A 57,671-nucleotide genomic window follows, 5' to 3' on the forward strand; every position below is an offset into this window, starting at 1 on the left:
GCAGCTGGACCGTGTAGCCGTCCTCTCCGACATCCATGGCGTCCTCCCCGCGCTGGAGGCCGTGCTCGCCGAACCGGACGTGGCCGCCGCCGACCGCATCGTGCTCACCGGTGACATCACGGCGGGCCCGCAGCCCGCCGAGGTGCTCGACCTGCTGCGTGCCCAGGGCGAGAGGGTGCTGTGGGTGGCGGGCAACGCGGACCGGGAACTGGTCGAGTTCCGGCAGGGGCGGCGGACGGAGATCCCCGACCCGATCGGCCCCTTCGCGGCCGGTGCGCTCCGAGCGGAGCAGGTCGACTTCCTGGCCGCTCTGCCGGCGACGCTGACACTCACCGTGAGCGGACTGGGCCAGGTGCTCTTCTGTCACGCCACGCCGCGCGACGACGAGGAGATCGTCCTGGTCGACTCCGGCCCCGCGCGGTGGGCGGAGGTCTTCACCGGCCTGGCCGACGGCATCCGCACGGTGGTCTGCGGCCACACCCACATGCCGTACCTGCGCCTCGCGCACGGCCGCCTGGTCGTCAATCCCGGCAGCGTCGGCATGCCCTACGGCCGTCCCGGCGCCCACTGGTGTCTGCTCGGCCCGGGCGTCGATCTGCGGGTCACGCCGTTCGACACCGAGGCGGCGGCCGCCCGGCTGGCCGCGGAGTGCCCCTACGAGGACATCGCCGCCTGGGCCGACTACTTCCTGCGCGCCCGGGCTACCGACACGGAGGCGCTGGAGCTGTTCCGTGGCCGGATTCCTCCGGAAATGACAGGGACGGGGGCGGGGGCGTAAGTTCCGAAAGAGGTTCACACGCCTGACCTGGTCCACTACCGTGGACGTAGCAGTACATCGAGATGAACGAATCCCCGGTCTCGCCCCGAGCGCCCGGGCCCACCCTTGACCAGCCCCAGGACCGCCCGTGAGCACCCCCGACGCCGCACCCACGACCTCCTCCCTGCCGTCCTCGTCGTCGCCGCCGTCGCCCGCGACGTCCCCGGCGCCGTCGGTCCCGCCCGGCGCCCCCGGCGGTCCGGGCCGCCTCGGCTCGTTCGGTCCCGTGGGTCTGGTGCTCGCCGGATGCGTCTCCGTGCAGTTCGGCGGCGCGCTGGCCGTGACACTGATGCCGAGGGCGGGTGCGCTCGGGGTGGTGAGCCTGCGGCTGCTGGTGGCCGCGATCGTGCTGCTGGTGGTCTGCCGGCCCCGGCTGCGCGGCCACTCGCGCGCCGACTGGGGCACGGTCGTCGCCTTCGGCGTCGCCATGGCCGCGATGAACGGCCTCTTCTACCAGGCCGTCGACCGCATCCCCCTCGGCCCCGCCGTCACCCTCGAAGTCCTCGGTCCGCTCGCCCTGTCCGTCGTGGCCTCGCGCCGTGCGGTCAACGCCCTCTGGGCGGGCCTCGCCCTGGTCGGTGTCTTCCTCCTCGGCGGAGGGGGCTTCGGCAGCCTCGACGCGGCCGGAGCCGCGTTCGCGCTGGGCGCGGGTGCGATGTGGGCGGCGTACATCGTCTTCAGCGCCCGTACCGGCCGGCGCTTCCCGCAGGCCGACGGGCTGGCCCTGGCGATGGCGGTGGGCGCGGTCCTGTTCCTGCCGCTGGGGATCGCCGAGTCGGGTACGAAGCTGGCCGATCCGACGACCTTCGGGCTGGGCGCGGCGGTGGCCGTGCTGTCCTCCGTCCTGCCCTACACCCTCGAACTGCTCGCCCTGCGCCGCCTGCCCGCCTCCACCTTCGCGGTTCTCATGAGTCTGGAACCGGCCATCGCCGCCCTGGCCGGTTTCCTCGTCCTGAGCCAGTCCCTCGCGCCCCTGGAGATCGTCGCGATCGCCCTGGTCATCGCGGCGAGCATGGGCGCGGTACGGACGCAGGTGGGACGGGGCAAGGCGCCCGTGCCGCCCCGGGTGGACGCCTGACCGCGGCCTGACCCCGTTGCGGTGTGAAGGGGCCGGAGGACACGTCACGTGACTCCGGCCCCCCTTCGTGCGCCACTGACGGCGGGGAAAAAATCATGCAAGCATGCTTGATTGTTTTTCCGGGCGCTGCCATGCTCCCACCCATGCCCGAACCGACACCCGCGTCCGCCGGGTCCCCCGTGCCCGCCGCCGCGTCCGACGTGTTCGACGATCTGCGCGCGGAGAGCGAAGAACTCGACCGGCTGGTCGCCGGGCTGGCAGCCGAGGGGTGGCGCCGGGCGACGCCCGCGCCCGGGTGGAGCATCGCGCACCAGATCGCGCACCTCGCCTGGACCGACCGTTCCGCGCTGCTGGCCCTCACCGACGCGGACCGTTTCCGGGAGCTGGTGGAGGAGGCGCTCGCCGCCCCCGACGCGTTCGTCGACGAAGGGGCGGAGGAAGCGGCCGGTCTGCCGCCCGCCGAGTTGCTGGCCCGGTGGCGGGAGGGCCGGGCCCGCCTCGACGCGGCGCTGCGGGCGGCGCCGCCCGGCGTGCGTTTCCCCTGGTACGGGCCGCCCATGACGGCTCGGTCCATGGCCACCGGGCGGCTGATGGAGACGTGGGCGCACGGGCAGGACGTGGCGGACGCGTTGGGTGTGGTGCGCGCACCCACGGACCGGCTCCGGCATGTGGTGCGCATCGGGGTGCGGGCGCGGGACTTCGCGTTCGGGGTGCGGGGGCTGCCCGTGCCGGGGGAGGAGTTCCGGGTGGAGGTCGTGGGGCCCGCCGGGCAGGTGTGGGCGTACGGCCCGGAGGATGCCGCCCAGCGGGTCACCGGCCCGGCCCTCGACTTCTGTCTGCTGGTCACCCGGCGCGCCCACCGCAACGACCTCGCCGTACGCGCCGTGGGGCCGGACGCCGGCCAGTGGCTGGACATCGCCCAGGCGTTCGCCGGGCCTCCCGGCACCGGGCGTGCCCCGAAGACGGGGGAGGAGCCGCCCGCATGACGGCAGCCCCCCGCCCCACGGGCGGCAACCGCGCACCCGGCGGCACGCCCGCCCCCCTCCGCATAGGCAACGCCTCCGGTTTCTACGGTGATCGTTTCGACGCCCTGCACGAGATGCTCACCGGCGGTGAACTGGACGTCCTCACCGGGGACTACCTCGCCGAGCTGACCATGCTGATCCTCGGGCGGGACCGGCTGAAGGACCCGGGCGCCGGGTACGCCCGCACCTTCCTGCGGCAACTGGAGGAGTGCCTGGGGCTCGCGCACGAGCGGGGCGTGCGGATCGTGGCCAACGCGGGCGGCCTGAACCCCGCCGGGCTCGCCGAGCGGGTGCGGGAGCTGGCCGGGCGGCTCGGCCTGCCGGCGCGGGTGGCGCACGTCGAGGGCGACGACCTCACCGCCCGCCACCCCGGCAGCCTCGCCGCCCACGCCTACCTCGGCGGATTCGGCATCGCCGAGTGTCTGCGGGCCGGCGCGGACGTCGTCGTCACCGGGCGGGTCACCGACGCGTCCCTGGTCGCCGGACCGGCCGCCGCGCACTTCGGCTGGCGGCCCGGGGAGTACGACCGGCTCGCGGGTGCCGTGGTCGCCGGGCACGTGCTGGAGTGCGGCGCGCAGGCCACCGGCGGGAACTACGCGTTCTTCACCGACCACGCCCTCGAACGGCTGAGGCGTCCCGGCTTCCCGCTCGCCGAGATCCACGCCGACGGCGGCTGTGTCATCACCAAGCATCCCGGCACCGGCGGTGTCGTCGACGTCGGCACGGTGACCGCCCAGCTCCTCTACGAGACGGGCGGTGCCCGCTACGCCGGTCCCGACGTCACCGCGCGGCTGGACACCGTACGCCTGAGCCAGGACGGGCCGGACCGGGTGCGGGTGGAGGGGGTGCGCGGGGAGGCGCCGCCGCCGGCCCTCAAGGTGGGCCTCAACCGGCTGGGCGGCTTCCGCAACGAGGTCACCTTCGTCCTCACCGGCCTCGACATCGAACGCAAGGCCGACCTCGTGCGGCAGCAGATGGACGACGCGCTCGGGGCCGCCGAATCCCGGCCCGCCGAAGTGCGCTGGGACCTCGTGCGCACCGACCACCCCGACGCCGGCACCGAGGAGACGGCGAGCGCCCTGCTCCGGCTCGTCGTACGCGATGCGGACCCGCAGGCGGTGGGGCGGGCGTTCAGCGGGGCCGCGGTGGAGCTGGCACTCGCCGGGTACCCCGGCTTCCATGTGCTCGCGCCGCCCGGCAAGGGTGCCCCCTACGGCGTCTTCGAGGCCGCGTACGTCCCCCAGGACACCGTGGAGCATGTGGCCGTCCTCCATGACGGCCGGCGTGTCCCTGTGCCGCCGGCCCCGGACACCCGTGCTCCGCAGGAGGTGCCCGAGCCGCCCCTGCCGGAGCCGCTCCCCGCGGGTCCCGTGCGCCGGGCGCCGCTCGGGCTGGTCGCCGGCGCCCGCAGCGGGGACAAGGGCGGGGACGCCAACGTGGGGGTGTGGGTGCGCACGGACGACGCCTGGCGGTGGCTCGCGCACGAGCTGACCGCCGACCGGTTCCGGGAGCTGATCCCCGAGGCCCGCCCGCTGCCCGTCACCCGGCACGTGCTGCCGCGTCTGCGGGCGCTGAACTTCACCGTCGAGGGGATCCTCGGCGAGGGCGTCGCCGCCCGGCACCGCTTCGATCCGCAGGCCAAGGCGCTCGGGGAATGGCTGCGCTCGCGCCGTCTGGACATACCGGAGGTTCTGCTGTGACCGTCCTGACCTCCGCACTGGACACCTCGTCCGCCGATCACCGGGCCCATCGCGAGGCCATGCTCGCCAAGCTCGCCGACCTGGAGGCCGAGCACGCCAAGGCGCTCGCGGGCGGCGGCCCCAAGTACGTCGAGCGGCACCGGCGGCGCGGCAAGCTCCTCGCCCGCGAGCGCGTCGAGCTGCTGCTCGACCCCGACACGCCCTTCCTGGAGCTGTCGCCGCTGGCCGCCTGGGGCAGCGAGTACGCCGTCGGCGGCTCGCTGGTCACCGGGATCGGGGTCGTCGAAGGGGTGGAGTGCCTGATCACCGCGAACGATCCGACCGTGCGCGGCGGGGCCAGCAATCCGTGGAGCCTGAAGAAGGCGCTGCGGGCCAACGACATCGCGCTCGCCAACCGGCTGCCCTGCATCAGCCTGGTCGAGTCGGGCGGTGCCGATCTGCCGTCCCAGAAGGAGATCTTCATTCCGGGGGGCGCCATCTTCCGTGATCTGACCCGGCTTTCGGCGGCCGGTGTCCCCACCGTCGCCGTCGTCTTCGGCAACTCCACCGCCGGGGGCGCCTACATCCCCGGCATGTCCGACCACGTGATCATGGTCAAGGAGCGGGCCAAGGTGTTCCTCGGCGGGCCGCCGCTGGTGAAGATGGCCACCGGCGAGGAGAGCGACGACGAGTCGCTGGGCGGCGCGGAGATGCACGCCCGCGTGTCGGGTCTCGCCGACCACTTCGCCGTCGACGAGCGGGACGCGATCCGGCAGGCGCGCCGCGTCGTCGCCCGCCTCAACCACCGCAAGGCCCATCCCGATCCCCCCTTCGCAGAGCCGCCCGAATACGACGACGAGGAGCTTCTCGGCATCGTTCCCGGCGATCTGAAGGTCCCCTTCGACCCGCGCGAGGTCATCGCCCGGATCGTCGACGCCTCCGACTTCGACGAGTTCAAGCCGCTGTACGGGACGAGCCTGGTCACCGGCTGGGCGTCCCTGCACGGCTATCCCGTGGGCATCCTCGCCAACGCGCGGGGCGTGCTGTTCAGCGAGGAGTCGCAGAAGGCCGCCCAGTTCATCCAGCTCGCCAACCAGCGCGACGTCCCGCTGCTGTTCCTGCACAACACCACGGGCTACATGGTGGGCCGCGAGTACGAGCAGGGCGGCATCATCAAGCACGGCGCCATGATGATCAACGCCGTCTCCAACTCCCGTGTCCCGCACCTGTCGGTGCTCATGGGGGCGTCCTACGGCGCGGGGCACTACGGCATGTGCGGGCGGGCCTACGACCCGCGCTTCCTGTTCGCCTGGCCCAGCGCCAAGTCCGCCGTCATGGGGCCGCAGCAGCTCGCCGGCGTGCTGTCGATCGTCGCGCGGCAGTCGGCGGCGGCCAAGGGGCAGCCCTACGACGACGAGGCGGACGCCGCGCTGCGGGCGATGGTCGAGCAGCAGATCGAGTCCGAGTCGCTGCCGATGTTCCTGTCGGGGCGGCTGTACGACGACGGCGTCATCGACCCGCGCGACACCCGCACCGTTCTCGGCCTGTGCCTGTCGGCCGTCCACACCGCGCCCTACGAGGGCGCGCGCGGTGGCTTCGGCGTCTTCCGGATGTGAGGTGTGAGGGACCCCGTGATCAAGAACCTGCTCGTCGCCAACCGGGGCGAGATCGCCTGCCGTGTCTTCCGCACCTGCCGCACGCTGGGCATCGGCACGGTCGCCGTGCACTCGGACGCCGACGCGGACGCGCTGCACGCGCGCGTGGCCGACGCCGCCGTACGCCTGCCGGGTGACACGCCCGCCGAGACGTACCTGCGCGGCGACCTGATCGTGAAGGCGGCCGTCGCGGCCGGCGCGGACGCCGTGCACCCCGGCTACGGCTTCCTGTCGGAGAACGCCGGCTTCGCCCGTGCCGTCCTCGACGCGGGCCTGGTGTGGGTGGGGCCGCCGCCCGCCGCCATCGAGGCCATGGCGTCCAAGACCCGCGCCAAGCGGCTCATGGGCATCGCGCCCCTGGAGGACGTCACCGCGGCCGACCTGCCCGTCCTGGTGAAGGCGGCGGCGGGCGGCGGCGGGCGCGGGATGCGGATCGTACGGCGCCTGGAGGACCTGGAGGGGGCTCTGGCCGCCGCGCGCGCGGAGGCGGCGAGCGCGTTCGGCGACGGGGAGGTGTTCGTCGAGCCCTACCTGGAGAACGGCCGCCACGTCGAGGTGCAGGTCCTCGCCGACACACAGGGCACCGTGTGGGCGCTCGGGACCCGGGACTGCTCGCTCCAGCGGCGTCACCAGAAGGTCGTCGAGGAGGCCCCCGCGCCCGGCCTCACGGACGGCCTCGCACGGGAGCTGGCCGAACTGGCGGTGCGGGCGGCGCGCGCCGTCGGCTACACCGGCGCCGGGACCGTGGAGTTCCTGGTGGCCGGCGGCCGGGCGCACTTCCTGGAGATGAACACCCGCCTCCAGGTGGAACACCCGGTGACCGAGGCGGTGTTCGGCATCGACCTGGTCGCCGAGCAGATCCGGGTCGCCGAGGGCCACGCGCTGGAGGGCGGCCCCCCGCGCGCGCGGGGGCACGCGGTCGAGGCCCGCCTCTACGCCGAGGACCCCGCCCGCGACTGGGCCCCGCAGACAGGCACGCTGCACCGCCTGGCCGTCCCGGACGGCGTCCGCCTGGACACCGGTTACACCGACGGCGACACCATCGGCGTGCACTACGACCCGATGCTCGCCAAGGTCGTCGCACACGCCCCCACGCGCGCGGAGGCCGTCCGCAAGCTCGCGGGCGCGCTGGAGCGGGCCGCCGTCCACGGCCCGGTCACCAACCGGGACCTGCTCGTGCGCTCCCTGCGGCACGAGGAGTTCACGCGGGGCCGGATGGACACCGGCTTCTACGACCGCCACCTCGCCGCGCTCACCGAGCCGGCCCGTGACCCCTGCGCCCCGCTGGCCGCCGCGCTCGCCGACGCCTGCGGCCGCTCGCGGTTCGGCGGCTGGCGCAACGTTCCCTCGCAGCCGCAGGCCAAGCGGTACCTGATGGCGGGCGAGGAGCACGAGGCACGCTACCGGCACACCCGCGCGGGGCTCGCCGCCGAGGACGACGGGGTGCGGGTCGTGCACGCGGACGCGTGCCGGGTCGTCCTGGAGGTGGACGGTGTGCGGCGCACGTACGAGGTCGCGCGGTACGGGGACCGGGTGCACGTGGGCGGCATCGCGCTGACCGCCCTGCCCCGCTTCCCCGACCCGGCCCTCCAGCGCGCCCCCGGGTCCCTGCTCGCCCCCATGCCCGGAACCGTCGTCCGCCTCGCCGGCGGGGTGGACGAGGGAGCAGCGGTACGGGCCGGCCAGCCCCTGCTGTGGCTGGAGGCCATGAAGATGGAACACAAGATCACCGTGCCCGTCACCGGGACGCTCACGGCCCTGCACGCGACCGCCGGGCAGCAGGTCGAGCCCGGCATGCTGCTGGCGGTGGTGCGACCGGACCAGGAGCACGGGGAACAGCGCGAGCAACCACCGTCACCTCGCACCCGGGAGACCACATGAGCCCCGTCGTCGAATCCGAGGAACACAAGGACCTCCGCGCGGCCGTCGCCGCGCTGGGCCGGCGCTACGGCCGCGCCTACCTCACCCGCACCGTCGCCGAAGGCCGCCACCCCACCGAACTGTGGGCGGAGGCCGGCAAGCTCGGCTACCTCGGCGTCAACCTGCCGCAGGCGTACGGCGGCGGGGGCGGCGGCGTCGCCGAGCTCTCCATCGTCCTGGAGGAGCTGGGCGCGGCCGGGGCGCCGCTGCTGATGCTCGTCGTCTCGCCCGCCATCTGCGGCACCGTCATCGCCCGCTTCGGCACCGAGGAGCAGAAGCGGACCTGGCTGCCGGGGCTCGCCGACGGCAGCCGCACGATGGCCTTCGGCATCACCGAGCCCGACGCCGGGTCCAACTCCCACCGCATCACCACCACCGCGCGCCGCGACGGCGGGGGAGACTGGCTGCTCACCGGCCGCAAGGTGTTCATCTCCGGGGTGGACATCGCGGACGCGGTGCTGATCGTCGGCCGTACCGAGGACGCCCGCACCGGACGCCTCAAGCCGTGCCTGTTCATCGTCCCGCCGGACGCCGACGGCTTCCAGCGGCGCCCCATCGACATGGAACTGAACGCGGCCGAGAAGCAGTTCGAGCTGGTCCTGGAGGACGTACGGCTGCCCGCCGGCGCGCTCGTCGGCGACGAGGACGCGGGCCTGCTCCAGCTCTTCGCCGGACTCAACCCCGAACGCATCATGACGGCCGCCTTCGCGATCGGCATGGGCCGCTACGCCCTGGGGAGGGCCCTGGAGTACGCGCGGGAACGCTCCGTGTGGAAGACGCCCATCGGCGCCCACCAGGCCATCGCCCACCCGCTCGCCCAGGCCCACATCGACCTCGAACTGGCCCGTCTGATGATGCAGAAGGCCGCCCACCTGTACGACGCCGGGGACGACGTCGGGGCCGGGGAGGCCGCCAACATGGCCAAGTACGCGGCCGGGGAGGCCTGCGTGAGGGCCGTCGACCAGGCCGTGCACACCCTCGGCGGCAACGGCCTCACCCGCGAGTTCGGGCTCGCCTCCCTGATCACGGCCGCGCGCGTGGCCCGTATCGCCCCGGTGAGCCGGGAGATGATCCTCAACTACGTCTCCCACCAGAGCCTGGGCCTGCCCAAGTCGTACTGAGCCGCACCGATCCGCAGCGACCCCGCGCCGGCGGGGCGAGGAGGAACCGTGTTCCGTAGCGCGTACGCAGACGTCCCGGCCGTAGACCTGCCCATCCACGAGGCGGTGCTGGGGCACGCCGCCGGCTTCGGCGACACGCCCGCGCTGATCGACGGCACGGACGGCACCACCCTCACCTACGCCCAGGTGGACCGCTTCCACCGGCGCCTCGCCGCCGCGCTCGCCGGGGCGGGCGTGCGCAAGGGCGACGTCCTCGCCCTGCACAGCCCGAACACGATCGCCTACCCGGTCGCCTTCTACGCGGCCACCCGCGCGGGTGCCTCGGTCACCACCGTGCACCCGCTCGCCACGCCCGAGGAGTTCGCCGGGCAGCTGCGGGACTCGGCCACCCGCTGGATCGTCACCGTCTCGCCGCTGCTGGAGGCGGCCCGCCGGGCGGCCGCGCTGGCGGGCGGCGTCCGGGAGATCTTCGTCGGCGACAGCGCCCCGGGGCACCGGTCGCTGCTCGGCATGCTGGAGAACACCGCACCTGAACCGGCCGTGGCCGTCGACCCGGCCGAGGACGTCGCCGTGCTGCCGTACTCCTCGGGCACCACCGGCACCCCCAAGGGCGTGATGCTCACCCACCGGCAGATCGCCACCAACCTCGCGCAGCTCGAACCGGCGATCACCGTCGGCCCCGGCGACCGCATCCTCGCCGTGCTGCCGTTCTTCCACATCTACGGGCTCACCGCCCTGATGAACGCGCCGCTGCGCAAGGGCGCCACGGTCGTCGTCCTGCCCCGCTTCGAGCCGGACACCTTCCTCGCCGCCGTGCAGAACCACCGCATCGGCATCCTGTACGCAGCTCCGCCGATCGTGCTCGCCCTCGCCAGGCACCCGTCGGTCGGCCACTACGACCTGTCCTCGCTGCGGTACGTCATCAGCGCGGCGGCCCCCCTGGACGCGCGCCTGGCCGAGGCCTGCTCCCGGCGCCTGGGCCTGCCGCCCCTCGGACAGGCCTACGGCATGACGGAGCTGTCCCCGGCCACCCACGTCGTCCCGCCCGCCGCGCTGCGCGAGGCACCTGCCGGCACCGTCGGCAGGCTCATCGCCGGCACCGAGATGCGGATCGTCTCCCTGGAGGATCCCGGGCGGGACCTCGGCCCCGGCGAGCCCGGCGAGATCCTCATCCGCGGTCCGCAGGTCATGAAGGGCTACCTGGGGCGGCCGGAGGCCACCACCGCCCTGATCGACGGCGACGGCTGGCTGCACACCGGGGACGTCGGCCAGGTGGACGACGACGGCTGGCTGTTCGTCGTCGACCGCGTCAAGGAACTCATCAAGTACAAGGGCTTCCAGGTGGCCCCCGCCGAACTGGAGGCCCTGCTGCTCACCCACCCGGACATCGCCGACGCCGCCGTCGTCGGCGCCCGCGACGACGACGGCAACGAGATCCCGCACGCCCACGTGGTGCGCCGGACGCCGGCCGCGGACCTCTCCGCACAAGAGGTCATGACGTACGTCGCCGAGCGCGTCGCCCCCTACAAGCGCGTCCGTCGCGTCACCTTCACCGACACCGTGCCGCGGGCCGCCTCCGGCAAGATCCTGCGGCGACAGCTCAGGGACCGCCCATGACCACCCCCACCGCCCCGCTGATCGGCCGCGGCCGCACCCGCGGGATCGAGACGCTCAGCCTCGACTCCCCGGGCACCCGCAACGCCCTGTCCGCGGCCCTCGTCGCCGCGCTGGCCGCCGCGCTCACCGAGTGCGGCGAGGACCCCGGCGTCCGCGCCGTCGTCCTCACCCACACCGGCAGCACCTTCAGCGCGGGCGCCGACCTGCGCGACCCACCCTCCCCGCAGGCGCTGACGGGCCTGCTGCGGCAGGTCGTCGCCCTGCCCAAGCCGGTCCTCGCCCGGGTCACCGGGCACGTCCGCGCGGGCGGCCTCGGGCTGCTCGCGGCCTGCGACATCGCCGTCGCCTCGCACCGGGCGACCTTCGCGTTCACGGAGGTGCGCATCGGGGTGGCGCCCGCCGTCATCTCCCTGCCGCTGCTGCCGCGCACCGACCCGCGCGCCCTGGCCCGCCACTACCTCACCGGCGAACGCTTCGACACGGCCGAGGCGGTGCGCACCGGCCTGCTCACGGCGGCCGGGGACGACGCCGACGCCGTCCTCGAACCCATGCTCGACGGCCTGCGCCGCTCGGCCCCCGAAGCCCTGGCCGCGACGAAAGGGCTGCTCACGGCTAAGGTGCTGGAGACCTTCGACCGGGACGCGGCCGGCCTGACCGCGCTCTCGGCCCGGCTGTTCGCCTCCGCCCAGGCCAGGGAGGGGATGACGGCCTTCCTCGAACGACGGGATGCCGAATGGGTGCTGTGAGCGCGGCGGTGAGCACGCCATGGGCGTGACGGCGGCGGACCGCGCCCCCAAACAGGACCGCAGCCGGGCCACCCGGCAGCGTCTCCTGCAGGCGGCCGTCGCCTGCCTCGCGGAACGCGGCTGGGCCGGCTCCACGGTCTCCGTCGTCGCCGAGCGCGCCGGTGTCTCCCGCGGCGCGGCCCAGCACCACTTCCCCACCCGCGAGGACCTGTTCACCGCCGCCGTCGAGTACGTCGCCGAGGAGCGCTCCACCGCCCTGCGCGCCCTCTTCCCCGAGGGCGCGCAGGGCGACCGGCGTGCCGTCGTGCGGGCCCTCGTCGACCTCTACACCGGCCCCCTCTTCCGCGCCGCCCTCCACCTGTGGGTCGCCGCCTCCAACGAGGACCAGCTCGGCGCGCGCGTCACCGAGCTGGAGGCCCGCGTGGGCCGCGAGACCCACCGCATCGCCGTGGACCTGCTCGGCGCCGACGAGAGCCGCCCCGGCACCCGCGAGACCGTCCAGGGCTTCCTCGACATGGCCCGCGGCCTGGGCCTGGCCAACCTGCTCACGGACGACGCGGCCCGCCGCGAGCGCGTGGTCGCCCAGTGGGCGGCCGTCCTCGACCAGGCACTGGGCTGAGAGCCGCGGACGGAACGGAAAGCCCGGTCGGCTCGCGGCGTCAGCGTGCGGGCCGGGCGTCGCGAGCCGTGCGTGGCGTTTCGTCCGCGGCTCCGAGGACGACCGCCGGCACGCCGTGTCCCGGAGGCCCCGCCCGCCTCAGGACAGGCGGGGCCCGGGACTCAGTGCGCGATGGCGTCGTACCCCTCGACCTCGCGCGGGCTGCGCGGGCCGGGGCCGATGTAGCGGGCGGAGGGGCGCACCAGGCGGCCGGTCCGCTTCTGCTCCAGGATGTGCGCCGACCAGCCCGCCGTGCGCGCGCAGGTGAACATCGACGTGAACATGTGCGCCGGGACCTCGGCGAAGTCCAGCATGATCGCCGCCCAGAACTCGACGTTCGTGGCCAGCACCCGGTCCGGACGGCGGTTGTGCAGCTCCTCCAGCGCGGCCTTCTCCAGCGCCTCGGCCACCTCGTAGCGCGGGGCGCCCAGTTCCCGGGCGGTGCGGCGCAGCACCCGCGCGCGCGGGTCCTCGGCCCGGTAGACCCGGTGGCCGAAGCCCATCAGCCGCTCGCCGCGGTCCAGGGTGCGCTTCACGTACCCGGCCGCGTCCCCGGTGCGCTCGATCTCCTCGATCATGCCGAGCACCCGGGAGGGGGCGCCGCCGTGCAGCGGGCCGGACATCGCGCCCACCGCGCCCGACAGGGCGGCGGCCACGTCCGCGCCGGTGGAGGCGATGACGCGGGCGGTGAAGGTGGAGGCGTTCATGCCGTGCTCGGCGGCGGAGGACCAGTAGGCGTCCACGGCCGCGACGTGCCGCGGGTCGGGCTCGCCCCGCCAGCGGATCATGAAGCGCTCGGTGATGGAGTTCGCCTTGTCGATCTCGCTCTGCGGGACCATGGGCAGGCCCTGGCCGCGCGCCGACTGGGCGACGTAGGAGAGCGCCATGACGGCCGCCCGCGCGAGGTCCTCACGGGCCTGCGCGGCGTCGATGTCCAGCAGCGGTTTCAGGCCCCACACCGGCGCGAGCATGGCCAGCGCGGACTGGACGTCCACCCGGATGTCACCCGAGTGCACGGGGATGGGGAACGGCTCGGCGGGCGGCAGGCCGGGGTTGAAGGCGCCGTCGACGAGGAGCCCCCACACGTTGCCGAAGGAGACGTGACCGACGAGATCCTCGATGTCGACGCCCCGGTACCGCAGCGCGCCGCCCTCCTTGTCGGGTTCGGCGATCTCCGTCTCGAACGCGACGACTCCCTCGAGTCCGGGTACGAAGTCGGACATCAGGCGGCTCCTCGTGGTCTGTGCGACAGATGGTGCGACAAAGACGACGACCAGGTGTCGGAGGTCGGAAGTGGGGCGCCGTACGGATCCGCGGTCGCGTGGCGATGACTCGCGGTCCGGGGCGGTCATCCCTGTCATGCCCCGTGCGGTCCGCGGCCACCCCACCGGGTCGGCAACAGCACGATATCCCTGAGTGCCACCTTTGGGGAGAGAGCGCGGCACTGAGTGCCACGTCGTGACGAAGGACACTTCGCCGGTGCCGGTCGCCCATACGGCAAGATGACCGCGTGACCGACCGAGAAGCCGGAGAAACCGCGCCGTTCGACCTCGCCGCCATGCGCAAGCACTACCGCGCCGAGGGCCTGACCGAGGCCGGCCTGGCCGACACGCCCGTGGCGCAGTTCGCCCGCTGGTTCCGGCAGGCCGCGGCCGAGGGACACCTCTTCGAGCCCAACGCCATGATCGTCTCCACGGCGGACGCCGACGGCCGCCCCAGCTCCCGCACGGTCCTGCTCAAGGGCTTCGACGAACAGGGCTTCGTCTTCTACACCAACTACGACTCCCGCAAGGCCCGCGACCTCGCCGAGAACCCGTACGTCTCCCTGCTGTTCCCCTGGCACCCCATGGCCCGGCAGGTCATCGTCCAGGGCGTCGCCCGCCGCACCGGGCGGGACGAGACCGCCGCCTACTTCCGCACCCGCCCGCACGGCTCCCAGCTCGGCGCCTGGGCCAGCGCCCAGTCCACCGTCATCGCCACCCGGGGCGTCCTCGACGCCTCCTGGGCCGAACTCGCCGCGCGCTACCCGGAGGGCGAGCAGGTCCCCGTCCCGCCCCACTGGGGCGGCTTCCGCGTCGCCCCGCGGTCCGTGGAGTTCTGGCAGGGCCGCGAGAACCGCCTCCACGACCGCCTGCGCTACGTCGCCGAGGCGGACGGCGGGTGGCGGGTGGAGCGGCTGAGTCCCTGAACGCGGGGGGCCGGCGGCCCCGCGACCGGCAGGGCGACGTGCCCGGCGGTGCCGTATTGACACCACTGTGGTTCAGACCTCACCGTGATCCGCGACACGCAGCCACCCCGAAGGGACGGACCTCGCATGAGCGACCGCACGCTGGCAGGCCAGTACTTCGACGCCGCCATCGGCCTCCTCCAGCGGGTCCGCGACGAAGAGGCCGACGCCGTCACGGCCGCCGGCACCCTGCTCGCCGACACGGTGGCCGACGGCGGGCGCCTGTTCGCCTTCGGCGCCGGCCACTCCTCCCTCGCCGCCCAGGACCTCGTCTACCGGGCCGGCGGTCTCGCGCTGGTGAACCTCCTGGCCGTCCCCGGCGCCGTCGGCGTCGACGTCGTGCCCGCCACCCTCGGCTCCGCGCTCGAACGCGTCGACGGCCTCGCCACCGCCGTCCTCGACACCTCCCCGCTGCGCGCGGGCGACGCCCTGGTGATCGTCTCCCTGTCCGGGCGCAACGCCCTCCCCGTCGAGATGGCCCTGCACGCGCGCGCGCTGGGTGTGCGCGTCATCGGCGTCACCTCGGTCGCCTACGCCACCGCGACCACCTCGCGGCACACCTCGGGAACCTTCCTCAAGGACCACTGCGACCTCGTCCTCGACTCCAAGATCGCCGTCGGCGACGCCGAACTCGTCCTCGACACCGTCCCGGCGCCCTTCGCCCCCGCCTCCACCGTCGTCACCTCCGCGCTCCTGCAGGCGGTCGTCGCCACCGCCGCCGGCGTCCTCGCCGACCGCGGCGTCGAACCCCCGCTGCTGCGCTCCGGGAACGTCGACGGCGGCCACGAGTGGAACGGCCGGATCTTCGACCGGTACGCGGACCGGATCTTCTACCGGCGCTGACGGCGGCGCCGGCGCAAGGCGGTTGACCCGCGCGCGGGAGGTGCGGTTCGCTGCCCCCGTGTCCGACGATCTTGATCTCCGTATCGAACCCGTGAGCGGCGAAGCCATGCTCCGCGACTGGCGGCACGTGCACAACGCGATCGTGCCGCCCGCCGCGATGACCCTCGACGAGGTGCGCGAGCGGGCCGGCCGCTACCGCCTGGAGAACGCCTGCCTCGGCGCGACCCTCGTCGGCTGCTCCACCGTGCGCCCGCCCGGCGGCGAGGACGCGACGGCCACCGTGATCGCGCGCGTGCTCCCCGGCCACCGGCGCACCGGAATCGGCACGGCCCTGTACGACAGGGGCCTGGCACACGCGCGCGTGCTCGGCGCCCGGAGCGTGGAGACCGTCGTCCTGGCCGCCAACGACGACGGCCTACGCTTCGCCGCCGCCCGCGGCTTCACCGAGACCGAACGGTACGTGCTGCCCGGCGGGACGGACGAGTGGGTCACCCTGCGGCTGACGCCGGCGCCGTGACCGGGAGGGACCCGGGATCTCCGTGGTGCAACGATTCCTGCAATCTTGGGGAACACGGTGTGTGCTGCATCACGTTCAAGTTGAATGATGGTCAGTGAGCGAACCGACGCGCCGTACGTGCGGACGCAGCCTGCAGGGGGTCCAGGTGAGTGCTTCCCGGCGTAGAGGAACCACCGACGAGCTGGGGCCGGACGAACCCGAGCCACGCCGGGACGGTCCCGGGGGACAGGACGTCCCCGACGGGCCCGACGGCTCGGACCTGCTCGCCGCCCTGCTCGACGGCATGGACGCCGCCCTGTGCGCCTTCGACGCGGAGGGCGTGGTCACCCACTGGAACCGCGAGGCCGAGCGCATCCTCGGCTGGAGCGCCGCCGAAGCCGTCGGCCGGCACGGCTTCGCGGGGTGGGCCGTGCGCAGCGCCGACGCCGAGGAGGTCGAGCGGCGCCTCATGTCCGCCATGCACGCCCCCGGCCGGCAGGTCCACGAGTTCGCCCTGCTCACCAAGGACGGCGGCCGTGTCCTCGTCCGCACCCAGTCCGCCGCCGTCCGCGGACCCGACGGATCGCCGGCGGGCCTGTACTGCGCCTTCAGCGAGGTGCACGCGCAGATCGACCTGGAACGCTCCATCGCCCTGAGCGAGGCGCTCTTCGAGGACGCCTCCTGGGGGGTCGTCCTGGTCGACGCCGACCTGCGCCCCGCCATCGTCAACGCGCACGCCGCCCGCGCCCTCGGCACCGGCCGCACCGCCCCGCTCGGCCGCCCCCTGGGGGAACTCCTCTCCCAGGGTGTGGAGGAGCTGGAGAGCGTCCTCACCCACGTCCTGGCCGAGGGCGCGCCGCCCGCGCCCGCCGAGATCTGGGTGGGCGTGCGCACCCCGGAGGGCGAGCGGCGGCGCTGCTGGCGCAGCGGCTTCGTGCGGCTCGCCTCGCCCCTCGCCGAGGAACCCGTGCCCCTCGGTGTGGCCTGGCTCTTCGTCGACGTCACCGACTCCCGGCACACCGAGCAGGAGGCCTCGCTGCTGCGGTTCCGCACCAACCAGCTGCACCGCGCGGCCCGCGCCGCCGCGGAGTGCGACAGTCCCCTGGAAGCGGCCACCGTCCACCTCGACTTCGCGCTCGCCGGGTTCGCCGACCACGCCCTCGTCGACCGGGTGTGCCCCCCGGCGGGCGGTGGGCCGGCCGGCGCGGGCCAGGAGCCGGACACCGCGGACGGGGACGGTCCGCCGGCGCCGCTGCGGCTGGTCCGCGTCACCGCCACTCCCGCCGCGGGCCCCGGCCCCAGCCTGCCCGCCGCGGGCGCCGGGATCCCCGTCCGCTACGGCGAGGGGCACCCCGCCCTGCAGTGCATCGAGCGGACCGGGTCCGTACGGGCCACCGCCGGCACGGCACCGTCCGAGCAGGCCCGCGAATGGGCCATCGCGCGGCAGTGGCCGGCGGACACCGTGCACGCCCTGTGCGCGGTGCTGCGCAGCCGGGGCCGCACCCTGGGCGTGGTCACGTTCCTGCGCTCCCTGGGGCGCGCCCCCTTCGAGCGCGCCGACGCGGCCCACGCCGAGGACGTCGCCGTACGCATCGCGACCGCGCTGGACCTGGCGGACCTGCTGGGACCGGGGTCCGGGCGGTCCTGAGAAAAAGCGGTTGATCGGGGGCCGGACGGTTCTTAGTGTGTGGGGTACACGAGAAGGGAGGTGGTTCGGCAGATGTATGGAAACCGGACGCGTGAGGTGGCTGCGGGCTAGCGGCCCGTCACCACACCCAGTGCGGTGCCGGATCAGCACGTGAGACGTGTGCGGCCGGCCCAATCCCAAGCAGTCACCCGACCCGCGAGCTGCCGGTACGTCCGGCCGGCTTCTCCGCCGCCAGGCGGAGGGACCCAGCTCGCGGGTCGTCTGCGTGCCGGGGGACGCGCCGCCCCGCTTCCCGTGACGACGGCACCCGGTGCCGCTTCGGCGGGCGCTCCCTCCGTGCGCTTCGGCAGGGCCCGAGGGCCGTGCCGGCGGCGCCCCGCGCCCGCTTCGGCCGGGCCGTCGCGCGGAGCACTCCGGTTGTCAGTGGTATGCGTCAGAATTGAGTTCAGGGCCAGCGCACGCGCCGCGGAGTCGCAGGGCTTCCGGCAGAGGTAATCGAGGGGCACGTATGTCCGGACTGATCGACACCACGGAGATGTATCTCCGCACCATCCTCGAGCTGGAGGAGGAAGGCGTCGTCCCCATGCGCGCCCGGATCGCGGAGCGGCTGGACCAGAGCGGGCCGACGGTGAGCCAGACGGTCGCGCGGATGGAGCGCGACGGACTCGTCTCGGTCGCCGCGGACCGGCACCTGGAGCTGACGGACGAGGGCCGCCGGCTGGCCACGCGCGTGATGCGCAAGCACCGGCTGGCGGAGTGCCTGCTGGTCGACGTGATCGGCCTGGAGTGGGAGCAGGTGCACGCCGAGGCGTGCCGCTGGGAGCACGTGATGAGCGAGGCGGTGGAGCGCCGGGTGCTGGAGCTGCTGCGGCATCCGACCGAGTCGCCGTACGGCAATCCGATCCCGGGCCTCGAGGAGCTGGGCGAGAAGGACGGCGCGGACCCGTTCCTGGACGCGGGGCTGGTGTCCCTGGCGGACCTGGATCCGGGTGCCGACGGGAAGACGGTCGTCGTGCGCCGGATCGGTGAGCCGATCCAGACGGACGCGCAGCTGATGTACACGCTGCGCCGGGCGGGCGTGCAGCCCGGCTCGGTGGTGAGCGTGACGGAATCGGCGGGCGGCGTCCTGGTGGGCAGCGGCGGTGAGGCGGCGGAGCTGCAGTCGGAGGTCGCCTCGCACGTCTTCGTCGCCAAGCGCTGACCCGGGGGCGGGCTGCCCGGCAGCGGACCGGCCGGACGAGGGCGGGCGGGACCGGCCTCTGGTGCGCCGGCGGTGGCCGGTTCTCCCCTTGTTCTCCTCGCCGCCTGCCCCGGCGTTTTTCAGCGCGTCGCAGCGGAGCGCTCGCGCGCCGCGCGTGCGACGCTGGGACGGCAGTCCTCTAGGCATATGACGCTCAGGGGTGGGGGAGGATGTGCCGCAGACAGGGAGAGGGCCCCGGCGCCGCACGGCGCCGGGGCCTGTCCTCCCCTGTGCGACCCGGAGCCCCGAGCTCTCAGGGTCGTCCCCCTCGGACCGCTTTTCCCCGAGTGGTCCGCCTCCCGTTGAAGATCTCCCCTCGGCGGCGGCGATCATTCCTTGCGGGGGGTCACTCGAACGAGGGGTGTTCGTGATGCAAGCGGCTTTTTCGAATGAGCATTCGATAATCTGGTGAGCGCCACACGGCTCCGGCAACGGCCGGGAAGAGCCGGGAACGGCCGGGCCCGGCCGGGAGCAGTGGCTGGGGCGGAGCCAGGTCAGAGCTAGGGGGTGCCGGGATCACATGGCGCGACGCATCGACGTGACCGGGGCGGGCGGCGTACGGCTGGCCGCCTGGGAGTTCGCCGAGCCCCCGAAGGGGCCGCCCTTCGTACCGGCCCAGGCCGGGGCGTACCGGCAGGACCTGCCGCAGCAGCTGCCGGGGCCGCCCGATCCGCCCGCTCCGCAGGGTGAGGGCGCGGCCGGGCGGAGCGCCGGGGTGCTCTTGCTCCACGGCCTCATGGGCCGGGCCTCGCACTGGGCGCCGACGGCCCGCTGGCTCTCCGAGCGGCACCGGGCCGTCGCCCTCGACCAGCGCGGCCACGGCCAGAGCGAGAAGCCCCCGCGGGCCGCCCACACCCGGCAGGCCTACGTCGAGGACGCCGAGGCGGCCGTGGAACAGCTCGGCCTCGGCCCGGTCGTCCTCGTGGGGCACGCCATGGGGGCGCTGACCGCCTGGCAGCTCGCCGCACACCGCCCTGACCTGGTGCGCGGCCTGGTCATCTGCGACATGCGGGCCTCCGCGCTGGGCGCGTCCTCCCAGCGCGAGTGGGAGGACTGGTTCAAGACCTGGCCGACGCCCTTCGCCACCCTCGCCGACGTCCGCAAGTGGTTCGGCGAGGACGACCCGTGGGTGGAGCGGCCGAACCCGGCGCGAGGCGCGTTCTACGCCGAGATCATGCACGAGTGCGCCGACGGCTGGCGCCCCGTGTGCGAACCGGAGCAGATGCTCGCCTCCCGCGAGACCTGGGTCTACGACGCGCACTGGGAGGAGCTGGCCCAGGTGCGCTGCCCGGCCCTCGTCGTGCGCGGCCTCGACGGAGAACTCGGCCGGGCGGAGGCCCAGGAGATGGTCCGCGTCCTGCCGCACGGCCAGTACGCGGAGGTCGCCGACGCCGGCCACCTCGTCCACTACGACCGGCCCGACGCCTGGCGGGCGGCCGTCACACCCTTCCTGGAGGCGGTCCTCACCCCATGAACGCGCCGGCCCCCGCGGCACCGGCCGTCCCCCCCGGCCGGGAGCCGGAGGGGCGGTCCGGCCGGGAGGCCCGCGGCGTCCGGCAGCGCCCCTCCGGGCGGTCGGCCGGCCGCGGGGGGCGGCGGGGTTCTCGGTGGGTGGTCCGCGGTGGGTCAGCCCTTGCTGACCGCTGCGAGGATCTCCGGGAGCCGGGTTGCCGTGCGGGGGGCGGCCAGGCGTAGGCCCAGGAGGGTGATCGTGGCGCCGTAGGCCGCGCCCACCGGCAGGAGCAGCCAGCCGAGGCCGTCGCCGGTCGCGCTGACGTTCGTCCAGATCGCCAGCGCGATGACGGGGGAGCACAGCAGGGCCGCGGCGAGCATGCCGCCGACGATGGCGATCCAGGCCAGCCCGGCCTGGCCCGGGGCGACGTTCTTGTAGCCCTCCTGGGGGATGGAGTACGGGAAGCGGACCGACGCCCAGGCCCCGGTCGCCAGCATCGCGCCGAGCAGCGCGAAGGAGAGCCCGAGCACCTCGGGCAGCCGTGCCCAGTCACCGACCAGCGCGGCCGTCAGCACCGTGACGAGGGTGGCGTAGGGCAGGGTCACGACCAGCAGGGCCAGGGCCCGGCCGCGCAGCTCCAGGTAGGCGTCGCGTGGGGAGGAGATGGTCAGCGCGACCATCCAGAACGCGGAGGTGTCCTGGCCGAACTGGTTGTACATCTGGACGCCCAGCATGCCGGCGGCGAAGCACGCCAGGTACACCGAACCGGTGCCCTGGAGGGCGTTGAAGACCGGCACGATCAGGCCGATGGCCAGCGACGTCACCCAGGCCGCCTTGGTCTTCGGGTCGCGCAGGACGTAGCGCAGCGACCGCTCTGTCACGGTGCCCGTGCGGCCGCCCGGGAACAGCCGGGCCGGGCCGCCGCTCCGGGAGCGTCTCCGGCGGGCGTCGGGGGCCTGGACGGTGGAGGAGTCGGGGGTCGTCATCAGCCGGGTCAGGCTGCGCGACCACAGGCCCAGCAGGGCCGCCAGAGCGAGGGCGGTCAGGGCGAGCCGGGCGGCGGCGACACCGTAGGAGCCCTCGCTCGCCGAGTCGACCGCGCCCACCGCCGACGCGGGCGGCACCCAGCGCAGGACCTCCGTCACCGGGTCGAGCCGGCCGAGCCCCGAGGAACCCAGGTGCTGCGCGCCGAAGTTGACCAACTGGGCCCCGATCGCGACGACGAGCCCGCTGAGCACGGCCAGGTCGCGCCCCTTGCGGCTGGTCAGCAGTCGCGTGTTGGCGGCGGCCACGGCCCGGGCGAGTGCCACGCACACCAGCAGCGCCAGGGCGACGGCGAGGACGGCGACGGCGTACGCCGCCGCGCCGTGCGCCACCGAGATCACGCAGCCCACCAGCAGCAGCGCCGTGAACAGCGGCCCGACGCCGGCCAGGGAGGCCGCGAGCAGCGCCCGGACGAGCGGCTGCGGACGCAGCGGCAGCATGACCAGACGGGTCGGATCCAGGGTCTCGTCGCCGCTGGGGAAGAACAGGGGCATCACCGCCCAGCCCAGGGCGAGCACGGCCGCGCTCAGCACGGCCACGGAGACGGCGTGCGGATGGCCGCGCAGCACCGCGAACCCGATCAGCTGCAGGACGCCGAAGAGCAGCGCGAAGACGGCCGAGGTCAGGTACGCCGCGCGCCGCCCGCCGGACTGCCGCAGCCCGTTGCGCAGCAGGGACAGCTTCAGTCGCACCAGGACCGGTGTGAGGCCCTCCGGTGCGCTTGGCCCGCTCATCGGCTACCGCCGCCCAGCCAGTCGAGGTCCGAACCGGCGTCGCGGCCCTGCGCGCCGACGAGTTCGAGGAAGGCCTGCTGGAGGGTCGGCGCGTCGCCGCGCACCTCGGCGAGCGGGCCGTGCGCGCGGATGCGGCCGGCGGCGAGCACGGCCACCCAGTCGCACAGCGACTCGACCAGTTCCATGACGTGCGAGGAGAACACGACCGTCGCGCCGGAGGCGGTGTACCGCTCCAGGACGCCCCGGATGGTCTGCGCGGAGACCGGGTCGACGCCCTCGAACGGCTCGTCCAGGAACAGCACTTCGGGATTGTGCAGCAGTGCCGCGGCGAGCCCGATCTTCTTGCGCATGCCGGTCGAGTAGTCGACGACCAGCTTGTGCTGGGCGCCGGCCAGGTCGAGCACGTCGAGCAGCTGCGTCGCCCGGCGCTCCGCCTCCGCGGCGGGCAGCCCGCGCAACCTGCCTGAATAGGAGAGCAGTTCGCGGCCCGTGAGCCGTTCGAAGAGCCGCAGCCCCTCCGGCAGGACACCGATCCGGGCCTTCACGGCGACCGGGTCCCGCCACACGTCGTGCCCGACGACCTCGACGGTGCCCTGATCGGGCCGCAGCAGCCCGGTCACCATGGACAGCGTGGTGGTCTTCCCGGCCCCGTTCGGCCCGACGAGACCGATGAACCGCCCGGCCGGCAACTCCAGATCGATCCCGGCCACGGCGACCTGCTGTCCGAACCGCTTCCACAGCCCCTGGACCCGTACGGCGCTGGTACTCACCACTGCTGCTCCCTCCGTCAGGAGGAACCCTACGGGGGAGTGGTGTTCTTTCTCCCTGCCGCTACCTGTCCCTGCCGCACGCGTACGCCAGCGCCGACGCCAGCTCCTCCACGTCCGGCAGCCACCGGTTGGCCGGGGTGGGACGGCAGGCCCACTGGACCGCTCCCCGCGATCCGTACCGGGTGGGCGGTGCGGCGATGTAGGCGCCCTCGCCGAGGGCGGTCAGGTCCAGCGAGCCGGGCGACCAGCCCAGCTTGCGCACCAGGCCCGGGAGTTTGGCGCAGGCTCCGGGCAGCACGAGGAACTGCATCCGGCGCTCGGGGGTCAGGGTGACCGGCCCGAGGGTCAGCTCCATCCTTTCCAGGCGGGCCAGGGCGAGGAACCCGGCGGTCTCGGGGACGCAGAGCGCGTCGAAGGCGCGGCCGGTGGGCAGCAGGATCGACGCGGCCGGCTGCTTCTGCCACATACGCCGCGCGACGGTGGCGCTGCCGGTGGCCTGGGCCGCCCAGTCCTCGCGCGCGGGGTGTGCGCCGGGCGCGGCGCAGGCGGCGTCGCCGCAGGAGCAGCGCTGGGTGCCGTCCACGGCTTCCAGCCAGGTGCCGGGGAACACGTCCCAGTGACGCTCCTCGGCGTAGCGAACGGCCGTCTCCAGCAGCGAGTCTCCGCGCTGCTTGGGGATCTGACCGGCAGTCTGTGCGGCTTCGGTGCCCGGGATCGTCTTTTCCACGTTCCACTCAACTTCCGCGCCCACCTGGAGTTACGGGCGCGGCGCCCCGGTCCGCGGCGGGTCCGCGCGCGGGGAGGAGCACCCGGTCCCCGCCCGGGGCGCACGGGTGCATCCACGGGGGCGCGCGGGAGGGGCACCGGCAGGCGCGGGGTAGGGCTGTGTGGGGGCGTTCAGCGGGGGCTCGCGGCGGGGCCGTTCGGCGGGTGCGTCCACCGAAGGCGTCCGCGGGGGGGGTTCGGGCGGGGCGCGACCGGCGACGACCGGGCGGGACGGCTCGTGCGGGGCTGTCCGTGCCGGGACGTCCCCACGGAATGTCCGTGCGGAGGACTCCGCACGGTGGTGTCCGCGCGGAACGTCCGTGCGGGGGACGGCCCCGCGGGGGTGTCCGGGAGGGGGATCGAGGGGGTCCGCTGCGTATTTCGCTCCGTTGTTCCGGCAATCTTCGCATGTCCCGCATTTTCGTTATGTCCGTGGGGCATTGATCTTCACGGCAGGACAACTCCGCCGGAACACGGCGGGATCCGGCCGCGCAGGACACGTCAACGTCGGTGCGTGGGCAGGGCACCGCAGCCACGCGAGCCGCCAGAAAGCAGGGGGTTTACGCCATGGCCGCCAGGCCTCTCGTCGCGCGGCAGCCGAACGAACGGCTGCAGGCGCTCATTCAGGAAGCGGGCTGCTCCAACGCCGGGCTGGCCCGCCGGGTCAACATGTGCGGCGCCGAGCACGGCCTCGACCTGCGGTACGACAAGACCTCCGTGGCGCGCTGGCTGCGCGGGCAGCAGCCGCGGGGGCGGGCCCCGGCGGTCATCGCCGAGGCACTGGGCCGCAAACTCGGCCGTACGGTCACGATCGACGAGATCGGCATGGCCAACGGCAAGAACCTCGCCTCGGGCGTGGGTCTCCAGTTCTCGCCGACGGTGGTGGGGGCCATCGAGCAGGTCTGCGAACTGTGGCGCAGCGACGTGGGCCGCCGTGACTTCCTGTCCGGCTCCTCCGTCGCCGCCTCGGCGCTGGTGGAGCCGAGCCGCGACTGGCTGATCACCGCGCCGGACGGGCAGGTCGCGCGCTCGGCGGGCCCCCGCGTGGGGCAGTCGGACGTGGCGGCGGTACGGGCCATGACCCAGGCGCTCGTCGACCTGGACCACAGTTACGGCAGCGGGCACGTGCGCCCGGTGGTGGTGCACTACCTCAACAGTGTCGTCTCCGGCCTGCTGGCCGGGTCGTACCGGGAGGCGGTGGGCCGCGATCTCTTCGCCGCGGTGGCGCGGTTGACGGAACTGGCCGGATACATGGCCGTGGACACCGGGCAACCCGGCCTCGCCCAGCGCTACTACATCCAGGCGCTGCGGCTCGCCCAGGCGGCCGGGGACCGCGGTTACGGCGGCTATGTGCTGGCCGCCTCCATGAGTCACCTCGCCGCCCAGCTCGGGAACCCGCGGGAGATCGCCCAGTTGGCGCGGGCGGCGCAGGAGGGGGCGCGCGGGCGTGTGACCCCGCGCGCGGAGGCGATGTTCCACGCCGCGGAGGCGCGCGGGCACGCGCTGCTGGGGGACGCGCGGGCGGCGCAGGTGTCGTCCGGGCGCGCAGTGGGCGCGCTGGAGCGGGCCGCGGCGGACTCCGGGGACGATCCCGCCTGGATCGCGCACTTCGACGAGGCCTACCTGGCCGACGAGTTGGCGCACTGCCACCGGGACCTGGGGCAGGCGGAGACCGCCGCGCGGTACGCGGAACAGGCGCTGGCGAGCCATCCGGTGACGCGGGCCAGGCGCCGGGCCATCGGGTACGTGCTCCTCGCCACGGCGCAGGTGCAGCAGCGCGAGATCGAACAGGCCTGCACCACCGGTCTGAAGGCGGTGGACCTGCTGGAGACGCTGAGGTCCAACCGGGGGGCGGAGTACCTGGAGGACTTCCAGCAGCGCCTCGATCCGTACCGGGACGAGGCGGTCGTCAGGGAGTTCGGGGCCAGGCTGGAGGTGCAGATGGCGGCCTGAGCCGCGTGCGGTGAGCCGGACCACAGCGCGCCGCGCGTGGGTTTCGTCACCGGAGGGGCAGGGAAGGAGGTCGCGTCCTGTGCTGCGTAGCACCGGGCTCCGGGGACCCGGTAGCGTGAGCCGACGATTCCGCAAGTCCCCCATTCGTAGGAGTCCCGGTGACGCAGAGTGGACAGGGCGAGGAGCCCTCGGCGCGGCCCGCGCGCGAAGGCATCGTGCTGCCTTCCGACGGTGGGCAGCCCCTGCTGCCGGGCACGACGGGCGGTCCGGGCGGTCTGACACCCGCGCAGCCCGCCGGGCAGGGTCCGGCCCACGCGCCGGCCGGTGGCCAGGCCTGGGGCCAGCCGTGGGGGCCGGGCGCGGAGCAGGCGCCGCCGCAGCCGTCCGGACAGGACTGGCAGACACCGTCCGCCCAGGCCTGGGGCGCCGCCCCGTCCTCCTCGCAGACTCCGCCGGCCCGGTGGGACGCCCAGGGACAGCCCGGCGGCCCCGGTGCGGCGGGCGCGGGCCCGCTCCCCCCGGAGGGCGCCCCGGCCCCGGCGTACGGCACCCAGAGCGGCGGCGCTCAGCCGCCGTACCAGCAGAACCAGGGGTTCCAGGGGGCGGACCACGGGTTCCCGCCGCACCAGCAGCAGCCGCATCAACCCCATCAGCATCAGTACCAGCCGCAGCAGGGTGCCCCCGGGCAGGCCGCGCCGCTGCCCCCGGCGGGTCCGGGCCCGTACGGCACCCCGCGGTCCGGCGGCGCCCCGCTGCCGCCCGCGGGCCCGGCGCCCTACGGTCTTCCGGCCGCCGGGCAGGGCGGCCGCGGGGCGCCCGCGGACGAGGGCGCGACCCAGTTCCTGCCGCCGGTGCCCGCCGTGCCGGCGGACGAGGGGGCCACGCAGTTCCTGCCGCCGGTGCCCGCCGCACCGGCGGACGAGGGCGCGACGCAGTACATACCGCCGGTGCCGGCGGGCGCCATGCCGCCGGAGACGTCCGGTGACCCCTCGACCCGGTTCCTGGGGCATGTGCCGCAGGGCGGCGGCGCGCCCGGCGCCGGGCCGGACGCCGAGGCCACCCAGTTCATCGCGCCGGTGGACGCCCAGGCGGGCGGGCCGGCGGCGCCGTACGGCGCGGGCCCCGGCGGCCCCGGCGCTCCCGGTGGGCGGCAGACGCCCGCCGAGTTCGACAGCCTCTTCCGCGACGGCGCGGGCGGCGGGGCGCCGGCCACCCAGCAGATACCGCGCTTCCAGCAGCCGTACGACGGCCGTCCGGGTCCCGGCGGTCGCGCCGGCGCCCCGCCCGTCCAGCCCGGCCCGGGGGGTCCCGGCGGCCCGGGTCAGCCGCAGTTCGCCGGGCAGCCGGCCGCCGGAGGCGGGGACGGCGGCGGTCGCCGGACGCGCTCGCGGGTTCCGCTGATCGCGGCCGTGGGCGTCGGCATCGTCGCCCTCGGCGTGGGCGCCGGTGCGCTGCTCAGCGGCGGCGGTGGCGGTGACGGCGGTCAGCACACCGAGAAGGCCGCCGGCGTCTCCTCGGCCGCTCCTTCCACCGGCGGTGCCAGTTCGGCGCCCGCCGCGGACCCGGCCCGGCAGCAGGCCGTCGCGCTGGACAAGCTGCTGGCCGACAGCGGCAGCAGCCGCGCGTCCGTGATCAAGGCGGTGGCCGACGTCAAGGGGTGCGACAACCTCGGCGGGGCGGCCTCCGACCTGCGCGCCGCCGCCAGGCAGCGCGGCGAGCTGGTGACGCGGCTGGGGTCGCTGCCCGTGGACAAGCTGCCCGAACACGCCGCGCTGACCAGCGCGCTCACCAGCGCCTGGAAGGCGTCCCAGTCGGCCGACCAGCACTACGCGGCCTGGGCCGACCAGACGCACGGCAAGAAGGGGTGCCAGAAGGGCCACGCGCGCATCACCAGCCACGCCAAGGCCGGCAACCAGCAGAGCGGCGTGGCCAGCGCGCAGAAGGCCAAGGCCGCCCGGCTGTGGAACGTCATCGCGAAGAAGTACGGCCTCACCGAACGCCAGCCGACCCAGCTCTGAGCCCGGCCGTGCGCTGGGGCGGCCCCTGCGGGCCCGCACCGGCTACGGGTCCGGCCCGGCTCTGAACCCGGCCCGGCCCCCGGATCCGGCCCCGCCGGACCCGGCCCGGCTCCGAGCCCGGTGCTGACCAGCGTCCCCCGGCCGCGGCGGCCGTTCAGTCCGTGTCCGCGTCCTGGAGCGTCTTCGTCACGTCGACGAATCCCTTGGTGGCCGACACCAGGCGGCCCCCGCGCACCACCTGGAGGGTCACGTCGGCGTTGGCCAGGCGGGCGAAGCCGGTGGAGGCGAAGGGGCCCGACAGGGGCCACCGCAGCCGCGGGGTCAGCCCGCCCGTGTCGACGGCCAGTCCGGAGTCGAGGGTGCGCCGTACGGTGTCGGCGTTCACCGGCCCGGAGCCGATCCGCTCCAGGACGGCGCGCAGGACGGTGTACGCGATCCACGTGGTCTGCACCCCGGCGTCGGTGGGGTCCACGCGGTTGTCACCGAAGGCCTGCGCGTTGATCACCTTCTTCATCGCGTCCCAGCGGGGGTCGTCCGCGACCGGGTACCAGCCGGTGATGGACGCCCCCTCGTAGGGCCCCGAGGCCCCGCCGCTCGCGTCGATCACGGTCTGGTCCACGCTGCCGAGCACGGCGGCGGTGCGTACCGCCGGGTACTCCTGGCGGGCCCGGCGGAAGGAGTCCATGAAGATGTTGGTGCGCTCGCCCAGGGCCGGGACCACACAGCCCTTCCTCCCCGGCACGGCGGACGCCTGCGCCAGGGCCTTCGCCGCCTCCCCGGAGTACTCGGTGGCGTCCTCGGCGGCCAGTTGGTCGTGGGCCCGGCCGTGGCCGCCGGCCTTCAGTCCGGCGTCGAGCAGGCCGGGCAGCTCGTCGCCCGCGATGCTGTCGGGCCGGACCAGGGCGACCGGACCGCAGCGCGGGGCGAGCACCCGGCCGAGGCCGACCAGCAGGGCGGGCTGCCCGCCGTTGACGGGATAGGACAGGGCGCGGGTGAACTCGGCGGTGGTGACGCCGTACCCGCCGATGTAGGGGATGCCCGCGCTCTCCAGCGGCGGGAAGAAGGAGTCGCTGTACTGGCTGTAGGAGCCGACGACGGCGGCGACGTCCTCTTTGACGGCGAGCCGGGCGCACTTGGCGGCGGCCACGCGTGTCGTTGCTGTCGTTGCAGGTCACGACCTTGAGCTTGTGCCCGGCGATGCCGCCCGCGGCGTTGACCCAGCGGGCGTAGGCGCGGGCCATGGCGGGCATGCCGGGTTTGTTGGTCGCCGGGGTGCCGTCCGGCGCCCAGGTCATCACGGTGACGGTGCCGTCCCCGGAGCCCCCCGTGGCACCGGGGACGACACCGCAGCCGGCGGAGAGCGACGCGCACGCCGCCAGGGCGCCCGCGGTGAGCAGGTGCCGCCTCGGTCCGGCGGCCCGCGCGGGTGCGGGGAGGGATGCGTTGCGCCTGAGTCGCCTGCCGGTCATGCAACGGCACGATTCCGGCACATCCCTAACCCGGGAGTGACCCATGGCCGACAATGGGTGACGCGAAGGTGAATTGCGGGGGGCGGCGGGGACGCCGGTGAGGAGAACGTACGATCGATGACCGTGCAAGGTTCGGAGAACTCTTCCCGTCGCGGCCGCCGCTCCTCCACCATGGGCGGCATGCCACTCAACGACATGCCGTGGTGGCGCTGGCGCAGCAATGTGCGCTCCGCGCTGCACATGCTCTCCGACCCGGTGTTCCAGCGGGACGTCTGGCTGGCGGGCGTCGAGGGGTACGGCGACGTCACCGACGCCGTCTACCGCCTGGTCGAGGACACCTGGCTGGACAACTGGTCCGCCGAGAAGTACGTCGGCACGATCTTCCGGGACTCGCAGGAGGCGGCGCTCGTCGACACGGCCGTGCTGCGGGTGCTGCGGATCATGCACCAGGTCGGGCCGGACGCGCCGGTGGCCGCGTACCTCGAACACCACGGCTGGCCGGAGGCGGTGCGGGCGGCGCGCGACGCGCACCTGCGCCTGGCGGCCAGTGACGGTGACGACCCGGACACCCCGCCGCGCAGCCTGGAGGTTTTGCGCCTCATGACCCGCGCCGCGTAGCCGGCGCGGCACCCGCGCGCCACGCGGCTTTCGGTCCGCTCGCCACACGGCCTTCGGCCCCCGGGACACCCGGCCTTCGGTCCGCGCCTCACGCGGCTTTCGGCCCGCTCGTCATGCGGTTCTCGGTCCGCACGCCACACGGATTCGGTCCGCTCGCCACGCGGCTTTCGGCCCGCGCGTCGTACGGCGTCGGGCCGCCGGCCGCGGGCGCGGCACCGTCCCGTCCTGCGGACGGACGTCCGCGGCGGGGCGCCCGTGTGGGACCCTGTCCTGCATGACTGAGCAGTCCCCCGTATCCGCGACGGCCCCGGCCGACCAGTACCTGCTGACCCTCTCCTGCCCGGACAAAAAGGGCATCGTGCACGCCGTGTCGAGCTACTTGTTCATGACCGGCTGCAACATCGTGGACAGCCAGCAGTTCGGTGACCAGGACACGGGACTGTTCTTCATGCGGGTCCACTTCTCCGCCGAGTCCTCGGTGACCGTGGAGAAGCTGCGCGCCAGCTTCGCGGCGGTCGGCGACTCCTTCGGCATGGACTGGCAGCTGCACCCGGCCGAGACGAAGATGCGGATCGTGCTGATGGTGAGCAGGTTCGGGCACTGCCTGAACGACCTGCTCTTCCGCGCGCGGACCGGCGCGCTGCCGGTGGAGATCGCCGCGGTGGTGTCGAACCACACGGACTTCGCCGAGCTGGTGGGGTCGTACAACATCCCGTTCCATCACATTCCGGTGACCCGGGACACCAAGGCCGAGGCCGAGGCGCGGCTGCTGGAGATCGTGCGCGAGGAGAACGTCGAACTGGTGGTCCTCGCCCGCTACATGCAGGTCCTCTCCGACGACCTGTGCAAGCAGCTCAGCGGCCGGATCATCAACATCCACCACTCCTTCCTCCCGAGCTTCAAGGGCGCCAAGCCGTACCACCAGGCGCACGCCCGGGGCGTGAAGCTGATCGGCGCGACCGCGCACTACGTCACCGCCGACCTCGACGAGGGCCCGATCATCGAGCAGGAGGTCGAACGGGTCGGCCACGGCGTCACCCCCGACCAGCTCGTCGCGATCGGCCGGGACGTGGAGTGCCAGGCCCTGGCCCGCGCGGTCAAGTGGCACGCCGAGCACCGCATCCTGCTCAACGGCCGGCGCACGGTGGTCTTCGCCTAGCCGGGCCCTGCCCTGCGGATCGTGCCCCGGACGCGGGGGCGGCACGCCCGTCTTCGGCGTTGTCCGCCCGGCGCCGTCACAGCCGGCTCAGGGACGCCGCCGCGTGCAGCACGTCGCTGATCGCGTCGGCGTCGCCGGCCTGGCCGGCCGCCGCCTCGCGTGGCGCGACGTGCCCGGCCGCGAGCCGGCAGAACTCGACCCCGTCCAGCGCGACATGGGCCACCTGGTGCTCCGCGGAACCCGTCGCGCCCGGTGAGTCGAGCGGGATCAGCCACTCGCCGCCGCCCCTCCCCTCGATCTCCAGCCGCAGGCTGCGCCCGGGCCGGCCCGCCGGCACCAGGTGCCGGGTGCGGGCGGGCGCCGCGAGGCCCGCCCGGCGCCGGGCGGCGAGCACCCCCGGCAGGGATCGGGCCGCGAGATCGATCATCGCGTGCAGATGCCGCGGGGCGGGCGGATCGTAGGGGTAGTCCACCGCCTCCGCGACGTCCTCCGCGTGGATCCAGCACGCGAAGGCCCGGTCGAGCAGCGCGTCCCGCAGCGGCAGCGCGGGACCGCCGCCGTACGGCACCGCCGGCGGCCCGCAGGAACTCGCGGCCCCGCCCGCCCCGCCGGCCGCACCCGCCCCCGTGTCCCCTCCGGCACAGGACGCCGCGCGGACGATGGCGTGGGTCCGGTCCCGCCAGGGTCTGCGGACGGCGTGGGTCTGCGGCGGGTGCGCCGCCCGGCAGTACGCCTCGGCGCTGGCCGCGGGCGTCGGGCCGGCCGCGGGCAGGCCCCCGAGCGGGTCCTCCAGCCCGAGCGCGCCCGCGACGAGCCCGTCGACGCTCATCAGATGCGCGACGACCCCGGCGACCGTCGTACGGCGGCTCACCTGCCGTCCGCCCTCGAACCACCGCAGCCGCACCGGCGCGTGCCACTCGGCGTCCCCGATGTCCTGCAGCAGCGCGTCCAGGCGCGCGGTCTCCGCGTCGTAGGGCGCCGCCCACCCGGGGACCGGCACGCGCGCCGGCCTCCGTTCCAGACAGGCGTCCAGGACCCGGGCGCGCAGCCCGGGATCCAGGTCGAGGCTGTCGGGCCGGTGCAGCAGGCCGACCGCGTCCCGCAGCCGCAGCGCCTCGTCCGCGCAGTCGCCGCAGCCGCCCAGGTGCTCCTGGACGGCCGTCGTCTCCTCCGGCGAGCAGGCGGCCAGTGCCCAGGCTCCGAGGAGCGACTTCAGGACGTGATGCTCCAGCACGGCCGGGTCCTTCTGCCCGGTCGGTCCTCCCCGGCCGGACGGCGCCGGCCCGCCGGTCCCGCTCATGCCGCACCCCCGGGTCCGGGCGGTGCGCCGGGGCCGCCGGTGCCGCGCCCGGCGTCGTGGGCGGTGGACAGCAGTTGCAGGCCCAGGCGCAGGCGCCGGCGGGCCTCGTCCTCGCCCACGCCGAGGGCCGCGGCGGTCTGCCGGTAGTCGCACCGCTGGAAGCAGGCCAGTTCGAGGGCGGCGCGCAGCGGGGCCGGCATGGAGTGGACGATGTGGTCGGCGCGGGCGGCCACGGAGGCCCGGCGCACCTTGTGCTCCAGTTCCTCCGGTGAACCCGTGCCGCCGGCGGCCGGCGCGGCGGTCTCGGTGACGCGCAGGCGCTGTACGGCGAGCCGGTGGGCCAGCGCGGCCACCCAGGAGCGCAGCGGGCCCTGGGCGGGATCGTAGGCGTCGGGATGCTGCCAGACCTGTGCGAAGACCTCGCGGGTGATGCTGTCGGCAGCCTGTTCGTCCCCGAGCACGCGGCGGGCGAGCCCGTGCACGAGCGAGGCGAACCGGTCGTACAGCTCGCCGAGGGCGGCGGCCTCTCCGTGCACCAGCCGCTGCTGCATCCTGCGGTCCCAGCGGGGCGGTGCGTCCGTCTTCGTCATGCGGCCCCCTTCACGCCCGGCCGTGCCGTGCCGCCGCCCGGCCGGTCCCTGGTCCAGCGTGTCTGCCTGATCTCCTCGAATGTAGTCGGCACGTTCGCCCGCGCACGCCCCTTTGTGGCGATGTGCGCCCCCTGAAGAGCCCCAGGTGGTAAAGGGGCGCGTGGAGGGGGCACGGTGGGGGCGCGGGCAGGTGGTTACCCCTTATACCCTTCTGTTTCGGATCAACTCTGATCGAACGCGACGGAAGATGACCGAAACGAGTCCTTCAACGCACCATGGTCGTTTGCTGGGCGGTGTTTGGGGGAACGGCCGCTGGGCAGCCGCGCGGAAAGAAGCGTAGGAACTGCTTCCGTTTCCGGGCGGTTCCGGGGAAGATCCGGCGAGCGGAGGGCAGGCCGTGGTGTTGAACGTGACCGGCGACGGGCAGGGCGGGTGGAGCGTGCTCAGGGTCGCGGGCGAACTGGACCTGGTGACCTCCCCGGTGCTGCGGCAGCGCATCCACGCGGTGGTGGCCGAGGGCCGGCACGACCTCGTGCTGGACCTCTCGGACGTCTTCTTCTGCGACTCCAGCGGCGTCGGCGTGCTCATCGCCGCCCGCCGCCTGATCCGTTCCTGCCAGGGCCGGCTGCGGCTGATCCTGCCCGCCGGTGGTGCGGTCGAGGGATCCCACGTCAACCGTGTGCTCGGCGCCCTCGGCGTCCGCCGCCTCTTCGACGTCTACCCCGACCTGGCGTCGGCCGTCGACGAGGAACCCCTGTCCGCCTGAGCCTCCCGTCGCACGGCCGTGTCCCGGAATTCACCCGGTCCTGGCACAACCGTGGCTTTCCCGTCCCCGGACGGCCGCCCGCGTCGTACGCTCCGTGCCAAGTGCACCCCCAGACGTGAGGCGGCCCGAGAAGACATGGTCAGCAGCGAGTACGAGCGCAGGATCGGGGCCCGGTTCGCCACCTTCGACCAGGACGGCAACGGCTACATCGACCGCGAGGACTTCAGCATGGCGGCCAAGGCGCTGCTCGCCGAGTTCCACACCGCCGCCCGCTCCGACAAGGGCCAGGCCCTCTACGCCGGCGCGGAGGCCTTCTGGCAGGGCATGGCGGGGATCGCCGACCGGGACGGTGACCAGCGCATCACCCGCGAGGAGTTCGTCACCGGCGCGGTCAAGCGGCTGCGCGACAACCCCGGGCGGTTCGCGGAGATCGCGCGCCCCTTCCTGCACGCCGCCCTGGCCGTCGCGGACACCGACGGCGACGGCGCCGTCGCCGTCGAGGACACCGTGCGGGTGCTCAGGGCACTCGGGGTGCCCGAGGAGGTGGCGCGGGCGACCGCCGCCGTGCTCGACACCGACACCGACGGCCAGGTGCGCGAACAGGAGATCGTGCCCGCGTTCGCCCGCTACTTCACCGTCACCGAGTAGTACCGGACCGCCCCGGCCGGGGAGCCCCGGCCCCGTCTCCCTGCCGCGCACGGCCGCGGGTGACCGTACGTCCGTGGACCGCGCGCTCCGGCAGACCGTACGCCCGCGGACCGTACGGCCGTACGGTCGAACCGGCGCCTGGGTCGCGCGGGTGTGCGAGCGGGGAGGGCAACACGCCCGGCCGCGCGAGGAGTTCGCGGCGGCCCGCGCGGGTTCAACGGTGGTGCGGCAGGCGTGCGCGGGCCCGTGCGCCGGGGTCCGGTGCGGCCCGGCGCACGGGCGGGCGCGGCGCGCCGCCCTCGGCACCGGCGTCCGGATCACCCGGTGGGAGCCGAGGCGGTCCGTACGGCGCGCGGCGGACCCACCGGTGCGCCCCGCCCCTTCCCGCTCCGGGGACACCGCGCTGCCCGCACCGGTCTCACCAGGCAGTCCTCCGCCCCGCCCGCCGCTCCCGGCGGGCGGCGCGGCCGGTCCCGCCCCGGCGCTCCCGCGACGCGGAGTGAGGGGCGCCCGGAGCCGGCCCCGGTGCCGGAATGCCGCGCGTCTCCGTGCCCATCGTGCCGTCCGGCCGCTCGCGCTCCGGTCCTCGCGGACCCGCGGCCCACCTTGATCACGGAGAGTCGCCTCCGGAAGGCGGTCCCGGACAGGTCTCGTCACGTCCCGGAGTCGCCGCCCCGCTCGGGTACCTTGTGTGGGATGCGAGTGGTTCCGATGGCCGGTGGTCGCGGTGTTGCCCGAGCGGCGACTCCGGATCCGGCGGTGCGTGCCGCTGTTCGCGAGGTCGGGCGGCCCGTCCCGCCCACTTGTGCGACTCCCCGCGGCGGGCGTCGCACAGTATGCCGCACGGGTACTCCTTCGCGCGGGAATATGCCCGAAGCGCTTGTTGCGGTGACGGTACGTCAACCATGCTGGCTCGCAAGGGAGTCACAGTCCGTGACCCTTGCTCTGGCCGTTGTTCTGGCCATGCAGAGAATGGCTGTGATCGTGGCCCCGTCCGGCGCGGGGTCACGGGTCCGCCGGTTCGGATGGTGTGAGCGGTGCAGGTGCTTCAAGTGCAGCTGGAGATCCGGCCCGACCCCGCGGAGGTGGGGCGGGCCCGCGAGTGGGCCCGTTCGCGTCTGGCCCGGTCGGGGATAGCGGCCGACGAGCCGCTCGCCGAGACGCTGGTCCTGCTCGTCTCCGAGCTGGTCACCAACGCGGTGGTGCACACCGGTTGTCCGGCCGTCCTGAGACTCTCGCTGCCCGGCGCGGCGGCCGACGCGGCCACCGTGCGCCTGGAGGTCGCCGACGCCAGCACCTGCGCCCCGCAACCGCGTTGCGCGGGCGACGAGGCCACGAACGGCCGGGGACTCGCCCTGGTCGACGGGCTGGCCGACCGCTGGGGCTGGAGCGCCGAGGGCGCGGGCAAGCGCATCTGGTGCGAACTGGACCGCTGTCCGCCGCCGCCCCCGGCGGTGACGGCGGTGCCCACGACGGTGACCGCGGTGCCCGCGGCCTGCGGGGGCCAGGCGCCGGTGTGCGGCGGAACCGGGCTGGAGGCGGCGGCCTACCGGGGCGTGGGCCTCGCCGGTCAGCCCGGCACGGGGCTCACCGGTCACTGGAGCATGGGTCTCGTCCGGTTCCTGGGCGAGGGTCTCACCGCCTGTCCGGGCGCGGTCCGCGCAGGGCTGCGGTACGAGGTGGTGTGAGCCCCGGTCCGGACACGACCGGAGGGGCCGGTTCCGTCACCGGCTCCGGGCCGGCCGGGAGGCCGTGCGCCGGGGGTGCTTCCGTGCGCGCCCGTTGCGATCCCGGCACAACGGGCAAATCGCCAGACGGCTGTTGACGGACCGTGTCCGTTTGATCACGCTTGGGGCAGCGATTCGCCGTGAGGGGACGTCGAGGGTGCCCGCAACCGGAGCCCTCGACGAGTGTGAGTCGTGAGGTCGGCGCCGACCGGTCCCGTCAGGAGCGAGGGGGGTGGGGCCGGGGCGCCGGAGCCGGATGGCGGCGCGCGGTGTCGTGCTCGGGGCAGGCATGGGCGCGCCGCCACCCGGAACCCGCCGTCCACAGCCTGTGGACGGCACACGGCTCGGACCGTACGGCGTCGGGGCACCGGACCGTACGGCGTCAGTGTCCGGACACCGTCGACGAGACGGCGGCGCGCGCCGTCCGCTGGACCAGGGAGACGCCCTCGCCCATCGAGGCGTTGCCGTCGGAGAGGACCGCCACCAGGTAGCGGTGCCCGTCCACCGTGATGCGGCCGACGCTGTTGACGTCCCACAGGCCGGAGGTGCTGCGCTGGAGCCACCCGTTCTTCAGTGCCGTGGCCGACGGCGTCCCGGCCGCCGAGACGCCCCAGGCCTGCTCCGGTTCCACCGTGTTCATCAGGGTCCGGATGTAGGCGCGGGAGCCGGCGTTCAGCGCACCGCCGGTACCCGCGCGCGCGTCCGTTCCGCCGGCGGCGCCCGTGTCGAACACCGCGCGCAGCAGCCGGATCTGGTCGCTGGCCGTCGTCCGGGTCAGGCCCCACTTGGCGCCCGGTCCGCCCTTCGTCGCGGTCAGCCCGAGCCGCTTGTTGGCCGCCTCCAGCCCCGGCGCGCGGCCGATCCGGCGCCACAGGGCGTTCGCCGCCGCGTTGTCGCTGTGCCGGATCATGGGCTCGGCGTAGGCGCGCTCCTGCGCGGTCAGGGTCCGCCCCGCGTCCTGCGCCTGGAGCAGCGCCGTCGCGAGGATGTCGACCTTGATGATGCTGGCGGTGTCGTAGGGGACGTCGTCGCCGTACACGGCGGGTTCGCGTCCGGAGCCGTCCAAGGGGAGCACCGCCGCCGTCACGCGGGACCGGTCCGGGGCCTGGTCCTGCGCCTGCGCCGGTGCGGCGGCGCCCAGGACGCCGGCGGACAGCAGGGCCGCGGCGGAGGCGAGGAGGGCGCCGGTCCGCGAGGGGCGCGGCAGGGAGCGCAAGCGTTTCAGCATGGCCGAAACATAGACAGAACACCCGCCGTCGGTCGGTGACTCCCGTCACCGAAATCCCCTTTTCGCCTGGATTGTGAGAAGGGCCATAGAAGGGGAGGGACGCTGTGCGTCGGAGAGGGCGAGGGGAACGAGGGGGGACGGGCTGGAGAGGTCAGGCGGGCCGGCCGGCGCCCCCGACCCGGAAGGTGCGCCGGTAGGCGGTCGGGGTCACGCCGAGGGCCGCCTGGAGGTGCTGCCGCATCGACTGCGCCGTACCGAAGCCCGCCCGCCGGGCCACCTGGTCCACGGACAGGTCCGTGGACTCCAGCAGGTGCCGGGCCCGTTCGACGCGCTGCTGGGCGAGCCACTGCCCCGGGCTGATCCCGGCCTCCTCGCGGAAGCGCCGGGTGAAGGTCCGCACCGACATCGCCTCCTGCTCGGCCATGTCGCGCAGCTGGATCGGCTCGTGCAGCCGTCCCAGCGCCCAGGCGCGGGCGTTGGTCGTGGTGGCCAGTTGCGGGTCCGGCAGCGGCCGGTGGATGTACTGCGCCTGCCCGCCGTCGCGGTGCGGCGGCACGACCGTGCGGCGGGCCACGTCGTTGGCGACCGCGGTGCCGTGGTCGCGGCGCACCATGTGCAGGCACAGGTCGATCCCGGCGGCGACCCCCGCGGAGGTCAGGACGTCGCCGTCGTCGATGAAGAGGACGTCCGCGTCGACGTCGATGTGCGGGAAGAGGCGCTGGAAGCGCTCGGCGTCGGCCCAGTGGGTGGTCGCGGGGCGGCCGTCCAGGTAGCCGGCGGCGGCCAGCACGTACACGCCGGTGCAGATGGAGGCGAGCCGGGTGCCGGGCCGGATGTGCGCGAGGGCGGCGGCCAGGTCCTCGGGCAGCGTGCCCTCCTCGTAGAGCCTGCCCCGCTCGTAGGACGCCGGGACGATCACGGTGTCGGCGGTGGCCAGGGCCTCCGGTCCGTGCGCGACGACGATCGAGAAGTCGGCGTCCGTCCGCACCGGGCCCGGCGGCCGGACGGAGCAGGTGACGACCTCGTACAGCGGCCGGCCCGCGGCGTCCTGGGGGCGCCCGAAGATCCGGTGCGGGATCCCCAGCTCGAAGGGGAGCAGCCCGTCGAGCGCGAGGACGACCACGCGGTGCGGAGAGAACTGCCCGGACGGAGGGACGGGGGCGGGGGAGAGGGCCCTGCCGGGCGTCGGGGCCGCGCCGTCGTAGGGGTTCGCCCCGGGGGCCGGGGGCGCATCGGCGGAGGGGCTCGCGCCCGCAGGCGGCGCGAGGGTGGTGTGCTGAGCCGGAGCCGGAGCCGGAGCCGGAGCCGGAGCCGGAGCCGGAGCCGGAGCCGGAGCCGGAGCCGGAGCCGTGTCGGATTCCATGGCCCGATCTTAGTGAATGCTGGCCTTCGGGCCACTCGATGGGCGCGGGGCCGCCCCGCGAAGCTGAGTGACGTGACCCAGACAACGGAATCTGCTCTCGACACCGAGGCCCGGACACCGCCCCGGCGCAGGGCGCGCGTGCACCGCGCGTGGTTCGTCGCCGCCGTCACCTTCGTGACCATCATCGGAGCGGCGGCGTTCCGGTCGCTGCCCGGACTGCTCATCGACCCGCTGCACCAGGAGTTCGGCTGGTCGCGCGGCACGATCGGGGCCGCCGTCTCGCTCAACCTCGCGCTGTACGGCCTCACCGCGCCCTTCGCCGCCGCGCTGATGGACCGCTTCGGCATCCGCAAGGTGGTCGCCGTCGCGCTGACCGTGATCGCGGTCGGCTCGGGCCTGACGGTGTGGATGACGGCCGCCTGGCAGCTGTGGCTGTGCTGGGGCCTGCTGGTCGGCCTCGGCTCCGGCTCGATGGCGCTGGCCTTCGCGGCCACGGTCACCAACCGCTGGTTCACCGAGCGGCGCGGCCTGGTCAGCGGCATCCTCACCGCCGCCTCCGCCTCCGGCCAGCTGATCTTCCTGCCCGTCCTGTCCTGGACGGTCCAGTCGCACGGCTGGCGTCCGGCGGCCGTGACCGTGGCGCTGGCGGCGCTCGCCGTCGTGCCGTTCGTCTGGCTGCTGCTGCGCGACCACCCGGCGGACGTGGGCGCACGCCCGTACGGCGCACCGGAGTTCGTACCGAAGCCGGCCCCGGTGCCGGGAGCGGCCCGCCGCACGCTCGGCGTGCTGTTCTCGGCGGTGCGCACCGGGCCCTTCTGGCTGCTGGCCGGCTCCTTCGCGATCTGCGGTGCCTCCACGAACGGCCTGATCCAGACGCACTTCGTGCCCGCCGCCCACGACCACGGGATGCCCGTCACGACAGCGGCGTCGCTGCTCGCGGTCGTCGGTGTGTTCGACGTGGCCGGAACCATCGCCTCGGGCTGGTTCACCGACCGTTTCGAGCCACGCCGGCTGCTCGCGGTCTACTACGCGCTGCGGGGTGTCGCCCTGCTCTTCCTGCCCATGCTGCTCGCGCCGGGCGTGCACCCGCCCATGATCTTCTTCATCGTCTTCTACGGCCTCGACTGGGTCGCCACGGTCCCGCCCACCCTGGCCCTGTGCCGGGAGCACTACGGCGAGGACAGCGCGATCGTCTTCGGCTGGGTCCTCGCCTCCCACCAGGTCGGCGCGGCACTCGTCGCCTACCTCGGCGGGGTCGCCCGCGACGTCTTCGGCTCGTACGACGTCGTCTGGTACGCCTCCGGGGCGCTGTGCGCCGCGGCCGCGCTGATGGCCCTGGTGATCCGGCGCCGGCCGCGCGCCCTCGCCGTGGCGGCCGCCTAGGTCCTGGCGTCACCTGCCCGTCGCGGGGCAGGCGGGAATGTGACGACAGGGCCCAGGGGGGTGTCAGCGGTGGGCGCGGGCGACCGCCTTGGCGATCTTCTCCGCGTCCCGGGCCAGTTCGCGGAGCATGCCGCTGATGGGGTTGGTGAAGCCGGTGAAGTACAGGCCGGGCGCGTCCGGGGCGGTGCGGGCGCCCCGGACGACGGGCCTGCCGTCGGGAGCCAGCACGCCCAGGTGCCCCACCAGGGGCTCCAGACCGCGGGAGTAGCCGGTGGCCGCGATGACGGCGTCCGGCTCGATGCGGTCGCCGTCGGCGAGGACGACCTTGCCGTCCTCGAAGCCGTCGACGGCCGCCACGATCTCGACCCGGCCGCCGCGCACGGCGTCGACGAGGCCGACGTCCTGGACGGGGATCGCGCCCTCCTCGACCCGTGAGTACAGGCCGGTGTCCGGGCGGGGCAGGCCGTGGGCCGACAGGTCGGGCGTGCTCAGCCGCGTCAGCGGCCCGGCGAGCCGGTCGACGAGCGCGACGGGCAGGCGACGGCACAGGACGCCCGTGTACTGCGCGGGCCACCCGGCGGTCGACCGGCGCAGGATGTGCGGGACGGTGCGCACGGCCAGCCGTACCCGTGCGGCGCCGCCCTCGACGAGGTCGACGGCTATCTCGGCACCGGTGTTGCCGATGCCGACGACGAGCACGTCCCGGCCGGCGTACGGGCCGGGCGAGCGGTACTCGGCGGCGTGCAGCAGGGTGCCGGGGTAGGCGGCGCGGCCGGGCCAGTCGGGCAGGCGGGGGGTGTGGTTGTAGCCGGTGGCCACCACCACGGCGGCGCCCGTCAGCTTGCGGCCGCCGGTGGCGTGCAGCAGCCAGCCGGTGCCGTCGGGGGCGCGTTCGACGCGGGAGACCTCGACGCCGGTCACGATCTCCAGTGCGTGGTGCTCGGCGTACTTCTCGAGGTACCGCACGACGTCGTCGCGGGCCACCCACCGGCCGAACCGGCGCGGCATCGGCAGGCCGGGCAGTGCGGAGAGCCGGCGGGTGGTGTGCAGGTGCAGGCGGTCGTAGTGCCGCCGCCAGGACGCCCCGACGCGGTCGGACCGCTCCAGCACGACGGCGCGCACGCCCCGCGCGCGCAGCGCGTACGCGGCGGCCAGACCGCCGGGACCGCCGCCGATGACGTAGACGGGGCGGTCGGTGCGCTCCGGGGCGGGAGCGGAGGCGGTGGACGGGGAGTCGGCCATGAGCGCGAGCGTAATCAGGCCCCCGCTTGATGGGTCTCGGTCAAGACCGGAATTGGTTGCGGATCGGTCACGCACGACCGTGCAGGGCGTCGCGCCGGGGCCCCGGACGGTCCGGCGCCCGATCGACGGCGTGCCGGCCCGGCCGGACCCTCGACGGCCGGCCCGGCGGCGCGGCGGCCCGTGATCCGGATGTGGCGGTCCCGCTCATTCGGCCAGAATGACCGGATGGCCGAGATACGTGAGAAGTCCCTTGCCGACCCCGCCCCCGAACTGCGGGGCCACGGCCTGCGGCTCCGTCTGTGGGACCCGGCGTCCGAGACCGATCTGGAGAGCTGGCTGCGGGGGCGGTCCGACCCGGAGTTCCGGCGCTGGAACACACCGCTGATCCTGGAACGGGACCTGGCCGACGCGCGCGAATCGCTCACCGCCCACGTGCAGAGCGCCGTCGACGGCACGGGCGTGCCGTTCTGCGTCACGGACGAGGCGACCGGCGAGAGGCTCGGCCACGTCAGTGTCGCCGTCATCAGCCGCCCCATGCGCTCCGGGCGCGTCGGCTACTGGGTGCTGCCGGAGGCGCGCGGGCGCGGTGTCGCCACGCTCTCCCTGCTCCTCGCCGGCCGCTGGGCCTTCACGGAGTTCGGCCTGCACCGCCTCGAACTGGGCCACGCCGTCGGCCACGAGGCGTCCTGTCGCGTCGCCGAGCGCTGCGGCTACCTGTACGAGGGGACCGCGCGCGGCGCGATGTGGGAGGCGGGACGCCACGACGCCTTCCGGGACTGCCACTTGCACGCCCGGCTGGCCACGGACCCCGAGCCCGAGCCGCCTGCGCCGCGCTGACCCGGGCGGCACCGGCGTAATTCGGAGGCGGACCCGACGGCGGGGCGGAATCATGAAGCATGGCTCCTGACGACTGGTACCTCACCCGTGACCTCGACGAATTCCTCGCGCGTGCCGGGGAGTTCCTGCGTTCCCGGCCCGACCGGCACACCGTGCACCTGACCGTGACGGAGAACCTGCGCGCCCGCGGCGGACGGACGTACGGGGACGGCGCCCCCGAGTTCGGCGTGCTGGAAGGCGAGGCGGTGCGGACGGGCACGCGCGGCGTGCGGGCTTCCTTCTTCCGTACGCCCCCGCACCCGCTCGTGCTCACCCCGCTGACCGAGGCGGAGGCCGACGCCCTCGCGGCACGCCTGGCCGGACGGGAGCGGGAGAGCACCGCGGGCGCCGGGGGTCCCGGGGGCATCGAGGGGCACACGGGCGCCGGGGGTCTCTCCGGTGTCAACGCCGACCAGGACACGGCCGCCGCCTTCGCCGCCGCCTGGCACCGCCGCACCGGCGCCCGGACCTGCCTCCAGCGGCGGATGCGGCTGTACCGGCTCGGCGGGCTGACCGTGCCGCGGCCGGCACCGCCGGGACGGGCGCGGGTGGCCGGCCCGGCGGACCGCGACCTGCTGGCCCGCTGGTACACCGACTTCTGCGCCGCCGTCGGCGAGACGGCCGTGCGCGACCCGCGGGACTGGGCCGAGGAACACGCCGGATCCGGCGCCGTGACGTTCTGGGAGACCCCGGACGGCACCCCGGTCTCCATGGCAGGCAGGTCCCCGGTGATCGCCGGACAGGTGCGGGTGACCGCGGTCCACACGCCGGAGCACCTGCGCGGCCGGGGGTACGCGGGCGCCGTCACGGCGGAGGTGAGCCGCGTCGCCGTGGAGTCCGGCGCGGCCGAGGTGCTGCTCTTCACCGACCTGGCCAACCCCACCAGCAACGGCCTGTACCAGCGGATCGGCTACCGGCCGGTGTCCGACTTCGCGGTGTACGGATTCGAGCCGGCCGCCCCCACCCCGTGACGGCGGACGGGCGGCGCCGCCGTCACGGCCACAGCAGCTCCCTGACCCAGCCCTCCGGGCCCGTCCGCTCCCGTTCGGCACGGCGGTAGCGGAGGCGTACGTGGCGGCGGCGGGCGTCGCCCTGGAAGAACTCGACCTCGTCGGGGCGCAGGCGGTACAGGGTCCAGGACGGGACGTCCGCGTCCGGCTCCCGGCCGGCGCGGGCCCAGGCCGCCTGCGACGCCCGGCTCAGTTCACCGAGGGAGTCCAGGACCCGGCTCTGCGCGCCGGTGAGGGCGGCGGCCAGGGCGCCGGCCGAGCGGGCGTGCAGGTCCGAGCGGGCCTGCTCGTGGGGCGCGGTCGTGACCGGGCCCCGCACGCGCACCTGGCGTCCCAGGACGGGCCAGTAGAAGACGAGGGCCGCGTACGGGCGGCGGGACAGGTGGCGGCCCTTGCGGCTGTCCGCGTGGGTGGCGAAGGCCCAGCCCTCCGCGTCGGCGCCGTGCAGCATCACGACGCGGACGTCCGGGTCGCCGGCCTCGTCGGCCGTCGCCAGGGACATGGTGTGCGGCTCGCGCTCACCGGCCGCGACCGCCTGCGCGAACCACCGGGTGAACAGGGGGAGCGGGGCGGCGGGCGCCTCCCCCGGGTCGAACGCGGGCAGCTCGGTGACCTCCGGGTCCCACACACGCAGCGACCTCAGCAGGGCATCGAGTTCCGTGTTCATGCCCCGAGTATCACCCGGTGCCGTTCCCCCTGCGGCGCCGCGCCGTCCGTGAGCCGGGCGGGACGGGACCGCGCCTCCGCCCCTGCGCCCTCGCGCTCACGGGTCACGCTCGCGCACACCGGGACGTCCCCGCGCATCCTCTCCCGAGATGCCCCACAACGCCACAGGCGGCGGTCCACCCGGGTGAACCGCCGCCTGCCTGACAGGACTTGTGGCATCAAGGTGCCGCACGGGCGCCCGGTGCCGGGGGACCGGCTATCTCGTCGGCTTCTTCCCGGTGACGCCCAGGTACACCAACAGGGCGAGGTTCGGCTTGAGTTCGGCCTGCTTCACGCCCCAGGAGGTGAAACCCTTCTGGTGGGAGGCGACCGCGGCGAGCATGGCGACCAGTGAACCGGCGATCGCCGCCGGGTTCACGTCCTTGTCGACCTTGCCCTTGGACTGGAGTTCGGCAACCGAATCCGTGAGGGAGCCGTTCACCGCGTTCAGGATCTTCATACGGAGCTTGTAGAAGCGCTTGTCGCCCTCGGCGGCCCCGAGGTCGACCACGCGCAGGATCGCGTCGTTGCGGCGCCAGAAGTCCAGGAAGCCGTCGACGAGTTCCTGGGCGGTCTGCCAGCCGGCCTTGCCGACCCACGACCTGCCTTCGAGGAGCCCGGTCAAATCGGCGCTCTCGGCGGCCATTTGCTCGGCGATCTCCAGGACGGCGCCTTCGACGTCCGGGAAGTACTGGTAGAAGGTCGCGGGTGAAGTCCCCGCCTTCCGGGCGACATCGATGACTTTGACATCCCGGTAGGGCGAGGAGCTGAGCATCTCGCTGAGGCAGTCGAGCAGCTTCTGCCGGGTCGCCTGCCCTCGCCGGCCGGCCACGCGGCCGTCGACGGTACGCACTTGTCCTGTCATGTCGTCAGCTTACCGAGGGGTGATGGGAGCGCGATTCGGCCGACTGCAAATGGGGTGCGCGGGCGCCGAGAGGCAGGTGTGCCTGGTCTGCGGGCTGCGGGAGTCCCGGCTACTTTGACGGCATGGCCGAAAACAGGGCATCCGCGTACACGGAGGGCGTCCCCTGCTGGGTGGACGCGCAGCTCTCCGACACCGCCGCCGGCCGGCGGTTCTACGGTGAGCTTTTCGGGTGGACCTTCGAGGAGAAGGAGGCGTACGGCGGCTCGGTCCTGGCCCTGCTGGAGGGGCGGCCCGTCGCCGCGCTCGCCGCGAAGTCGGACGGCAGGATGCCCACCGTCTGGGCGGTGTACTTCGCGGCCCCGGACATGGGGGCGCTGGCCGCGCGGATCCGGGCGGGCGGGGGGCAGATCGTCGGCGACGCCCGGCAGGTGGGCCACTACGGCACGGCCGCCCTGGCCGCCGACCCCGAGGGCGCCGTCTTCGGCCTGTGGCAGCCGGGCCGGCACGCGGGCTTCGGCGTGCGCCACCAGCCGGGCAGCTTCGACTGGGCCCAGCTCTACACCCGTGACACCGAGACGGCCAACGCCTTCTACGGCGGGCTCTTCCACGAGGCCCTGTTCGGCCGGGACACCCGCCCCGACTTCGGCCGGGCCCCCGTCACGGACGTCTTCCCCGCCGAGATGCCGCCGCACTTCCTCGTCCACTTCCGGGTCGCGCGGGCCGAGGCCGCGCTCGGCACCGCCGTCCGGCTCGGCGGCCGCGTCCAGGTGCCCCCCTTCGAGACGTCCTACGGCACGGTCGCGGTCGTCGCCGACGACCAGGGCGCGTCCTTCGCCGTCCTGGAGCGGTGAGGGAGTCGCGCTCCGCGGCGCAAGCGCCGCGGGGGCTGGAGTGAGGGTGCCTTATGGGCCGGTGTGCGGGCGCCGCGGGGGCTGGAGTGAGGGTGCCTTATGGGCCGGTGTGCGGGCGCCGCGGGGGCTGGAGTGAGGGTGCCGTACGGGCCGGGACGCAAGCGCCGCAGGGGCTGGAGCGAGGGTGCCGTACCGGCCGGGGCGCAAGCGCCGTACGAGCCCGGGCCGCCGTACCGGCCGGGGCGGAAGCCCGTGGGAGTCGGGGCGGAATCCCGTACGAACCGGGACGCAAACCCTCGACAGCGGCGCGGAAGCCGTCGGTGGCGGCTCGGCCGGCCGCCCAGACGCGGCGGAGCCGTCGCACCCCGCGCGGGGAATGCCGTCGTAGCGAGCCGGTGAAATCGCCGCGAGGCGGTCAAATCCGGCCGCTGGTGGCGTCAGTGCGGCGGGAATCCGTCGTTTTGCGTCGCAAAAGCACCAGGACATCCCGGTTCGTCGCCGGGTTCGCCACCGGTGCCGCGGCCAGGAAGAATCGGAGTGCGTGCCGCCACGGCGGTGCGGTGGTGAGACGCTGCACGGGGGCCGCGTACACACGGAGGTGGCGCGGCTCGTACGGGGAGGTGGCAGGCAAGTGGTGGATCAGCTGACGCAGCACGATCCGCGGCGGATCGGTCCGTTCGAGGTGCTGGGACGGCTGGGCGCCGGCGGCATGGGGCTGGTCTATCTCGCGCGCTCGGCGTCCGGCCGGCGGGTGGCGATCAAGACGGTCCGCACCGAGCTGGCCGAGGACCAGCTCTTCCGGGTCCGCTTCACGCGCGAGGTCGAGGCCGCGCGGGCGGTCTCCGGCTTCTACACGGCCGCCGTGGTCGACGCCGATCCGCGCGCGGCGGTGCCGTGGCTGGCCACCGCCTACGTCCCCGCGCCCTCCCTCGAGGAGATAGTGACCGAGTGCGGGCCGCTGCCGGTGCAGGCGGTGCGCTGGCTGGCGGCGGGCGTCGCCGAGGCGCTCCAGTCCATCCACGGCGCCGGGCTGGTCCACCGTGACCTCAAGCCGTCCAACGTGCTCGTCGTCGAGGACGGACCACGGGTGATCGACTTCGGCATCGCCTCCGGCGTCTCGAACACCCGTTTGACGATGACGAACGTCGCCGTCGGCACCCCGGCCTACATGTCACCCGAGCAGGCCAAGGACTCGCGCAGCGTCACGGGGGCGAGCGACGTGTTCTCGCTCGGCTCGATGCTGGTCTTCGCCGCCACCGGGCACCCGCCCTTCCACGGCGCCAACCCGGTCGAGACGGTCTTCATGCTGCTGCGCGAGGGCCCCGACCTCGAAGGCCTCCCCGACGAGCTGCGTCCGCTGATCGAGTCCTGCATGCAGATGGAGGTCGCGGGCCGCCCCACCCCCGCCGACCTCCAGGCCCAGCTCGCCCCGCACCTCTTCGGCTCGGGCACCGACGACAGCGGCACCGCGTCGGCCTGGCTGCCCGAGCAGGCGGTGGGCCTCATCGAGTCCCGGCGCGGCGGACGCCTCGTCCCGCCGCCCACCTCGGCCGGCCCGGCCAACGGCGCCCGGCCCGCCGTACCGCCGCCGCCCCCGCCCTCCTACGACCCCGTCGTGCCGGCCCCGCCCGCGCCGCCGCTGCCCGCGATGCCCGCGCCGGTCGGCGCCCCCGACACCGGTCCGGTGCGGCTGGCCGGCGCCCAGGTGCCCATCGGTCCCGGGCCGCGCGTCGCCGACGCCCGCGCCGCCGCCGTGAAGGCGCCCCCGCCGGAGGCGGGCCTGGCCGCCACCTGGTCCAGATCCCGGCCCGGCGCCGCGCCCGTCGTCCCGGCGGTGACCGGCGTGCCGCCGGAGACCGCGCCCGGCTGGCGCCCCTGGCGCTTCCGCATGTCCAACGACGTGTGGGGCACCCCGTCCGTCGCCGGTGACCTGGTCTACGTCACCTCCTTCGAGGTGCACGCCCTGGACGTGGCCACCGGCCGGCGCCGCTTCAAGACCCGGGACGTCGCCTGGTCCATGGCGGTCGCCGACGGCCGCGTGCACGCCTCCGACGGGCCCACCCTGTTCGCCCTGGACGCCCGGGACGGCGCCGACCTGTGGCGGTTGCAGACCGACGCCTGGGTGTACTCCCTCAAGGCCGAGCGGGGCACCGTCGTCACCGGCACCCGCGGCGGCGGCGTCCAGGCCTGGGAGGCCGCCGGCGGCCAGAAGCTGTGGGAGATCACCGGCTGCCAGACCGACTTCGAGTCCCCCGAGGCCGGTCCCGCCCTGCACGACGGCACCGTCTACGTCTGGCAGGACGCGCGCCTGCGCGCCCTGGAGGCCCGCACCGGCGACGAACGCTGGTCCTACCCCATCGGGGACGCGGCCTCCTGCGGCGGCGTGCCGGTCCGCCTCACGGCCGCCCCCGACGGCTACGTGTACGTCTCGGCCGGTACCCGTGTCGTCGCCCTCGACGTGGCGAGCGGCCATGTCCGCTGGCACTTCGAGGCGCCGGCCGTCTTCCTCTCCCCGCCGGCCTTCGCCCCCGGCCCGGCGGTCACCGGCGGCGGTGTCTACCTGGCCGACTACCTCGGCACCGTGTACGCCCTGGACGCCACCGACGGCCGCGACCGCTGGCGCATCGCCACCGAGGCGCGGTCCTGCGTCGACCCGGTCCTGGTCGCCGCCGGACACGTGCACGTCGGCAGCGGCAAGGGCCTGTACACCCTGGACGCGGTGACCGGGACGCCCAAGTGGCGCTTCCAGTCCGGCGGGGACATCGTGGGTTCCCCGGCGGTCGCCGAGGGCCGCATCCACTTCGGCTCCACCGACCACCTCCTGTACACGCTGAAGGCCGACGACGGCCGCCTGCGCTGGAAACTGGCGACCGGCGGCGAGATCACCGGCTCCCCGGTCGTCCGGGACGGCGTCGTGTACGCGTGCAGCAAGGACCGCTGCGTGTACGCCCTGGACGCGGAGAAGGGAACGGGCACGACCCGCACCACGGGGTAGGGTGCCGCCCATGCGGATACGGGGGCGCAGACTCAGGTTCACGGCGGTACTGGCGGTCGTGGTGCTGGCCCTGACGGGCTTCTCCCGCGGTCACGGGCACGGCGGTCACGGGAGCGGCGGCTCGGGCGGGTGCAGCAGCTCCCGCCAGGACCACGACACCTCGTCGTCCTCGTCGTCCTCCTCGTCCGGGGGCGGTGCGTACGGCTCCGGAACCGACGGCACGTACGCCCCGCACGACGACGACACGTACGGCTCCGGTGGCAGCGGCACGGGCACGACCGGCGGCAGCTCCCACCACCGCCGTCGCCCGGACCGCGGTCCGACCGCCACCCCCTCCGGCGGCACCGGTTCGCAGCTCCAGGCCGCGCGGGCGAGGCTGCTGAGCTGCGCCACGGAGAAGAAGCCCTACGCGACGGTCGAACTGACCAACCCCAACGACAGGCGCGGCACGTTCACCGCCACCGTCACCTTCCAGGACGCCCACGGCGGCACGATCCGCTCCGCGCTCCAGGAGACCGACGTGCCCGCGAACGGCAGGCGCACGGTACGCGTGGACGCCGGCGCACCCGGCGACGTGGCGCGGCCGGCCCACTGCACCGTGGACCCGGCGGCCCCGGCGACCGGCTGACGGCCCGCACCGGGCGCGCGGCCAGACCGGCCCCGGACACACGTCGGCCGCGACGGCTCCCCCTCCGCGCCGCCGCGGCCGATCCCCCGTGCCCCCCGTGTTCCCCCGTGTCCCCCCGTGATCCCCCTCTGTGGTCCCCCGGCTGATCCCCCGTGACCCCCGTGATCCCCCTGCGGTCCCCCCGTCTGATCCCCCGTCCGGCCCCCCCCGGGCCCGGCTTACTTCGTCGGCTTGAAGGGCTCCGACGTGGCGTGCATGTCCTTGACCGTGACGGGCTCGTCCGTGGCGTGCATGTCCTGCGTCGTCACGTCGCCGTCCCCGGACTGAGCGACGGCTGCCGCGGCCTCGCCGTCCTTCGTGCCGGTGGCGTGCATGTCCTGGGGCTTGATGACCGTCTCGTCGCTCATGCTCTTCGCTCCACTCGGTGTGTTCCTCATCGGGCGCTGGAAGCCCGCCCGGTCACTCCCCCGAGTGTGCCCGGGCGGGCCTTCCTGGGCCGCTCACACTAGTTCGCCAGTGCGGGGCCCTTCGCAGTGACCCGTCTGCCCCCCGACGCGACGGATCGACTGGGTCGAGCATGGCGCGAGGCGATAAACGTTCGATGAACGCGCCGGTGCTGTCCCCGCGGACCTCGCACGGCCTGCGCCGGACGCGGAAGTCCGCTCCTCACACGGCCTGGGCCGGGCGCAGCAGTTCGCTCACGGCGGCGGCCTCGGGCGCCCCCAGTTCCTCGTAGATGCGCAGGGCGTCGCGCCAGCACACCCGCGCGCGGTCCGTCTGCCCGATGCCCGTCAGGGCGTGGCCCAGAACGGTGAGCACGTTGCCGCGCCGCCACTCGCCGCCGATGCCGCGCAGCACCGTGAGGGCCAGCTCCGCGTTGGCGGCGGCCTGCGCGGGGCGCTGCGCGGCGATGTCCACCTCGGCCAGGCGGAACAGCGTCATGCCCTCCCAGAGCCGCTGCCGGCTGTCCCGGAAGACACCCAGCGCCTCGGTGAGGCTGTCCGCGGCGGCGTCGAGCCGGCCGCTCTGGGTGAGCGCCATGCCCAGGGCGTAGCGGGCGTTGGCGCCCCGCATCGAGTTCCCCATGGCGTCGTAGATGCCGATGCCCTGCTGCGCCAGGGCCACCGCGCTCCTGGTCCGGCCCGTCGCCAGGTGGATGCGGGAGAGGTTGCACAGCGCGCTGGCCTCGCCGGGCCGGTCCTGAAGGATGCGGAAGTGCCGGATGGCTTCGGACAGATGCTGCTCGCCGTCCTCGTTGCGGCTCTGGTACAGCGCGATGATGCCGCGCGCGTTGCGCGCCCAGCACACCGGCAGGAGGTCGTCGGCGTCCATGGCGCGGCGGATCACCTGTTCCGCCTCCTGGTCGGCCATCTCGAAGCGGCCGGCGTCGACGTGCGCGTGAGCGAGCGTCATCAGTGCCCGGGCCTCCACCTGCGCCACACCGGCCCGCCGGGCCGCGTCGAGCAGCGCCTTCGCGGTCGCCTCGTACTCCCGGGAGTTGGCTCCCGACTCGGAGATGTCGAGCGCGGCCCACAGCAGGTCGGTGGCGCGCCGGAGCGAGGCCGAACGCTCCGCGCTGCGGCGGGCGAGGGCGAGGAGGCAGTCCGCCTCGGTGTAGAGCCAGTCCCGGGCGGCCTTGCGGTCGGGGAAGACGAGCCCGGGGTACCTGGTGGCGGCGAGGTGGTCCACCAGCCGGTCCCCGGGCCGCTCGATCGCGTACACGCCCGCCGCCGTGGCCAGGTAGAAGTCCAGCAGGCGCGACATCGCCGCGTCCCGTTCGCCCGGGGCGCGCTCGTCGCGTTCGGCGCAGGCCCGGGCGTAGAGGCGGACGAGGTCGTGGAAGCGGTAGCGGCCGGGGGCGGCGGACTCCAGGAGGGAGGTGTCGACGAGGGATTCCAGCAGGTCCTCGGTGTCCTCGGCGGGCAGGTCGAGCACGGCCGCCGCAGCAGCCAGGGAGATGTCCGGACCGTCGGCGAGGCCCAGCAGACGGAAGGCGCGGGCCTGGGCCGGCTCCAGTTGGCCGTAACCGAGTTCGAAGGTGGCCTTCACCGCCAGGTCGCCCGCCTGGAGTTCGTCCAGGCGGCGCCGCTCGTCGGCCAGCTTGGCGGCCAGGACGGAGACCGTCCAGGTGCGGCGGGCCGCCAGCCGTGAGGCGGCGATGCGGATGGCGAGGGGGAGGAAGCCGCAGGCGGCGACCACGTCGAGCGCCGCCTCCCGCTCCGAGGCGACCCGCTCCTCGCCGACGATCCGGATGAAGAGCTGGAGCGCCTCCTCCGGGCTCATCACGTCCAGGTCGACCAGGTGCGCGCCCGCCAGGTCGACCATCCGCACCCGGGAGGTGACCAGCGCGGCGCAGCCCTCCGTGCCCGGCAGCAGGGGTCTGACCTGGGCGGCGTCGCGCGCGTTGTCCAGCAGCACCAGGATCCGGCGGCCGTCCAGGACCGAGCGGTACAGGGCGGCCCGCTCCTCCAGGGAGTCGGGGATCGCGGACTCCGCCGTGCCGAGGGCGCGCAGGAAGGAACCGAGGACCGTCTCCGGTTCCGCGGCGCGCTGCCCGGCGCCCTGGAGATCGACGTAGAGCTGGCCGTCGGGGAAGGCGGCCCGGGCGTGGTGCGCGACGTGCACGGCGAGGGTCGTCTTGCCGACCCCGCCGATCCCGGCCAGCGCCGATACGGCCATCACCCGGCCCTCGGCCGAGGCCAGCATGTCGCTCAGCTCGCTGACGAAGGCCGCGCGACCGGTGAAGTCCGGGACGGTGGCGGGCAGTTGGGCGGGGCGCACGGGGGCCGCGGCGGGTTCCGGGGCGGGGGCGGAGGGCTCGGCGAGGGCGGGGTCCGCCTGGAGGATGCGCCGCTGGAGCGCGCGCAGCTCCGGGCGCGGGTCCACGCCCAGTTCGTCGGCGAGCAGACGGCGGGTGTCCGCGTAGACGGCCAGCGCCTCCGCCTGCCGGCCGCTGCGGTACAGGGCGAGCATCAGCAGTTCGCGCAGGCGTTCGCGCAGCGGGTGGGCGGCGGTCAGCGCGGTGAGTTCCGAGACCGCCTCGCCGTGGCAGCCCTGTTCCAGGTCCATGTCGAGCCGCGACTCCAGGAGCTGCAGCCGCCACTCCTGAAGGCGTACCCGCTGCGCCTCGGCGTACGGGCCGGGCACCCCCGCCAGGGGCTCGCCGTCCCACAGGCGCAGCGCGCGGCCGAGCAGCGTCCGCGCCCGGTGCAGGTCCCCGGCGGCGCGGGCCTTGTCGGCCTGCGCGGAGAGGTCCTGTGCCGTCCCCGCGTCCAGCGCGCCCTCGCCCAGGCCGCGCACGGCGTATCCGCCGGACTCGCTGACCAGGACCCCGGGGTCGAGGACCTTGCGCAGCCGGGAGGCGTACGTCCGGACCGCCGCCAGCGCCTGCGAGGGCGGCTCCTCGCCCCACAGGGCGTCGATCAGCTCGGACGCCGTCGCCGTGCGCCCCTCGCGCAGCAGCAGCGCGGCGAGCAGGGCGCGCTGCTGGGGCGAGCCGGTGGGCAGCAGTTCCTCGCCGCGCCAGGCGCGCACCGGTCCGAGTACGCAGAAGCGCAGCGCGGCCGACCGCTCGGCACGCCGCTGCTCCGGTACTCGCGGTACACCGTCCATCGCTGCTCCCTGACCGCTGCCGAACTGTCCATCGCCGAGAGGCCAGTTTGCCTTGTTCATGGCAGATGCGTCAGCTCCGGGAGACAGCGATCACAGGCCGTGGTGCCCTGCCTCACAAGGCTTGCACAAGCTCTCCTCTTGCGGAGGGCGCTCAGTCGGTGAGATCCACCCGCACCGTCAGCAGGTCCGTCCCGAAGGCCCGTACCGCCGCGCTGTTGAACCGGGGCAGGCGGCGCAGCCGGGCCACGGCGTCGTCGCCGGGCAGGAGGTGGGCGGTGCCGTGGTGCCAGCGGCCCCGGATGCGGACGCGGACGGCTGGGTCCGCCTGGATGTTGCGGACGTACTGGGATCTGAGGCCGAACTCGGAGACGAACCAGAAGGATCCGTCCGTGAGGCGTCCGCCCACGGGGGTGCGGCGGGGCAGCCGGGAGACGCGGCCGGTGGTCTCCAGCAGGGTCTGCGAGGGCAGACGCCGGTTGACCGGATTGGCGACGTACCGCTGGAAGCGGGTCACCATCCGGTGCTTCAGCTCACTGTGGCGGGTCATGGGCCGTCAGCCTAGGGGTGCGCCACGGGATTCGTGCGTTCACCGGGGGAGCGGGCAGGCCACCTGCGCCCTTGCCGCGTGCGCCTCTCGCGCCCGCCCGTGCTGCTCGCGCCCGTCCGTGCCTCTCGCGCCCGCCCGTGCTGCTCGCGCCCGTCCGTGCCTCTCGCGCCCGCCCGTGCTGCTCGCGCCCGCGCGTCCTGGGTGCTCGTGCCCGTCGGTGCTGCTCGTGTCCGCCCCGGCCGGGCGGGGCGCCGGTGCCGCGCGTCCCGGGCACGGCCGCCCGCGCTGATCAGCGCGATCGTATGCTCGGGGGATGACGACTTCCGCGACCTCCGGAACCGGCCCCACCGAGAACTCCCTGCGTCGCGCCCTCAAACGTGCGCGGGACGGCGTCGCCCTGGACGTCGCCGAGGCGGCGGTGCTGCTCCAGGCCCGCGGCGAGCACCTGCGGGACCTCGTCGCCTCCGCCGCCCGGGTGCGCGACGCAGGCCTGGAGGCCGCCGGGCGTCCCGGTGTCATCACCTACTCCAAGAGCGTCTTCGTCCCGCTGACCCGGCTGTGCCGGGACAAGTGCCACTACTGCACGTTCGTCACCGTCCCCGGCAAGCTGCGCCGCGCCGGACACGGGATGTTCATGTCCCCCGACGAGGTCCTGGACATCGCCCGCCGCGGTGCCGCACTCGGCTGCAAGGAAGCCCTCATCACCCTCGGCGACAAGCCCGAGGACCGCTGGCCCGAGGCCCGCGAATGGCTCGACGCGCACGGCTACGACGACACCATCGCCTACGTCCGTGCCGTCTCCATCCGCATCCTGGAGGAGACCGGCCTCCTGCCGCACCTCAACCCGGGCGTCCTGAGCTGGACGGACTTCCAGCGGCTCAAGCCCGTCGCGCCGTCCATGGGCATGATGCTGGAGACCACCGCGACCCGTCTGTGGTCCGAGCCCGGCAGCCCGCACCACGGCTCCCCGGACAAGGAGCCCGCCGTGCGGCTGCGGGTCCTGGAGGACGCCGGACGCTCCTCCGTCCCCTTCACCTCCGGGATCCTGATCGGCATCGGCGAGACGTTCGAGGAGCGCGCCGAGTCCCTGTTCGCGCTGCGCAAGGTCGCCCGCGCCCACCACGGGATCCAGGAGCTGATCATCCAGAACTTCCGCGCCAAGCCGGACACGGCGATGCGCGGCATGCCGGACGCCGAACTGGACGACCTGGTCGCCACGGTCGCCGTCGCCCGGCACATCATGGGTCCCACGGCCTGCCTCCAGGCCCCGCCCAACCTCGTCGACGGCGAGTACGAACGGCTCATCGCGGCCGGCGTCGACGACTGGGGCGGCGTCTCCCCGCTCACCATCGACCACGTCAACCCCGAGCGTCCCTGGCCGCAGATCGACCAGTTGCGCGAGCGTTCCGCCGCCGCCGGGTTCGAGCTGCGCGAACGGCTCTGCGTCTACCCGGAGTTCGTCACCCGGGGCGAACCCTGGCTCGACCCCCGCCTGCTGCCGCACGTGAGCGCCCTCGCCGACCCGGCGACCGGCCTGGCCCGCGAGGACGCGACCGTCGAGGGGCGGCCCTGGCAGGAACCGGACGAGGCGTTCACCGCCTCCGGCCGCACCGACCTGCACACCGCGATCGACGCCGAGGGCCGCACCGGGGACCGCCGCGGCGACTTCGACGAGGTCTACGGCGACTGGGACGCCCTGCGCGAGGCGGCGGCGCCCGGCATGGCACCCGAGCGCATCGACACCGACGTCCGCCAGGCCCTGCGCACCGCCGCCGACGACCCGACGCGGCTGACCGACGCCGAGGCGCTGGCGCTGCTGCACGCGGACGGCCCGGCGCTGGACGCCCTCGCCCGGATCGCGGACGACGTCCGCAGGGCGGCGGTCGGCGACGACGTGACGTACATCGTCACCCGCAACATCAACTTCACCAACGTCTGCTACACCGGCTGCCGCTTCTGCGCCTTCGCCCAGCGCCGCACGGACGCCGACGCCTACACCCTCTCCCTCGACCAGGTCGCCGACCGCGCCCAGCAGGCCTGGGAGGTGGGCGCGGTGGAGGTCTGCATGCAGGGCGGCATCCACCCGGACCTGCCCGGCACCGCCTACTTCGACATCGCCAGGGCGGTCAAGGAGCGCGTCCCCGGCATGCACGTGCACGCGTTCTCGCCGATGGAGGTGGTCAACGGCGCGGCCCGCACCAACCTGTCGATCCGCGAATGGCTGACCGCGGCCAAGGAGGCGGGCCTGGACACCATCCCCGGGACGGCCGCGGAGATCCTGGACGACGAGGTCCGCTGGGTCCTGACCAAGGGCAAGCTGCCCACCGCGACCTGGATCGAGGTCGTCAGGACCGCGCACGAGCTGGGCATCCGCTCCTCGTCGACGATGATGTACGGCCACGTCGACCAGCCCCGCCACTGGCTCGGCCACTTCCGCACCCTGGCCCGCATCCAGCAGGAGACCGGCGGTTTCACGGAGTTCGTCACCCTCCCCTTCATCCACACCAACGCCCCGGTCTACCTGGCCGGCATCGCCCGCCCCGGCCCCACGGCCCGCGACAACCGGGCGGTCACCGCGATGGCCCGCCTGCTGCTGCACCCCTGGATCCCCAACATCCAGACGAGCTGGGTCAAACTGGGCACGGACGGTGCCGCCGAGATGCTCCGCTCCGGCGCCAACGACCTGGGCGGCACCCTCATGGAGGAGACCATCTCCCGCATGGCGGGCTCCTCCTACGGCTCCTACAAGTCGGTCAAGGACCTCATCGCGGTCGCGGAAGCGGCGGGCCGCCCCGCCCGCCCGCGCACCACGGTCTACGGCGAGGTCCCGGAGGAGCGCCAGCGAGCGGCGGCGGCCTCGGACGGCCACCTGCCGCGGCTGCTGCCGGTGCTGGACTGACGGCAGGGGCGGCGTCCTGCTGCCCCTGCCCGGCCCGCTCGTTCACGGTGTGTCCGTCGTCCGGGCCGGATAGGCGCCGCAGGCGGTGTGGGTCCGGGAGACGGCGGTGAGGTAGCGGGCACGTTCCGCCGGGGTGAGGCTGCGGCCCACCCGTCCGCACAGCGCCGCGATCCAGGCGTCGGCCGAAGTGTCCCAGGTCAGCACCTCGCCGCCCTCGGTGGCCGACCACAGCTGCTTCCCGTCGGGTGAGAAGGCGAGGCGGCTCTGCGTGCCCGTGCCGCCGGTGCCGGACCAGGAGAAGTCCGGGGCCGGCAGGGCCGTGTCCGCCAGCCGGTCACCGGTCCTGGCGTCCCACAGCCACACCGTGCCGTCCCCCGAAAGCGTGGCCGCCCAGCGGCCGGCCGGGTCCGCCGCGAGACCGCTTCCACCGGACCCGTCCGACCGCCACCGCAACGCCCCTGTCCCGACGTCCCACCTGGTCAGGGTGTGACCGTCGACGTTCGCGTACAGGGAACGGTCCTTTTCGGAGAGAGCCAGTGCGTCCACGGCCCCGCCCCCGACGTCCAGGCGGCGCAGCAGGCGGCCCGAAGGCACGTCGTACACGCGGACGGGGCCTTTGTCCGGGGCGATGGCCGCGAGGGCGCCGTGCTCGCTCAGAGCCATCGTGTACTCGGTGAGACCGGTCTTCTTCCGGTCCTCGTCCGACAGGCGGGGGACGGTACGCGGGAGCGCCGTGGACAGTTTTCCGGTTCGGGGGTCGAAAATCAGTACGGCTCCGTCCGTGGTCAGGATCACGGCTCGGCCGCCCTGCCCGCAGGCGACCCGGGTCCACCCCAAGGTGTCACTGTTCGCGGGCAGGGGGACGGCCGCCGCTTTGCGCAGCGCGCCGGGTCCCTTCTTCCACACGGTCAGCGCGGTGTCCGACACGGCGTACAGGGTGCCGCCGTCCGGGCTGAGGGCGACGTCGTCGTACGGGATCTCCTGCTCGTTGCTCGGAAGGTCCTTGCCCGCCGACCAGAGGTGCAGCGTGGAGGGGGATCTGTCGATGGTCTCCTGGCTCCATGCCACCTGTCCGGGCCCGCTCACGGAGAGCGGCGGCGGGTACTCGACCGTCGCTCCGTCGGGGATCCTGGCACCGTGCCTGTGCAAAGTGGGTCCCGCCTTACCCAGGTCCCACAGGGCCACAGTGGTGCCACTGGCCGAGGCCAGACGGTCGCCGGCGCCCGGTGAGAACGCCAGCAGCGAAGGCGCCCTGACCCCGGGAAGCGAGTCCACGACCGCGTGCGAGGGAGTGTCGTCCACCCTCCTGGCCACGGTGAGGCCTTTGCTAGTGCCGATCGCGACCTGGTGATTGTCGGACACGGCCAGGCTGATGGCCTCTTCGTCGGGCAGGACCGGCAGGACGATCCCGCAGTTCCCCGCTTCGGAGCCGGGGAACTTCCCGGCCGCCAGCTGCCCGACCGTCATCAGGGCCAGACCGCCGTACTTGAGGAAGCCGAAGCAGTTTCCGCTCGGTGATGCGGCGGTCACATAGCCGTTGGCGGGGTACAGGGTGCCGTCGTCCGACTGGAGACGGCGCAAGGCGCCGTCGTAGAGACGCCACCCCCCGAAGGTGACCAGGGTCACCTTCTTCCCCTTGTCCTGAAAGGCGAGGTCCGCCGCCTTGCCGGAAAGGCCGGTGTC

At 74.5% G+C, this 57,671-nt stretch carries 45 protein-coding genes and 1 pseudogene (1 of these 46 running past the window's edge); 30 read left to right on the forward strand and 16 right to left on the reverse strand.

Annotated elements, in window-relative coordinates; genetic code table 11:
* Positions 1-4: 4 nt before the first annotated feature.
* The 10 genes from IG64_RS23020 (at position 5) to IG64_RS23065 (ending at position 12,277) form a co-directional block, all read left to right on the forward strand.
* The gene (locus IG64_RS23020) at positions 5-778 is read left to right on the forward strand and encodes a metallophosphoesterase family protein (RefSeq protein ID WP_051813278.1); all 774 of its coding nucleotides are present in this window, start codon (positions 5-7) and stop codon (positions 776-778) included.
* Between the two features lie 127 nt (positions 779-905).
* A complete protein-coding gene (locus IG64_RS23025; protein WP_037859305.1) occupies positions 906-1,895 on the forward strand; it encodes an EamA family transporter in 990 nt (329 codons plus the stop codon).
* Between the two features lie 143 nt (positions 1,896-2,038).
* On the forward strand, positions 2,039-2,881 hold the full coding sequence (locus tag IG64_RS23030) for a TIGR03084 family metal-binding protein (RefSeq protein ID WP_051813264.1): 843 nt from the start codon (positions 2,039-2,041) through the stop codon (positions 2,879-2,881).
* On the forward strand, positions 2,878-4,620 hold the full coding sequence (locus IG64_RS23035; protein ID WP_051813266.1) for an acyclic terpene utilization AtuA family protein: 1,743 nt from the start codon (positions 2,878-2,880) through the stop codon (positions 4,618-4,620). Before IG64_RS23030 ends, IG64_RS23035 begins: the two co-directional genes overlap by 4 nt.
* Entirely contained in the window at positions 4,617-6,215 is a 1,599-nt protein-coding gene (locus tag IG64_RS23040; RefSeq protein ID WP_037859306.1) for an acyl-CoA carboxylase subunit beta, read from the forward strand. The genes IG64_RS23035 and IG64_RS23040 overlap by 4 nt, the downstream gene beginning before the upstream one ends.
* A gap of 15 nt (positions 6,216-6,230) precedes the next feature.
* Positions 6,231-8,135: a biotin carboxylase N-terminal domain-containing protein gene (locus tag IG64_RS23045; RefSeq protein ID WP_037859307.1), complete on the forward strand. Its 1,905-nt coding sequence runs from the start codon at positions 6,231-6,233 to the stop codon at positions 8,133-8,135.
* Entirely contained in the window at positions 8,132-9,295 is a 1,164-nt protein-coding gene (locus IG64_RS23050; protein ID WP_037859308.1) for an acyl-CoA dehydrogenase family protein, read from the forward strand. Before IG64_RS23045 ends, IG64_RS23050 begins: the two co-directional genes overlap by 4 nt.
* A 48-nt stretch (positions 9,296-9,343) precedes the next feature.
* A complete protein-coding gene (locus IG64_RS23055; protein WP_037859310.1) occupies positions 9,344-10,912 on the forward strand; it encodes a 4-coumarate--CoA ligase family protein in 1,569 nt (522 codons plus the stop codon).
* Positions 10,909-11,658, forward strand: coding sequence for an enoyl-CoA hydratase family protein (locus IG64_RS23060; RefSeq protein ID WP_037859312.1), 750 nt, complete (start codon positions 10,909-10,911; stop codon positions 11,656-11,658). The genes IG64_RS23055 and IG64_RS23060 overlap by 4 nt, the downstream gene beginning before the upstream one ends.
* Positions 11,659-11,677: 19 nt before the next feature.
* A complete protein-coding gene (locus IG64_RS23065) occupies positions 11,678-12,277 on the forward strand; it encodes a TetR/AcrR family transcriptional regulator (protein WP_037859314.1) in 600 nt (199 codons plus the stop codon).
* Between the two features lie 161 nt (positions 12,278-12,438).
* Here IG64_RS23065 and IG64_RS23070 read toward each other — a convergent pair whose 3' ends face one another.
* Entirely contained in the window at positions 12,439-13,539 is a 1,101-nt protein-coding gene (locus IG64_RS23070; protein WP_037859316.1) for a citrate synthase 2, read from the reverse strand.
* Between the two features lie 287 nt (positions 13,540-13,826).
* Between IG64_RS23070 and pdxH the strand changes: the two genes are divergently transcribed.
* The 6 genes from pdxH (at position 13,827) to IG64_RS23100 (ending at position 20,244) form a co-directional block, all read left to right on the forward strand.
* Complete coding sequence (pdxH, locus tag IG64_RS23075) at positions 13,827-14,504, forward strand: pyridoxamine 5'-phosphate oxidase (RefSeq protein ID WP_037859319.1); 678 nt, start codon at positions 13,827-13,829, stop codon at positions 14,502-14,504.
* Positions 14,505-14,630: 126 nt separating this feature from the next.
* On the forward strand, positions 14,631-15,386 hold the full coding sequence (locus tag IG64_RS23080; protein ID WP_037859321.1) for an SIS domain-containing protein: 756 nt from the start codon (positions 14,631-14,633) through the stop codon (positions 15,384-15,386).
* Positions 15,387-15,492: 106 nt separating this feature from the next.
* Positions 15,493-15,903: a GNAT family N-acetyltransferase gene (locus IG64_RS23085; protein ID WP_051813268.1), complete on the forward strand. Its 411-nt coding sequence runs from the start codon at positions 15,493-15,495 to the stop codon at positions 15,901-15,903.
* A 94-nt stretch (positions 15,904-15,997) separates the two neighbouring features.
* On the forward strand, positions 15,998-17,530 hold the full coding sequence (locus IG64_RS23090) for a PAS domain-containing protein (RefSeq protein ID WP_234438594.1): 1,533 nt from the start codon (positions 15,998-16,000) through the stop codon (positions 17,528-17,530).
* Between the two features lie 508 nt (positions 17,531-18,038).
* The gene (locus tag IG64_RS23095; RefSeq protein WP_037859327.1) at positions 18,039-18,731 is read left to right on the forward strand and encodes a metal-dependent transcriptional regulator; all 693 of its coding nucleotides are present in this window, start codon (positions 18,039-18,041) and stop codon (positions 18,729-18,731) included.
* Between the two features lie 559 nt (positions 18,732-19,290).
* Positions 19,291-20,244, forward strand: a complete 954-nt coding sequence (locus tag IG64_RS23100) for an alpha/beta fold hydrolase (protein WP_037859329.1) — start codon at positions 19,291-19,293, stop codon at positions 20,242-20,244.
* A 152-nt stretch (positions 20,245-20,396) separates the two neighbouring features.
* Here IG64_RS23100 and IG64_RS23105 read toward each other — a convergent pair whose 3' ends face one another.
* Genes IG64_RS23105 through IG64_RS23115 form a run of 3 tightly spaced genes read right to left on the reverse strand, consistent with a single transcriptional unit; the run spans position 20,397 to position 23,498 of the window.
* Positions 20,397-22,001: a hypothetical protein gene (locus tag IG64_RS23105; RefSeq protein ID WP_037859331.1), complete on the reverse strand. Its 1,605-nt coding sequence runs from the start codon at positions 21,999-22,001 to the stop codon at positions 20,397-20,399.
* A complete protein-coding gene (locus IG64_RS23110) occupies positions 21,998-22,792 on the reverse strand; it encodes an ABC transporter ATP-binding protein (protein ID WP_037859333.1) in 795 nt (264 codons plus the stop codon). Before IG64_RS23110 ends, IG64_RS23105 begins: the two co-directional genes overlap by 4 nt.
* A 40-nt stretch (positions 22,793-22,832) precedes the next feature.
* A complete protein-coding gene (locus IG64_RS23115; protein ID WP_037859335.1) occupies positions 22,833-23,498 on the reverse strand; it encodes a bifunctional DNA primase/polymerase in 666 nt (221 codons plus the stop codon).
* Positions 23,499-24,103: 605 nt separating this feature from the next.
* Here IG64_RS23115 and IG64_RS23120 point away from each other — a divergent pair.
* A complete protein-coding gene (locus IG64_RS23120; RefSeq protein ID WP_037859337.1) occupies positions 24,104-25,489 on the forward strand; it encodes a hypothetical protein in 1,386 nt (461 codons plus the stop codon).
* Between the two features lie 158 nt (positions 25,490-25,647).
* A complete protein-coding gene (locus tag IG64_RS23125) occupies positions 25,648-27,507 on the forward strand; it encodes a hypothetical protein (RefSeq protein ID WP_037859339.1) in 1,860 nt (619 codons plus the stop codon).
* 154 nt (positions 27,508-27,661) lie between these two features.
* On the opposite strand, the pseudogene IG64_RS23130 reads toward IG64_RS23125, so the two are convergent.
* Positions 27,662-28,976 (reverse strand): annotated as a pseudogene (locus IG64_RS23130) (ABC transporter substrate-binding protein).
* Positions 28,977-29,093: 117 nt separating this feature from the next.
* Between IG64_RS23130 and IG64_RS23135 the strand changes: the two are divergent.
* Both IG64_RS23135 and purU read left to right on the forward strand, forming a co-directional pair.
* Positions 29,094-29,594 carry an SCO4402 family protein gene (locus IG64_RS23135; RefSeq protein ID WP_037859340.1) on the forward strand — a complete coding sequence of 167 codons (501 nt, stop codon included), beginning with the start codon at positions 29,094-29,096 and terminating at the stop codon, positions 29,592-29,594.
* A gap of 274 nt (positions 29,595-29,868) precedes the next feature.
* On the forward strand, positions 29,869-30,753 hold the full coding sequence (purU, locus tag IG64_RS23140) for a formyltetrahydrofolate deformylase (RefSeq protein WP_037859342.1): 885 nt from the start codon (positions 29,869-29,871) through the stop codon (positions 30,751-30,753).
* Positions 30,754-30,829: 76 nt separating this feature from the next.
* Here the strand turns inward: purU and IG64_RS23145 are convergent, their stop codons facing one another.
* Complete coding sequence (locus tag IG64_RS23145) at positions 30,830-31,987, reverse strand: zf-HC2 domain-containing protein (protein ID WP_037859432.1); 1,158 nt, start codon at positions 31,985-31,987, stop codon at positions 30,830-30,832.
* 62 nt (positions 31,988-32,049) lie between these two features.
* Positions 32,050-32,643, reverse strand: a complete 594-nt coding sequence (locus tag IG64_RS23150; protein WP_037859344.1) for a sigma-70 family RNA polymerase sigma factor — start codon at positions 32,641-32,643, stop codon at positions 32,050-32,052.
* A 397-nt stretch (positions 32,644-33,040) separates the two neighbouring features.
* On the opposite strand from IG64_RS23150, the gene IG64_RS23155 reads away from it, so the two are divergent.
* The 3 genes from IG64_RS23155 to IG64_RS43300 all read left to right on the forward strand — a co-directional run bounded on the left by IG64_RS23155 (position 33,041) and on the right by IG64_RS43300 (position 35,745).
* On the forward strand, positions 33,041-33,409 hold the full coding sequence (locus tag IG64_RS23155) for an STAS domain-containing protein (protein ID WP_037859345.1): 369 nt from the start codon (positions 33,041-33,043) through the stop codon (positions 33,407-33,409).
* Positions 33,410-33,544: 135 nt separating this feature from the next.
* Entirely contained in the window at positions 33,545-34,057 is a 513-nt protein-coding gene (locus IG64_RS23160; RefSeq protein WP_037859349.1) for an EF-hand domain-containing protein, read from the forward strand.
* A gap of 1,052 nt (positions 34,058-35,109) precedes the next feature.
* A complete protein-coding gene (locus IG64_RS43300; protein WP_078884169.1) occupies positions 35,110-35,745 on the forward strand; it encodes an ATP-binding protein in 636 nt (211 codons plus the stop codon).
* Between the two features lie 421 nt (positions 35,746-36,166).
* Here the strand turns inward: IG64_RS43300 and IG64_RS23170 are convergent, their stop codons facing one another.
* Together IG64_RS23170 and IG64_RS23175 are read right to left on the reverse strand one after the other, a co-directional pair.
* Positions 36,167-37,012, reverse strand: coding sequence for a serine hydrolase (locus IG64_RS23170; protein ID WP_037859352.1), 846 nt, complete (start codon positions 37,010-37,012; stop codon positions 36,167-36,169).
* 151 nt (positions 37,013-37,163) lie between these two features.
* The gene (locus tag IG64_RS23175) at positions 37,164-38,375 is read right to left on the reverse strand and encodes a GlxA family transcriptional regulator (RefSeq protein ID WP_234438595.1); all 1,212 of its coding nucleotides are present in this window, start codon (positions 38,373-38,375) and stop codon (positions 37,164-37,166) included.
* A 72-nt stretch (positions 38,376-38,447) separates the two neighbouring features.
* Here IG64_RS23175 and IG64_RS23180 point away from each other — a divergent pair, with 72 nt between their 5' ends.
* On the forward strand, positions 38,448-39,758 hold the full coding sequence (locus IG64_RS23180; RefSeq protein WP_037859359.1) for an MFS transporter: 1,311 nt from the start codon (positions 38,448-38,450) through the stop codon (positions 39,756-39,758).
* Between the two features lie 63 nt (positions 39,759-39,821).
* Here IG64_RS23180 and IG64_RS23185 read toward each other — a convergent pair whose 3' ends face one another.
* The gene (locus IG64_RS23185; protein WP_037859362.1) at positions 39,822-41,000 is read right to left on the reverse strand and encodes a flavin-containing monooxygenase; all 1,179 of its coding nucleotides are present in this window, start codon (positions 40,998-41,000) and stop codon (positions 39,822-39,824) included.
* 225 nt (positions 41,001-41,225) lie between these two features.
* Between IG64_RS23185 and IG64_RS23190 the strand changes: the two genes are divergently transcribed.
* Positions 41,226-41,837, forward strand: a complete 612-nt coding sequence (locus IG64_RS23190; protein WP_037859364.1) for a GNAT family N-acetyltransferase — start codon at positions 41,226-41,228, stop codon at positions 41,835-41,837.
* A gap of 59 nt (positions 41,838-41,896) precedes the next feature.
* Positions 41,897-42,847, forward strand: a complete 951-nt coding sequence (locus IG64_RS23195) for a GNAT family N-acetyltransferase (protein WP_037859367.1) — start codon at positions 41,897-41,899, stop codon at positions 42,845-42,847.
* Positions 42,848-42,869: 22 nt separating this feature from the next.
* Here the strand turns inward: IG64_RS23195 and IG64_RS23200 are convergent, their stop codons facing one another.
* Positions 42,870-43,553, reverse strand: coding sequence for a pyridoxine/pyridoxamine 5'-phosphate oxidase (locus tag IG64_RS23200; protein ID WP_037859368.1), 684 nt, complete (start codon positions 43,551-43,553; stop codon positions 42,870-42,872).
* Positions 43,554-43,808: 255 nt separating this feature from the next.
* Positions 43,809-44,444 carry a TetR family transcriptional regulator gene (locus IG64_RS23205; RefSeq protein ID WP_037859369.1) on the reverse strand — a complete coding sequence of 212 codons (636 nt, stop codon included), beginning with the start codon at positions 44,442-44,444 and terminating at the stop codon, positions 43,809-43,811.
* Between the two features lie 134 nt (positions 44,445-44,578).
* Here IG64_RS23205 and IG64_RS23210 point away from each other — a divergent pair, with 134 nt between their 5' ends.
* From IG64_RS23210 to IG64_RS23220, 3 genes are all read left to right on the forward strand, one after another.
* Positions 44,579-45,307 carry a VOC family protein gene (locus tag IG64_RS23210; protein WP_037859371.1) on the forward strand — a complete coding sequence of 243 codons (729 nt, stop codon included), beginning with the start codon at positions 44,579-44,581 and terminating at the stop codon, positions 45,305-45,307.
* Between the two features lie 631 nt (positions 45,308-45,938).
* On the forward strand, positions 45,939-48,302 hold the full coding sequence (locus IG64_RS23215) for a PQQ-binding-like beta-propeller repeat protein (protein WP_037859373.1): 2,364 nt from the start codon (positions 45,939-45,941) through the stop codon (positions 48,300-48,302).
* A 10-nt stretch (positions 48,303-48,312) separates the two neighbouring features.
* Entirely contained in the window at positions 48,313-48,930 is a 618-nt protein-coding gene (locus IG64_RS23220) for a hypothetical protein (protein ID WP_037859436.1), read from the forward strand.
* A gap of 218 nt (positions 48,931-49,148) precedes the next feature.
* On the opposite strand, the gene IG64_RS23225 is transcribed toward IG64_RS23220, so the two are convergent.
* From IG64_RS23225 to IG64_RS23235, 3 genes are all read right to left on the reverse strand, one after another.
* Positions 49,149-49,337 (reverse strand): hypothetical protein, encoded by a 189-nt coding sequence (locus tag IG64_RS23225; protein ID WP_037859374.1) that lies wholly within the window; start codon positions 49,335-49,337, stop codon positions 49,149-49,151.
* A gap of 259 nt (positions 49,338-49,596) precedes the next feature.
* Positions 49,597-52,542 (reverse strand): AfsR/SARP family transcriptional regulator, encoded by a 2,946-nt coding sequence (locus IG64_RS23230; RefSeq protein ID WP_037859375.1) that lies wholly within the window; start codon positions 52,540-52,542, stop codon positions 49,597-49,599.
* Between the two features lie 151 nt (positions 52,543-52,693).
* Positions 52,694-53,089, reverse strand: a complete 396-nt coding sequence (locus IG64_RS23235; RefSeq protein ID WP_037859376.1) for a nitroreductase/quinone reductase family protein — start codon at positions 53,087-53,089, stop codon at positions 52,694-52,696.
* Between the two features lie 313 nt (positions 53,090-53,402).
* On the opposite strand from IG64_RS23235, the gene IG64_RS23240 reads away from it, so the two are divergent.
* Positions 53,403-55,988: a bifunctional FO biosynthesis protein CofGH gene (locus tag IG64_RS23240; protein ID WP_037859377.1), complete on the forward strand. Its 2,586-nt coding sequence runs from the start codon at positions 53,403-53,405 to the stop codon at positions 55,986-55,988.
* A gap of 42 nt (positions 55,989-56,030) precedes the next feature.
* Here IG64_RS23240 and IG64_RS23245 read toward each other — a convergent pair whose 3' ends face one another.
* Positions 56,031-57,671 carry the 3' portion of a toll/interleukin-1 receptor domain-containing protein gene (locus tag IG64_RS23245; RefSeq protein ID WP_037859378.1) on the reverse strand. It continues 1,206 nt past the right edge of the window, so 1,641 of the gene's 2,847 nt are visible here — the last part of the coding sequence; its start codon lies beyond the right edge, outside the window; the stop codon is at positions 56,031-56,033.

Origin of the sequence: Streptomyces sp. NRRL S-340, assembly GCF_000720185.1 — a bacterium.
Classification (GTDB): Bacteria; Actinomycetota; Actinomycetes; order Streptomycetales; family Streptomycetaceae; genus Streptomyces.

What these genes read in the sequence shown, in the direction of transcription:
- IG64_RS23030 (WP_051813264.1), top strand. Translation starts at nt 2,039, where the DNA reads ATGCCCGAACCGACACCCGCGTCCGCCGGGTCCCCCGTGCCCGCCGCC.
- IG64_RS23035 (WP_051813266.1), top strand. Translation starts at nt 2,878, where the DNA reads ATGACGGCAGCCCCCCGCCCCACGGGCGGCAACCGCGCACCCGGCGGC.
- IG64_RS23050 (WP_037859308.1), top strand. Translation starts at nt 8,132, where the DNA reads ATGAGCCCCGTCGTCGAATCCGAGGAACACAAGGACCTCCGCGCGGCC.
- IG64_RS23060 (WP_037859312.1), top strand. Translation starts at nt 10,909, where the DNA reads ATGACCACCCCCACCGCCCCGCTGATCGGCCGCGGCCGCACCCGCGGG.
- IG64_RS23065 (WP_037859314.1), top strand. Translation starts at nt 11,678, where the DNA reads ATGGGCGTGACGGCGGCGGACCGCGCCCCCAAACAGGACCGCAGCCGG.
- IG64_RS23070 (WP_037859316.1), bottom strand. Translation starts at nt 13,539, where the DNA reads ATGTCCGACTTCGTACCCGGACTCGAGGGAGTCGTCGCGTTCGAGACG.
- IG64_RS23080 (WP_037859321.1), top strand. Translation starts at nt 14,631, where the DNA reads ATGAGCGACCGCACGCTGGCAGGCCAGTACTTCGACGCCGCCATCGGC.
- IG64_RS23085 (WP_051813268.1), top strand. Translation starts at nt 15,493, where the DNA reads ATGCTCCGCGACTGGCGGCACGTGCACAACGCGATCGTGCCGCCCGCC.
- IG64_RS23095 (WP_037859327.1), top strand. Translation starts at nt 18,039, where the DNA reads ATGTCCGGACTGATCGACACCACGGAGATGTATCTCCGCACCATCCTC.
- IG64_RS23100 (WP_037859329.1), top strand. Translation starts at nt 19,291, where the DNA reads ATGGCGCGACGCATCGACGTGACCGGGGCGGGCGGCGTACGGCTGGCC.
- IG64_RS23105 (WP_037859331.1), bottom strand. Translation starts at nt 22,001, where the DNA reads ATGAGCGGGCCAAGCGCACCGGAGGGCCTCACACCGGTCCTGGTGCGA.
- IG64_RS23120 (WP_037859337.1), top strand. Translation starts at nt 24,104, where the DNA reads ATGGCCGCCAGGCCTCTCGTCGCGCGGCAGCCGAACGAACGGCTGCAG.
- IG64_RS23135 (WP_037859340.1), top strand. Translation starts at nt 29,094, where the DNA reads ATGACCGTGCAAGGTTCGGAGAACTCTTCCCGTCGCGGCCGCCGCTCC.
- purU (WP_037859342.1), top strand. Translation starts at nt 29,869, where the DNA reads ATGACTGAGCAGTCCCCCGTATCCGCGACGGCCCCGGCCGACCAGTAC.
- IG64_RS23150 (WP_037859344.1), bottom strand. Translation starts at nt 32,643, where the DNA reads ATGACGAAGACGGACGCACCGCCCCGCTGGGACCGCAGGATGCAGCAG.
- IG64_RS23160 (WP_037859349.1), top strand. Translation starts at nt 33,545, where the DNA reads ATGGTCAGCAGCGAGTACGAGCGCAGGATCGGGGCCCGGTTCGCCACC.
- IG64_RS23170 (WP_037859352.1), bottom strand. Translation starts at nt 37,012, where the DNA reads ATGCTGAAACGCTTGCGCTCCCTGCCGCGCCCCTCGCGGACCGGCGCC.
- IG64_RS23175 (WP_234438595.1), bottom strand. Translation starts at nt 38,375, where the DNA reads ATGGAATCCGACACGGCTCCGGCTCCGGCTCCGGCTCCGGCTCCGGCT.
- IG64_RS23185 (WP_037859362.1), bottom strand. Translation starts at nt 41,000, where the DNA reads ATGGCCGACTCCCCGTCCACCGCCTCCGCTCCCGCCCCGGAGCGCACC.
- IG64_RS23190 (WP_037859364.1), top strand. Translation starts at nt 41,226, where the DNA reads ATGGCCGAGATACGTGAGAAGTCCCTTGCCGACCCCGCCCCCGAACTG.
- IG64_RS23195 (WP_037859367.1), top strand. Translation starts at nt 41,897, where the DNA reads ATGGCTCCTGACGACTGGTACCTCACCCGTGACCTCGACGAATTCCTC.
- IG64_RS23200 (WP_037859368.1), bottom strand. Translation starts at nt 43,553, where the DNA reads ATGAACACGGAACTCGATGCCCTGCTGAGGTCGCTGCGTGTGTGGGAC.
- IG64_RS23210 (WP_037859371.1), top strand. Translation starts at nt 44,579, where the DNA reads ATGGCCGAAAACAGGGCATCCGCGTACACGGAGGGCGTCCCCTGCTGG.
- IG64_RS23220 (WP_037859436.1), top strand. Translation starts at nt 48,313, where the DNA reads ATGCGGATACGGGGGCGCAGACTCAGGTTCACGGCGGTACTGGCGGTC.
- IG64_RS23225 (WP_037859374.1), bottom strand. Translation starts at nt 49,337, where the DNA reads ATGAGCGACGAGACGGTCATCAAGCCCCAGGACATGCACGCCACCGGC.
- IG64_RS23230 (WP_037859375.1), bottom strand. Translation starts at nt 52,542, where the DNA reads ATGGACGGTGTACCGCGAGTACCGGAGCAGCGGCGTGCCGAGCGGTCG.
- IG64_RS23235 (WP_037859376.1), bottom strand. Translation starts at nt 53,089, where the DNA reads ATGACCCGCCACAGTGAGCTGAAGCACCGGATGGTGACCCGCTTCCAG.
- IG64_RS23240 (WP_037859377.1), top strand. Translation starts at nt 53,403, where the DNA reads ATGACGACTTCCGCGACCTCCGGAACCGGCCCCACCGAGAACTCCCTG.